57 protein-coding genes (1 of these 57 cut by a window edge) are annotated in these 56,662 nt (G+C 67.0%); 29 read left to right on the top strand and 28 right to left on the bottom strand.

The features are described 5' to 3' along the window. A protein-coding gene (locus tag NU1_RS07935) for a glutamine synthetase family protein (RefSeq protein ID WP_067518905.1) crosses the window boundary here: on the bottom strand, window positions 1-759 show its 5' portion. Its footprint begins 606 nt before the window's first position; 759 of the gene's 1,365 nt are visible here — the first part of the coding sequence; it begins with the start codon at window positions 757-759; its stop codon lies off the left edge, out of view. A 96-nt stretch (window positions 760-855) separates the two neighbouring features. Then, a complete protein-coding gene (locus NU1_RS07930; protein WP_067518904.1) occupies window positions 856-1,590 on the bottom strand; it encodes a helix-turn-helix domain-containing protein in 735 nt (244 codons plus the stop codon). Window positions 1,591-2,079: 489 nt separating this feature from the next. Between NU1_RS07930 and NU1_RS07925 the strand changes: the two genes are divergently transcribed. Then, complete coding sequence (locus NU1_RS07925; RefSeq protein ID WP_212761728.1) at window positions 2,080-2,580, top strand: NUDIX hydrolase; 501 nt, start codon at window positions 2,080-2,082, stop codon at window positions 2,578-2,580. Here the strand turns inward: NU1_RS07925 and NU1_RS07920 are convergent. Beyond that, a complete protein-coding gene (locus NU1_RS07920) occupies window positions 2,571-3,359 on the bottom strand; it encodes a glutamine amidotransferase (protein ID WP_067518923.1) in 789 nt (262 codons plus the stop codon). The two genes, NU1_RS07925 and NU1_RS07920, sit on opposite strands and share 10 nt — an antisense overlap. Before the next feature lie 129 nt (window positions 3,360-3,488). On the opposite strand from NU1_RS07920, the gene NU1_RS07915 reads away from it, so the two are divergent. Together NU1_RS07915 and NU1_RS07910 are read left to right on the top strand one after the other, a co-directional pair. Beyond that, complete coding sequence (locus NU1_RS07915) at window positions 3,489-3,902, top strand: nitroreductase family deazaflavin-dependent oxidoreductase (RefSeq protein WP_067518903.1); 414 nt, start codon at window positions 3,489-3,491, stop codon at window positions 3,900-3,902. Window positions 3,903-4,076: 174 nt separating this feature from the next. After that, window positions 4,077-4,901, top strand: coding sequence for a hypothetical protein (locus tag NU1_RS07910; RefSeq protein ID WP_157552036.1), 825 nt, complete (start codon window positions 4,077-4,079; stop codon window positions 4,899-4,901). A 45-nt stretch (window positions 4,902-4,946) separates the two neighbouring features. On the opposite strand, the gene NU1_RS07905 is transcribed toward NU1_RS07910, so the two are convergent. Continuing rightward, complete coding sequence (locus tag NU1_RS07905) at window positions 4,947-5,153, bottom strand: CsbD family protein (protein ID WP_067518901.1); 207 nt, start codon at window positions 5,151-5,153, stop codon at window positions 4,947-4,949. A gap of 164 nt (window positions 5,154-5,317) precedes the next feature. Here NU1_RS07905 and NU1_RS07900 point away from each other — a divergent pair, with 164 nt between their 5' ends. The 16 genes from NU1_RS07900 to NU1_RS07825 all read left to right on the top strand — a co-directional run bounded on the left by NU1_RS07900 (window position 5,318) and on the right by NU1_RS07825 (window position 14,600). Further along, a complete protein-coding gene (locus NU1_RS07900) occupies window positions 5,318-5,884 on the top strand; it encodes an RNA polymerase sigma factor (protein ID WP_067518900.1) in 567 nt (188 codons plus the stop codon). Further along, window positions 5,881-6,468, top strand: coding sequence for an Asp23/Gls24 family envelope stress response protein (locus NU1_RS07895; RefSeq protein WP_245719991.1), 588 nt, complete (start codon window positions 5,881-5,883; stop codon window positions 6,466-6,468). Before NU1_RS07900 ends, NU1_RS07895 begins: the two co-directional genes overlap by 4 nt. After that, complete coding sequence (locus tag NU1_RS07890; protein WP_067518898.1) at window positions 6,465-6,860, top strand: Asp23/Gls24 family envelope stress response protein; 396 nt, start codon at window positions 6,465-6,467, stop codon at window positions 6,858-6,860. The genes NU1_RS07895 and NU1_RS07890 overlap by 4 nt, the downstream gene beginning before the upstream one ends. Then, a complete protein-coding gene (locus tag NU1_RS07885) occupies window positions 6,857-7,174 on the top strand; it encodes a hypothetical protein (protein WP_084521080.1) in 318 nt (105 codons plus the stop codon). The genes NU1_RS07890 and NU1_RS07885 overlap by 4 nt, the downstream gene beginning before the upstream one ends. Window positions 7,175-7,269: 95 nt before the next feature. Further along, window positions 7,270-7,764 carry an Asp23/Gls24 family envelope stress response protein gene (locus NU1_RS07880; RefSeq protein ID WP_067518896.1) on the top strand — a complete coding sequence of 165 codons (495 nt, stop codon included), beginning with the start codon at window positions 7,270-7,272 and terminating at the stop codon, window positions 7,762-7,764. Window positions 7,765-7,794: 30 nt separating this feature from the next. Then, the gene (locus tag NU1_RS07875) at window positions 7,795-7,983 is read left to right on the top strand and encodes a hypothetical protein (RefSeq protein ID WP_067518894.1); all 189 of its coding nucleotides are present in this window, start codon (window positions 7,795-7,797) and stop codon (window positions 7,981-7,983) included. Next, window positions 7,980-8,321, top strand: coding sequence for an Asp23/Gls24 family envelope stress response protein (locus NU1_RS07870; RefSeq protein ID WP_067518892.1), 342 nt, complete (start codon window positions 7,980-7,982; stop codon window positions 8,319-8,321). The genes NU1_RS07875 and NU1_RS07870 overlap by 4 nt, the downstream gene beginning before the upstream one ends. Then, window positions 8,318-8,857 (top strand): DUF6286 domain-containing protein, encoded by a 540-nt coding sequence (locus NU1_RS07865; protein ID WP_067518890.1) that lies wholly within the window; start codon window positions 8,318-8,320, stop codon window positions 8,855-8,857. Before NU1_RS07870 ends, NU1_RS07865 begins: the two co-directional genes overlap by 4 nt. After that, window positions 8,854-9,429 (top strand): Asp23/Gls24 family envelope stress response protein, encoded by a 576-nt coding sequence (locus NU1_RS07860; RefSeq protein WP_067518888.1) that lies wholly within the window; start codon window positions 8,854-8,856, stop codon window positions 9,427-9,429. The genes NU1_RS07865 and NU1_RS07860 overlap by 4 nt, the downstream gene beginning before the upstream one ends. Before the next feature lie 86 nt (window positions 9,430-9,515). Beyond that, entirely contained in the window at window positions 9,516-10,262 is a 747-nt protein-coding gene (locus NU1_RS07855) for a TetR/AcrR family transcriptional regulator C-terminal domain-containing protein (RefSeq protein ID WP_084521079.1), read from the top strand. A 103-nt stretch (window positions 10,263-10,365) separates the two neighbouring features. After that, complete coding sequence (locus tag NU1_RS07850) at window positions 10,366-11,568, top strand: fatty acid desaturase family protein (RefSeq protein WP_067518916.1); 1,203 nt, start codon at window positions 10,366-10,368, stop codon at window positions 11,566-11,568. A 10-nt stretch (window positions 11,569-11,578) separates the two neighbouring features. Then, window positions 11,579-12,046: a hypothetical protein gene (locus NU1_RS07845; protein ID WP_067518887.1), complete on the top strand. Its 468-nt coding sequence runs from the start codon at window positions 11,579-11,581 to the stop codon at window positions 12,044-12,046. Between the two features lie 51 nt (window positions 12,047-12,097). Next, the gene (locus NU1_RS07840) at window positions 12,098-12,802 is read left to right on the top strand and encodes a phosphatase PAP2 family protein (RefSeq protein ID WP_067518885.1); all 705 of its coding nucleotides are present in this window, start codon (window positions 12,098-12,100) and stop codon (window positions 12,800-12,802) included. Between the two features lie 78 nt (window positions 12,803-12,880). Then, entirely contained in the window at window positions 12,881-13,195 is a 315-nt protein-coding gene (locus tag NU1_RS07835) for a hypothetical protein (RefSeq protein ID WP_067518884.1), read from the top strand. Then, a complete protein-coding gene (locus NU1_RS07830) occupies window positions 13,158-13,505 on the top strand; it encodes a TAXI family TRAP transporter solute-binding subunit (RefSeq protein ID WP_067518882.1) in 348 nt (115 codons plus the stop codon). Before NU1_RS07835 ends, NU1_RS07830 begins: the two co-directional genes overlap by 38 nt. 60 nt (window positions 13,506-13,565) lie before the next feature. Continuing rightward, entirely contained in the window at window positions 13,566-14,600 is a 1,035-nt protein-coding gene (locus NU1_RS07825; protein WP_084521078.1) for an AraC family transcriptional regulator, read from the top strand. On the opposite strand, the gene NU1_RS07820 is transcribed toward NU1_RS07825, so the two are convergent. Further along, the gene (locus NU1_RS07820; protein ID WP_084521077.1) at window positions 14,515-15,492 is read right to left on the bottom strand and encodes a DMT family transporter; all 978 of its coding nucleotides are present in this window, start codon (window positions 15,490-15,492) and stop codon (window positions 14,515-14,517) included. The two genes, NU1_RS07825 and NU1_RS07820, sit on opposite strands and share 86 nt — an antisense overlap. A gap of 472 nt (window positions 15,493-15,964) precedes the next feature. Continuing rightward, window positions 15,965-17,500: a carboxylesterase/lipase family protein gene (locus NU1_RS07815; RefSeq protein WP_084521076.1), complete on the bottom strand. Its 1,536-nt coding sequence runs from the start codon at window positions 17,498-17,500 to the stop codon at window positions 15,965-15,967. A 60-nt stretch (window positions 17,501-17,560) separates the two neighbouring features. On the opposite strand from NU1_RS07815, the gene NU1_RS07810 reads away from it, so the two are divergent. Then, a complete protein-coding gene (locus NU1_RS07810; protein ID WP_067518880.1) occupies window positions 17,561-19,096 on the top strand; it encodes an ROK family transcriptional regulator in 1,536 nt (511 codons plus the stop codon). Window positions 19,097-19,103: 7 nt separating this feature from the next. Here the strand turns inward: NU1_RS07810 and NU1_RS07805 are convergent, their stop codons facing one another. The 5 genes from NU1_RS07805 to NU1_RS07785 form a co-directional block, all read right to left on the bottom strand. Then, on the bottom strand, window positions 19,104-20,264 hold the full coding sequence (locus NU1_RS07805) for a polyprenyl synthetase family protein (protein ID WP_084521075.1): 1,161 nt from the start codon (window positions 20,262-20,264) through the stop codon (window positions 19,104-19,106). A gap of 168 nt (window positions 20,265-20,432) precedes the next feature. After that, on the bottom strand, window positions 20,433-21,410 hold the full coding sequence (locus NU1_RS07800) for a terpene synthase family protein (RefSeq protein ID WP_067518878.1): 978 nt from the start codon (window positions 21,408-21,410) through the stop codon (window positions 20,433-20,435). 98 nt (window positions 21,411-21,508) lie between these two features. Next, window positions 21,509-23,230 carry an N-acyl-D-amino-acid deacylase family protein gene (locus tag NU1_RS07795; RefSeq protein ID WP_067518877.1) on the bottom strand — a complete coding sequence of 574 codons (1,722 nt, stop codon included), beginning with the start codon at window positions 23,228-23,230 and terminating at the stop codon, window positions 21,509-21,511. A 96-nt stretch (window positions 23,231-23,326) separates the two neighbouring features. Continuing rightward, entirely contained in the window at window positions 23,327-25,528 is a 2,202-nt protein-coding gene (locus tag NU1_RS07790) for an acyl-CoA dehydrogenase family protein (protein WP_067518875.1), read from the bottom strand. 13 nt (window positions 25,529-25,541) lie between these two features. After that, window positions 25,542-25,973 (bottom strand): type II toxin-antitoxin system Rv0910 family toxin, encoded by a 432-nt coding sequence (locus NU1_RS07785; RefSeq protein ID WP_067518873.1) that lies wholly within the window; start codon window positions 25,971-25,973, stop codon window positions 25,542-25,544. A 136-nt stretch (window positions 25,974-26,109) separates the two neighbouring features. On the opposite strand from NU1_RS07785, the gene NU1_RS07780 reads away from it, so the two are divergent. After that, the gene (locus NU1_RS07780) at window positions 26,110-27,156 is read left to right on the top strand and encodes an AraC family transcriptional regulator (protein WP_067518871.1); all 1,047 of its coding nucleotides are present in this window, start codon (window positions 26,110-26,112) and stop codon (window positions 27,154-27,156) included. On the opposite strand, the gene NU1_RS07775 is transcribed toward NU1_RS07780, so the two are convergent. From NU1_RS07775 to NU1_RS07765, 3 genes are all read right to left on the bottom strand, one after another. Next, on the bottom strand, window positions 27,128-28,150 hold the full coding sequence (locus NU1_RS07775) for a PrsW family intramembrane metalloprotease (RefSeq protein ID WP_067518869.1): 1,023 nt from the start codon (window positions 28,148-28,150) through the stop codon (window positions 27,128-27,130). The two genes, NU1_RS07780 and NU1_RS07775, sit on opposite strands and share 29 nt — an antisense overlap. Then, window positions 28,147-28,689 carry a hypothetical protein gene (locus NU1_RS07770; RefSeq protein ID WP_067518867.1) on the bottom strand — a complete coding sequence of 181 codons (543 nt, stop codon included), beginning with the start codon at window positions 28,687-28,689 and terminating at the stop codon, window positions 28,147-28,149. Before NU1_RS07770 ends, NU1_RS07775 begins: the two co-directional genes overlap by 4 nt. A gap of 245 nt (window positions 28,690-28,934) precedes the next feature. After that, window positions 28,935-30,062, bottom strand: a complete 1,128-nt coding sequence (locus tag NU1_RS07765) for a glycosyltransferase (RefSeq protein WP_067518865.1) — start codon at window positions 30,060-30,062, stop codon at window positions 28,935-28,937. Window positions 30,063-30,214: 152 nt separating this feature from the next. Here NU1_RS07765 and NU1_RS07760 point away from each other — a divergent pair, with 152 nt between their 5' ends. Further along, window positions 30,215-31,018 carry a transglutaminase-like domain-containing protein gene (locus NU1_RS07760; RefSeq protein ID WP_067518863.1) on the top strand — a complete coding sequence of 268 codons (804 nt, stop codon included), beginning with the start codon at window positions 30,215-30,217 and terminating at the stop codon, window positions 31,016-31,018. A 25-nt stretch (window positions 31,019-31,043) separates the two neighbouring features. Here the strand turns inward: NU1_RS07760 and NU1_RS07755 are convergent, their stop codons facing one another. The 4 genes from NU1_RS07755 to NU1_RS07740 form a co-directional block, all read right to left on the bottom strand. After that, the gene (locus NU1_RS07755; RefSeq protein ID WP_067518862.1) at window positions 31,044-31,784 is read right to left on the bottom strand and encodes a GAF and ANTAR domain-containing protein; all 741 of its coding nucleotides are present in this window, start codon (window positions 31,782-31,784) and stop codon (window positions 31,044-31,046) included. A gap of 88 nt (window positions 31,785-31,872) precedes the next feature. Next, on the bottom strand, window positions 31,873-32,751 hold the full coding sequence (locus NU1_RS07750) for an ANTAR domain-containing protein (RefSeq protein WP_067518860.1): 879 nt from the start codon (window positions 32,749-32,751) through the stop codon (window positions 31,873-31,875). 86 nt (window positions 32,752-32,837) lie between these two features. Further along, on the bottom strand, window positions 32,838-33,278 hold the full coding sequence (locus NU1_RS07745) for a hypothetical protein (protein ID WP_067518859.1): 441 nt from the start codon (window positions 33,276-33,278) through the stop codon (window positions 32,838-32,840). Between the two features lie 123 nt (window positions 33,279-33,401). After that, window positions 33,402-33,725, bottom strand: coding sequence for a DUF5994 family protein (locus tag NU1_RS07740; RefSeq protein WP_067518857.1), 324 nt, complete (start codon window positions 33,723-33,725; stop codon window positions 33,402-33,404). 331 nt (window positions 33,726-34,056) lie between these two features. On the opposite strand from NU1_RS07740, the gene NU1_RS07735 reads away from it, so the two are divergent. The 3 genes from NU1_RS07735 to NU1_RS07725 all read left to right on the top strand — a co-directional run bounded on the left by NU1_RS07735 (window position 34,057) and on the right by NU1_RS07725 (window position 36,524). After that, window positions 34,057-34,692, top strand: a complete 636-nt coding sequence (locus NU1_RS07735) for an LppU/SCO3897 family protein (RefSeq protein ID WP_067518854.1) — start codon at window positions 34,057-34,059, stop codon at window positions 34,690-34,692. 106 nt (window positions 34,693-34,798) lie between these two features. After that, window positions 34,799-35,572: a bestrophin-like domain gene (locus NU1_RS07730; RefSeq protein ID WP_212761727.1), complete on the top strand. Its 774-nt coding sequence runs from the start codon at window positions 34,799-34,801 to the stop codon at window positions 35,570-35,572. 25 nt (window positions 35,573-35,597) lie between these two features. Beyond that, window positions 35,598-36,524: a hypothetical protein gene (locus tag NU1_RS07725; protein ID WP_157552035.1), complete on the top strand. Its 927-nt coding sequence runs from the start codon at window positions 35,598-35,600 to the stop codon at window positions 36,522-36,524. 41 nt (window positions 36,525-36,565) lie between these two features. On the opposite strand, the gene NU1_RS07720 is transcribed toward NU1_RS07725, so the two are convergent. The 7 genes from NU1_RS07720 to asnB form a co-directional block, all read right to left on the bottom strand. Beyond that, on the bottom strand, window positions 36,566-39,124 hold the full coding sequence (locus tag NU1_RS07720; RefSeq protein WP_067518850.1) for an Hsp70 family protein: 2,559 nt from the start codon (window positions 39,122-39,124) through the stop codon (window positions 36,566-36,568). 70 nt (window positions 39,125-39,194) lie between these two features. After that, window positions 39,195-39,644 (bottom strand): hypothetical protein, encoded by a 450-nt coding sequence (locus tag NU1_RS07715; RefSeq protein ID WP_067518848.1) that lies wholly within the window; start codon window positions 39,642-39,644, stop codon window positions 39,195-39,197. A gap of 19 nt (window positions 39,645-39,663) precedes the next feature. After that, complete coding sequence (locus NU1_RS07710; RefSeq protein WP_157552034.1) at window positions 39,664-42,255, bottom strand: hypothetical protein; 2,592 nt, start codon at window positions 42,253-42,255, stop codon at window positions 39,664-39,666. A gap of 269 nt (window positions 42,256-42,524) precedes the next feature. Further along, window positions 42,525-43,832 (bottom strand): HAMP domain-containing sensor histidine kinase, encoded by a 1,308-nt coding sequence (locus NU1_RS07705; protein ID WP_067518844.1) that lies wholly within the window; start codon window positions 43,830-43,832, stop codon window positions 42,525-42,527. Further along, a complete protein-coding gene (locus tag NU1_RS07700; RefSeq protein ID WP_067518842.1) occupies window positions 43,832-44,554 on the bottom strand; it encodes a response regulator transcription factor in 723 nt (240 codons plus the stop codon). The genes NU1_RS07705 and NU1_RS07700 overlap by 1 nt, the downstream gene beginning before the upstream one ends. A gap of 13 nt (window positions 44,555-44,567) precedes the next feature. Further along, on the bottom strand, window positions 44,568-46,058 hold the full coding sequence (locus NU1_RS07695; RefSeq protein ID WP_067518840.1) for an alpha/beta fold hydrolase: 1,491 nt from the start codon (window positions 46,056-46,058) through the stop codon (window positions 44,568-44,570). Between the two features lie 171 nt (window positions 46,059-46,229). Beyond that, window positions 46,230-48,257 (bottom strand): asparagine synthase (glutamine-hydrolyzing), encoded by a 2,028-nt coding sequence (asnB, locus tag NU1_RS07690; protein ID WP_067518838.1) that lies wholly within the window; start codon window positions 48,255-48,257, stop codon window positions 46,230-46,232. A 452-nt stretch (window positions 48,258-48,709) separates the two neighbouring features. Between asnB and ctaC the strand changes: the two genes are divergently transcribed. From ctaC to NU1_RS07675, 3 genes are all read left to right on the top strand, one after another. Then, the gene (ctaC, locus tag NU1_RS07685; RefSeq protein WP_067518836.1) at window positions 48,710-49,711 is read left to right on the top strand and encodes an aa3-type cytochrome oxidase subunit II; all 1,002 of its coding nucleotides are present in this window, start codon (window positions 48,710-48,712) and stop codon (window positions 49,709-49,711) included. A gap of 13 nt (window positions 49,712-49,724) precedes the next feature. Continuing rightward, window positions 49,725-50,141, top strand: a complete 417-nt coding sequence (locus NU1_RS07680; protein ID WP_067518834.1) for a cytochrome c oxidase subunit 4 — start codon at window positions 49,725-49,727, stop codon at window positions 50,139-50,141. Between the two features lie 119 nt (window positions 50,142-50,260). After that, on the top strand, window positions 50,261-50,788 hold the full coding sequence (locus NU1_RS07675; RefSeq protein ID WP_067518832.1) for a hypothetical protein: 528 nt from the start codon (window positions 50,261-50,263) through the stop codon (window positions 50,786-50,788). 84 nt (window positions 50,789-50,872) lie between these two features. Here NU1_RS07675 and NU1_RS07670 read toward each other — a convergent pair whose 3' ends face one another. The 3 genes from NU1_RS07670 to NU1_RS07660 form a co-directional block, all read right to left on the bottom strand. After that, window positions 50,873-51,685: an SDR family NAD(P)-dependent oxidoreductase gene (locus NU1_RS07670; RefSeq protein WP_067518830.1), complete on the bottom strand. Its 813-nt coding sequence runs from the start codon at window positions 51,683-51,685 to the stop codon at window positions 50,873-50,875. A gap of 124 nt (window positions 51,686-51,809) precedes the next feature. Continuing rightward, entirely contained in the window at window positions 51,810-53,069 is a 1,260-nt protein-coding gene (locus NU1_RS07665; protein ID WP_067518827.1) for an FAD-binding oxidoreductase, read from the bottom strand. 56 nt (window positions 53,070-53,125) lie between these two features. Next, window positions 53,126-54,688: an alkaline phosphatase D family protein gene (locus NU1_RS07660; RefSeq protein WP_067518825.1), complete on the bottom strand. Its 1,563-nt coding sequence runs from the start codon at window positions 54,686-54,688 to the stop codon at window positions 53,126-53,128. Between the two features lie 209 nt (window positions 54,689-54,897). On the opposite strand from NU1_RS07660, the gene NU1_RS07655 reads away from it, so the two are divergent. Then, entirely contained in the window at window positions 54,898-56,364 is a 1,467-nt protein-coding gene (locus tag NU1_RS07655; RefSeq protein ID WP_067518823.1) for an HNH endonuclease signature motif containing protein, read from the top strand. Window positions 56,365-56,662: the final 298 nt, after the last annotated feature.

Below are 56,662 nucleotides of genomic sequence, written 5' to 3'. Positions count from 1 at the left end.
CGCCATAAAGGTAATGCTGCGCCCCTCCTGGGCGGCGATCTCCTTGGCGCCGGTCTTGTAGATGCTGTGGTTATCGCAGGTCACGAGGGCTTCGTCGTAGCGGAAGGCGATTTCGTGCTGTCCCGGATTGCATTCGCCCTTGGCCGACTCGACATACATTCCCGCGCCGGACATCTCATTGCGAATGCGGCGCAGCAGCGGCTCGATGCGGGCCGTGCCGAGCATGGAGTAGTCGACGTTGTACTGGTTGGCGGGTGTGAGGTCGCGGTAGCCGCCGCGCAGCGCCGCCTCGTAGCTGTCGTCGAAGACCAGGAATTCGAGTTCGGTGCCGACGTAGGCGCGGAATCCGTGCTCCGCCAACCGATCCAGCTGGGTGCGCAATACCTGTCGTGGTGAGGGCGCGACCGGTTGTCCGCTCGGCTCTACCTGTTCCACATCGCAGAGCACCATCGCGGTACCCGGCAACCACGGCACCAGCCGCAGGGTGGTGAGGTCGGGGCGCAGCACGAAATCGCCGTATCCGGTATCCCAGGACGACATGGTGTAGCCGTCGACCGTGGTCATATCGACATCCACGGCGAGCAGGTAGTTGCAGGCCTCGGTGGCGTGCTCGAGTACCTCTTCCACGAAGTACCGTGCCGAACAGCGTTTTCCCTGCAACCGCCCCTGCATATCGGTCATGGCGACCAATACCGTATCGAGCATTCCGGTCTCGACCCGCTGGATCAGATCCGCGGCGCTCAACATCCCGGTTCGCATAAGACCCCTCTCGGCGGCAACGTGCCCACGCTAAGCGAACGAGGGGGCCGTCCGGGTGGAATCGGCGACGCCACACCGGAAGTAGCCGGGGGACGGTCAGTCGGCGCTGTCGCCGATCGGCACCATGGAGTACACCCACCAATCGCGCCGGGGCAGTTCGCAGCGCAGGAGTTGCACGTACATGGTTGTCCAGTCGCCGCCCTCGGCCGGGCGGATGCGTACCGGTCTGCGAGGGATATCGGCGGGTGGGATATCGGTCGACCACAGGCGTTGCCAGTCGGGTGACCGGGCGCAGAGCCGGGTGATCTCCTCGATGCGGTGGGGCGCGGTGACACCCGGGGCCATATGCCGGAAGGCATGTACCTGTAGATGCGCCTCCCGTTCCCAATCATCGATCACCACGCGGGCGACCGGGTTCAGCAGCATCCAGGCGATGACATTGGTGCCGGGTTCCAGGCCGGGGAACGCGCGGCGGTAGGCGGCATTGGCGGCGATGACATCCAGTCCGGGCAGGGTCTGATAGCAGGCCGGATGCGGCAGGCTGTTCAGGAAATCCAGTTCGGCCTGGTTCGGTGCGTCATCGCAGTCGATGGTGGGGGTCAACTCCGGTTGCAGCACGGTGGCCGCGTATTCGCGGTAGACCGCGGGCACTTCCAGGGCGTCGAAGAGCGCGCCGAGGGTGGTGGAGGTCGGCGGGCGGGTGCCCTGCTCGAGTTTCTGGATCAGCCCTTCGGAGACGCCCGCCTTGCGGGCCAGCTCGGCCCGGCTCAGACCCGATGCCTCGCGTCGCCCCCGCAGATAGCCAGTTATGGCCTCGTGCGCCTCGACCACCCGCCGTACCTCCCGAACCGAATGCGCGTGCCAGCGCCGTGTACGCGATAAACATACCGTTTGGCATGCAACCGTTTCCGCCAACCTGGTGGCGGCAGCAGGGGAAACGTGCAACTGGGACAAATTGGGACAGGTCCACGGCTTGACCCCCGGTATACCCACTCGCAATGCTTCCAGGGCCGTTCGACGCCGAACGGTCACTCCGGATGCCAGGGAGGGGACGGCACGGACGCGGGTCATATCGGTCGATAGTGAGATCCGCGCCACGTGCCGCTGGGGCGTCCGCCGCGGTGAGTCGGCTCGTCACCGATCCGCCGGGGAAACATGATCGCCGTGGTCGGTGCGCAGAAAAGATGCGCGCACCGACTGCGGCGTGGGTGCGAAAAGTTTCCAGGTGGAATGTCGGTTCGGCGAAGATGCTTCGGATCCTGCCCATACCTATGCCACTGATGGCCGCCCGCCCGGTAACGTTGAGGAAACAAGCTGGTCTTGGATGTCCGGCGGTATGAGATGTGGTGCGCAGTGTGGGGTTTCGAGGTGCTGCCGAAGCAGTCGATCGGTGAGTCGGTACTGGCTGAATTGCTGGAACGCGCAAGTACGGACGGCGTGGCGCCGAGAGTGGGCGTCGTCGTCGAACGCGAGGGCGCGGTGCTGCTCCTGGAGCGAGCCGAACATGTCGCGGGCCGCCGCCGTCCGCTGAGCCTGCCCGGCACCATAGTTCGTACCGGTGAGTCGCTGGCCAGCGCCGTGGCGCGGGCGGTGGCCGAGGAAACCGGGCTGACGGTTGTCGATATTCGCCGCCACCTCGGTAGCTTCGACTACCTGTCCAGCGCTGGAAAGCCGGTTCGCCGCGAACATTTCGCGGTCGAGGTTGCCGGCGTCGAGCCGATTCGGCTCACCAATTACGCCCGCTACCGGTGGGTTCCCCTCGATGGTGACCTGCCCGTCACCTCATCGGTCCGCGGGATTCTCGAGGCGTATCAGGGTTGAGTCCCCGACTGTCGCTCGCCACCGGGCGCCGCCCCGGTCACCTCATCGGTGCAGTAGCGGGCGATGAACCGGCGCAGGATCTCGCCCGGAACGGGCACCGACTCCCGATGGCCGAGCTCGATCAGGTAATCGGCTTCGGCCGGGTCGAAATAACCCGCGTGTCGGTAGATTTCGATGCGCAATGCCAAGCCGTCGCCATCCAGTTCGGGGTGGAACTGGGTGGCGTACACGTGGTCGCCGACCCGGATCATCTGCACCGGACAGCCGGATGAGCTGCCCAGCAGTACCGCGCCCGGCGGGACCTGTTGACAGGCTTCCTTATGGCCGACGAAGGCCCGAAACGATTGGGGGAGGCCGCGCAGCAGCGGATCCTCCCGTGCCGCATCGGTCAATTCGATGGTCCGCGCACCGGCGGTCTCGCCGTAGCGCTCCTCACTGACCGTCGCGCCGAGGGCATCGGCCAGCATGCTCAACCCATAGCAGGCGCCCAGGTACGGGAAGTCGCGCCGTGCGATCTCGGCGACCAGCTTCTTCAGCTTGGGCTCGAATTTCCGCTGGTAGTCGTACTTCTGATCCTCCGGCTTGCTGACATTGCTCGGCCCGCCACCCACAATGACCGCCGAATAGCCGTCGAGTTCGATATCGGGAAACTCTTGATCCATCTGAATTCGCACCATCCGGTCCGCGTCGAGCTCGGCGGCGCGCAGGATGGCGTGGTATTCGTCGTCCGCGGCCGATCGCTCGGGTCGCAGCTGCAGGAGCAGACAAGGTTTGGGCATTCTCAGATTGTGGAAGATCACCGGCCTCCCGTTCGTGAACTCGGCCGAACCGGCCCGGTTTGTCGCTACTCGGAATTTCCGGTCGGCGGACCCGGTTAACTCGGAAAACACTGCGACAGAAGGGGCGAGATGAGCGCATTCAACGACAGCGTGATCGAGGAATTCCGCGCCAATGGTGGCAGGGTGGGCGGTCCCTTCGAGGGGCGGACGAATATGGTGCTGATCACCACGACCGGGGCCAAGTCCGGGCGCAAGATCACAAACCCCCTGGTATTCGTCCCCGACGGCGACCGTATCGGGATCATCGCGTCCAATGGCGGCGACGACAAGCATCCGGCCTGGTATCACAACCTCCGGGCGAACCCGGAGCTCACCGTCGAGGTCGGCACCGAAACCTACACGGCCAAAGCGGAATTCCTCACCGCCCCGGAGAGCGACGAGCTCTACGCCCGCATGGTCGAGATCTTGCCGCACTTCGCCGACTACCAGGCCAAGACAACCCGTCGGATCCCCGTCATCGCGGTGTATCGCCAACCGGCCTGACCGCATCGCCGCCCGTGGCGCGCGGACCGCGGGGCTTCACCGCGCACCGCCACTGGATGCCGACCAGCCGTCGCGCGTCGGCGCTGTCACGATGCCGAGAGTTCGCGCGACTGATCTCCGATACCGCCGCGCTCGCGGTCAAGCCTGCGGGTGATTCCAGGTAACTTGAACTCGGTGCAGGCAAGAGAGCTCGCGATCGAACGTGTGGAAGCTGTTCAGGCGCAACCCGATCGGCGGCTGCGGGTGGCGGCGGAGTGTTATCCGGCGCGGCTCGCGGCTTACGGGCGTGCCGAGTTGACCTTTCTGCGTTGGGAACTCAATCGTGGCGTGCTGGATCCGCGCAGCGGCAGTCGCTGGTGGCGCGCGATCAATGATCGGCTGCTCACCGATAAGATCGAGGCGCGGCTGGTGCGTGCCGACGGTGGTCGGGCCTCGACGCCATCGGCGCGGTCCTGGGGTGAATTCCTGGACGCGCCAACGCCACTGAGCTGGTATCGGGCGCACAACCACAGTGTGGTGTCGGGTTACCTGGACAGCGAGGGCCTCGTCGACGCCGAACTCGCTGTCGAAAGATTCATGATCAATGTGACGCTGGCGCGGGTGCTGTTCACCCATGCGCTGATCGAACGGCCCGGCCTCGCGCTGGGCCGGTTCGCGCGGCTCGGGCCGCGCATCGCCGACCCGCGCAGTCACTCGGTCTCGCTATTTCTCGACCTGCGCGACGTCTTCCCGCCGCGATATCCCTTGCACGGCCTATCGATACAGCAGGTGCTCGAGAATGAAGGCCGGTTGGCGCGGGCCATTGACGACGGGCTGCTACTGCCGAAGGTCGACCGGCTCTACGCCTTCGCCGCGGCGAGCTTCGCCGAACCGCGCCTCACCTCGCTCGTCAGCAATGGCAGATTCTGTTACGGGCGGCCGGATGTCGATCGCGCGGTCCGAGAGGTCACCGCATTGGCCCGCCTGTTTCGAGTCGCCACTCGAACTCGGCGCGGGTAACCGGGCCGGTTGGGAGGCGCACACATGCCTCCCAACCCGATCGCCCTAGTTGCGGAACTTGTCCTTTACCTTGTCCACGACATCACCGACGGCGTCCTTGACGTCTTCGACGGCATCCTCGAGACCCGCCGTGGCCTGATCGGCCTTGCCCTCGGCGCGCAGGTCCTCGTCACCGGTAGCCCCGCCGACGGCCTCCTTGGCCTTGCCGCCCAGGTCCTCGGCCTTATTTCCGATCTTGTCACTCAGAGACATCGCAACCTCCGTATCGAGTGTTCGTGCCCGATACCGGACACATGGACTACGACACTCGTTTGCCAGGAAGTTCACGGGGCAAACTATGAGACAACGGTCACAGATAATCCGACGTGACATATTCCGTCCGCCCGTGTCGATGGAGAGAACGGTGAGGAGTCCCGGTGAACACGACGGATGAGGTACTCACGGCAGAACTCGACGACGCCACCCTGGTCAGTCGGGCACGTGATGGGGATGTGCGCTCCTATGAACAGCTAGTTCTTCGCTATCAAGGGGCGATGTTCCGCTTGGCGGCACGGATGCTGGCCGATCGCGCGGAAGCCGAGGACGTGGTGCAGGACGTATTCCTGACCGCGTGGCGGCGAATGGGCCAATTGCACGATGATGCGGCCTTCGCCGGGTGGCTGTATCGAACAACCACGAATCGTTGTCTGAACGTGCTGCGCCGCCGCCGACCCATGGCGGAGATCGATCCCGAGACCACCGAATCCCCGCACGTGGAAACCCGACCGGATCACGCGGTACAGGTCAACAGTCAACTGGAGGCACTGACCGCGGCCCTGCAGCAGTTGACCCCCGAGCAGCGCGCCTGCTGGCTGCTGCGCGAGGTACACGGCCGCTCCTATGAAGAGATCGGCGAGATCGTCGGCGCGAACGTCACCGCGGTACGCGGGCGGATAGCGCGGGCACGAGCCCAATTGGCAGAGGTGATGAAGCCGTGGCGATGATGAATGTGACTGATGTGGACGAGGACTACCTGCTGCCCTGCGGACGTGGCATGGATCAGGTGTGGCGACGGCTGGACGCGGTACAGGCGGGCAACCCCGATGCGCACGAGGCGCGCTGCGGGGATTGCCGGGCGGCCCGCGAAAGCCTGCTCGCCCTGCGCGAAGCCACCCGTGAACTGGTCGACGAACCCGATCCACCACCGCCGGATCTGTTCGGGCGCATTATGTCCGCCGTCCGCGCCGAGGTGCGGCGCGGCCAGACCCTGATGCTGCCGACCGAGCATCCGGGCACGGTCGAGGTGAGTGAGCAGGCGATCGCGGTGGTACTGCGCTATGCCGCCGATACCGTCCCCGGCGTGCGCGCCCGCCATTGCCGGATGCGCGTTGTCGGTACCGGACCGGACGGTCAGAACATCGTCCAGATCAGCATGTCCATCGCGGTGCGTATGCGCGCGGGCAGTGTCGAAGGACTGGTACCGCTGGTGCGGCAGCGAGTGGCGACCGCGATATCGGCGCGGACCGGACTGCTGCTCGGCCGCCTCGACGTGACGGTCGTGGATGTCTATCAGGAGAAGGACCGATGACGGCCGCCGACACCGAGCCCGCCGACGCCGGGGGCGAATTCGTTGTCTCGGACGCGGTCGTCGCCAGCGTGGCCGCTCGAGCCGCCGCGGCCGTACCCGGTGTGGTGCGGCTGGAGCCGGGCCTGCGCGGGTTGGTCGTCGGTTTGGCTCGCTCGGGCAAACAGTTGTTCGGCGGACAGGAATCCGCGTCGGCGGATGGTGTGCGTGTCGCACGGGCCGCCGCGGGCGGGCTCACCGTGCAGGTGGATCTGACGCTCGGATCCGGATGCCGTGCCGCGACCGTCGGGGCGCAGGTGCAGCAGGCCGTGCTGCGGAGTGTCCGCGAACAAACCGGAGTCACCGTGGACGAGGTCTCGGTGACCATTCTCGATATCGAACCGGGAGCACTGTGATCGAGGTGGGGGAATTGCTCGAGAAGATCGTCGGCGAGATCGAGGCCGTGGACGGGTTGCGGGCCGCCGCGCCGTTCGGCCTCGACTCCGTCACCTGGCTGCCGCGGGGCGGAAAGTCCTACGCGGTCGACATAGGTAAGGAGGTTATCGAAATCCGAGTGGTGGCAAGCAGATTGCCATTGCGGCCATTGCTGCAGCGGCTCACCGCCGCGGTCTCACCGCTGCTGGCCGGTACCGAATGGGCCGGGGCGCGGGTACGCGTGGTGGTCGCGGAACTGGATGCCGCCGCCTTTGGCGACACAACAGTTACCTAGATCACGGTGCCGGTGCGTGCGGTTTGCCCGCGCGCTGTGTCGAATCGGTACGGAAGTGTTGATCCACTGCACGACAACGACATCAGGAGGAAATCATGACCGGAACCACTGCCGAGAAGTCGACCGGTAAGACCCCCGTCAGCGAGCAGGATTCCAATATCCGCAAAGGTTCGGCTAATGAGAGCGCGCTGGTGACCGACCAGGGCAGCACCGCCATCGCCGACCTGGTGGTGCAGAAGGTCGCCGGACTCGCCGCCCGTGAGGTACGCGGAGTGCACGCCCTCGGTGGCGGCGCCGCGCGGGCCTTCGGCGCCATCCGCGATCGCATTCCGGGCGCGTCCGCCAGCGTGGGGCAGGGTGTTTCGGTCGAGGTGGGGGAGAAGCAGGCCGCGGTCGATCTGGAGCTCGTCGTCGAATACGGCGTGGCCATCCCGGATCTGGCGCGCGCGGTGCGCCGCAATGTCATCACCGCCATCGAGCAGATGACCGGGCTGCAGGTCGTCGAGGTGAATATCAATGTCAATGACGTCTATATCGCCGAGGACGACGACGAAGAGAACGAAGCCGCCGCCACCAATCGCGTTCAGTAACCCATCCGTCCCCCATTCGAGGAGTCGAAGATGAACGCCACAACGATCTGTCTGGCCGTCGGCCTCTCGCTCGGATTCGCCGCGGCCTTCGGTGGATTCGGAGCTTTCGCCATCGTGCTGGTGTTCGCCGGACTCGGCCTGCTGGTCGGCCGCTGGCTCGACGGCGCGATCGATCTGTCCGGTGTGGTCCGGTCGGTACAGGATCGGAGCCGACGGTGACGGCGGCGGTCGCGCTCGAACTGCCCGGTACGACCACCATCAGCGAGCGTGCCGTCGCGCGGATCGCCGAACGCGCCGCCGTCGAGGTGGACGGTGTCGGGTCCCGGGTGAGCGTGGACGCCGATGTGACCTCCGACGCCGCGGCCCTGCGGATGCGGCTGCCGATTCGGTACCCGCTGCCGGTGGGCCGGGTCGCGGCGGACTGCCGGACACATGTGGTCGCACGTGTCGGGGAACTCGCGGGTCTGATGGTTACCGGCGTCGATATCGTGGTTTCCGCGATGGTGGTCGAAACCGCTCCGGCCGCAGCCGAATCCAGCGGTCGGAGGGTGCTGTGATCCGCCGGCCGCGTCGGGTGGCGACCGCCGCGCTGCTCGCGCTGGCGCTATTGGCGCTCTGCGTCGCGGTGGTGGTCGCACTCGTACAGCGGCTCTCGGGCACAACCGAATTCGTGTCCTACGACAGCATCGCGACGCGTCTGCACGACACCGAATGGGGTGATCCGGTGGTCTTCGTCGTGGGGTTGATCGTGGCGCTCGTCGGCCTGTCGCTACTCGTGCTGGCCGCGGTCCCCGGGCGGGCGGTGGTGCTGCCGTTGCGACCCGTGGACGGCGATGTCGCCGGAATCGAGCGGCGCAGTCTGCGGGCGGCACTGCGCCGCTCGGCGGCCACCGTGCACGGCATCGACGCGGCGCGAGTCCGGCTGCGCGGCAAGGCGGTTCGGGTCGCGGCGGCCTCCGACCGGGTCGACGTGCGTGACCTGCCCGACACCGTGCACGCGGCGATAACCGACACGCTCGAACGCATCGGCCCCCGGACCGTGCCGCGGGTGCGTACCCGGCTGCGGTCCGCGAAGGTGGGAGGTTCCCGATGACCGCCGTCAACCGTCCGGCGCGACTCAACCGCACCCTTATCGCGCTGATCGGATTGCTATTGCTCGTCGCGGGTGGCTATGCGATAGCCGCGCAACGAGGTTGGCTCGGCTGGGTCGACCGATCCGCCGCACTCACCCCGGGTACGGCCGCACCCGCGACCTGGGTGTTCTACGCGATCGTCGTCGGCGCGATCACTGTGGGTCTGCTGTGCCTGCGCTGGCTCGCCGCTCAGCTGTTCCGGATGCCGAGCACGGAGAAATGGCAACTGGCGGATGAGAAGTCGGTCGGCGCGACGGTGCTGTCGTCGGCCACCGCCGCCGCCGCGGTCGTGGCCGATATCGAATCATTCGATAGTGTGGATTCCGCATCGGGGTGGCTGTCCGGCCCCGGCCGGGCACCGGAGCTGCACCTGATCGTCACCGCGCGACCGGAGGCCGACCTGACCGAGTTGCGTCGCCGCATACTCGGCGAGGCCGTACCTCGGCTGCGCCAGGCGCTGGAGGTCGGCGTGATCCCGGTGACCATGGAACTGCGGCTGACCGACGATCGTAAATCCGCCCGGGTGCGTTGACCCCACCCGGCCGCAGCGGGCTGTCAACGTTGTAGGTCTACAGCGAGGAGTAGGGTGGACCTCTCCGATGGAAGAGGTTTGCCGCTATGGGTGAATCGCCGAACAGGCGCACCAGATCCGAGGCCGACAAGGCCGGTTCCGCAGGCGAGGGCCGGGGTGAGGGGCCGGTGACGCGCGCGGCGGTCTTGGCGGCCGCGCTGGAGATCGTCGATCGAGACGGGGTCGAGGGGCTGTCCATGCGACGCCTGGCCGAGGCGGTGCGCCGGGATCCGATGGTGATCTACCGGCATGTACCGAATAAGGCCGCGGTCCTCGACGGGGTGGCCGAGGTGGTGTTCGCCGAGCTCTCCGTCGATGCCACCGACCCGGACTGGATGGCCCAATTGCGCCTGGTGGCAAATGATTTCCGGCGGCTGGCGCTGGCGCATCCACGGGTGGTGCCACTGCTGGTGACCCGGCCGCTGGGGACGCCGCTGGGACTGCGTCCGCTGGCGGTATTGCGACCGCTCGAGGACATGCTGACGCTGCTGACCCGCGCCGGATTCTCCGGTCCGGACGCGCTGCACATCTATCGGGCGCTGTTCGGATTCCTGTACGGGCATGTGTTCAACGAATTGCAGGAGATGGTGGAGAATCCGGACGAGACCGATGATCTGCTGCGGCTCGGGCTGTATCGACTACCGATCGGGGAGTTCCCGCTCCTGCGCGGGCTCGCACCGGCGCTGGCGGAGTACGACGGCGGGGCCGAGTTGGAACGCGGTCTCGAGATTCTGCTCAACGGTCTCGACGCGACGTTGCCGCGCGGTGACTCGAATCCGGTGTCTACAGCGTAACTCTACGTCGTAGACGAACGACGCTTCCGCGCCTACGCTGGAAGGTGACCCGTTCGCGTCGGTCGAAGGACGGCAGGCCCCGGGATTTCAGGGGATGAGAAGTATGGCAATCACCCAGGTCGCTGCTTACGCACATCTGAGCCCGGCGGATATCGAAGCGCTCGGGCGTGAACTCGACGAGATCCGCCGCGATATCGAACAGCGCCGCGGTGCGAGCGACGCGCGGTACATCCGTCGCACCATCGCATTCCAGCGCGTCCTCGACGCCGCCTCCCGCCTGACGATCGCGTGCAGCCGCGGCAAGCTCGGCTGGGTGCTCGGCACCCTCGGTTTGGCGACCGCGAAGAGTATCGAGAACATGGAGATCGGCCACAATGTCGGCCATGGCCAGTGGGATTGGATGAACGATCCCGAAATCCATTCCGGCACTTGGGAATGGGATATGGCTGGGGTGTCGTCGCAGTGGCGCTTCTCGCACAACTACCGCCATCACGTGTATACGAACGTGCTCGGTATGGACGACGATATCGGTTTCGGGGTGATGCGGGTGACCCGCGATCAGGAGTGGCGACCGCGCTTCTTCTATCAGCCCCTGCAAAACCTGCTGCTGGCAACAACTTTCGAGTGGGGGATCGCGCTGCACGGTCTGTACGCCGCCCAGGAGCGGGTGGCGACCGACGCCGAGAAGGGCGCGCAGACCAGGGCCCTGGTCCGCAAAATCGCCCGCCAGGCCGGTAAGGACTACCTGCTGGTCCCCGCGCTGAGCGGTCGCCGCTGGTACCGCACCCTCGCGGCGAATCTCACCGCCAATACGCTCCGCAATATCTGGGCCTACCTGGTGATCTTCTGCGGTCACTTCCCCGACGGCGCGGAGAAGTTCACGCCGGCGGTGGTGGGCGAGGAGACCCGGGCGGAGTGGTACCTGCGGCAGATGCTCGGCTCGGCGAACTTCGACGCGGGACGCCTACTGGCCTTCATGAGCGGCAATCTGTGTCACCAGATCGAACACCATCTGTTCCCCGATCTGCCCAGCAACCGCTACGCTGAGATCGCCATACGCGTACGAGCCCTGTGCGATAAATACGATCTCCCGTACACCACCGGACCGCTGCCCCGGCAGTACCTGCTCACCCTTCGCACCATCCACAAATTGGCGCTCCCGGACAGCTTCCTGACCGCCACCTCCGACGACGCGCCCGAGACCGCATCCGAACGAAAATTCAACGGCCGCACTATATTCGCTACCACCAGCTCCGGCCGCCGTGGTTTGCGCACCGCACTGCGGACAATGGCGGCGATGTCATAAGCGAGGTGCCATGACCTTCGTCCTCGGACTCGTCACCCTGCTGGCCGCGGTTCTCCTCGCCGCCGCCGGTGTCCTCCTCGACGCGCACTTCCTGCTCGGTATCCCGGTCGGCGCACTGGCCACGGTCGGCCTCGGCCTGCTCGCGCATTTCATTCTGGCCCTCGCCCGCCCCACCCCGAGCACATCACCGGCGGAACCTCCCGGTCGCAGCTACCAGAGCTGGCGCGACCGATTCGAGAGCCGAACCCCCCGCCGTAAGTCACCACCGACCCCCAATACGCTGCCGCCCCCGGATATGCCCGCACGTCCGCGCAGAGCTGTGCCTCCGATGGCTGTGCCTCCGGACGGAGCTGTGCTCCCGGACATGGCTGCGCCTCCGGCCGGAGCTGCGCCCGCGGACAGAGCTGCGCCCCCGGACGCGCCTGCGCCCCCGGGTATGCCCGCGCCCTCGGACGCGCCCGCGCCCCGAGAAGACTGATCAGGCTGGTCTCTCACCACGCTCTCAGCTATTCGGTGGCATTGTCGATAGGTGCCCATCACACCGCTGCTGCATGCTCAGGATCGGACCGAAGTATCCGGCGAACACACCAGCCGTCGCACGATCGTCAACGGTGTGACCACCATGGTGCTGCTGGCCGTGCTGTTCTGTGCGCTCACCGCCCTGGTGGCGCGGTCCAGCGCGCCGCCCGCGGTGGACGCCGATGCGAGCCGGTGGATTATCGACCACCGCAATGGCGGACTCACCGTGGTGGCCAAGACGCTCGCCGTACTCGGGGGTACCGCGTCGATGACGGTGCTCACCGCGATCGCCTGTGTGTGGTCGGCGTGGCGGCGGCAGTGGGATGCGGCGGTGCTGGTGGCCATGACCGGGCTGGGGGCCCTGGTGCTGGTGCTGGTCGGCAAACATCTCGTCGCGCGGGATCGGCCGCCGATGGCGGGGCGGTTGTCGGACGAGACCTCCTATGCCTACCCCTCCGGGCATACGGCCGGTTCGTTCGTCGTCATCGGCATTGTAATGATCGTGGCGCTGCCGTATCTGCGCGGTATCGTGCGCCGGGTGCTGCCGATCGCGGCGGCCGTGCTGGTGGCGGCCGTCGGGCTGTCGCGGATCTATCTCGGAGCGCACTGGCCCACCGATATTCTCGCCGGGTGGCTACTCGGCGCGCTCTGGCTCATGGTGTGCCTCACCACTTTCGAGTATGTGAGTGCGGTCGTCGCGCGACGCGGTAGTTGATCCTCGGCCGAATACGAAGTCTCGGTCGAATACCGGGAATGCGGGGCAGACCGACCGGTGCGGTGTAAGCGTCGCGCCATGTCGGCCAGACACGATCTTGCTACACCGGCCGAGCTGGGGGTGGACGACGAGCAACGCCCCGCGCGGATACTGTCCGGGTGGGGCGAACGATTCGTCGCGGTAGGCGCCTTCGCGGTCGCGATCCTGGTGCCGTGGCAGGTATTTCGGCCATTGCCGCAGGGCAGCCAGTACTACCTGGTGGTCTTCCTGGCAGCTACGCTGCCGCTCATCTACCTGAGCTACCGGTCCGGATGGCGTCGCCTCGACGGAGGTACGGGACTGCTCGATCGCGATAATGGTCCCGCGCCGTCTCTTCACCACCTCCCGCGATGAGGTCCGCTTCCTCGATCTCGTCGATCTGCTCGACGAGATGCGTGCGGTGAGCCCGGTATACGAGGAAGGCGTCATTCCCGCCGCCACCTACGGCCTGACCGCCGATGTCAAAACCATCGTTGTTCCAAATGTCCTGTTGGTCCGTGATGATCTCGACGCCAACCTGGCCTACGTGCTGACCAAGGCGCCCTTCGAGCGCAAACCGCAACTGGTACAGCCCAATCCGGCTGCCGAGGGTATCGAGGAGGCGAACGGGGCGAAGTCCTCGCCGGTGGAGTCGAACCGTGGCGCGGAGTACGCGCTGAAATAACCGGTCCGGCTGATCGTCATTCCGCCCAGGTGGACGCTCGCAGTTTGCGACGATTCAAGGGTGTCGGATGAGCTGATGCGGCTGCGGTCGATCTCCAGTACCGCCCTGCTGATCGATTTCGCGGCGGGGCGGGGGCTCACTGTGTCGTCCGTGCTGGACGGTACGGGGATCGAGGCGGCGGATCTACGCAATCAGGGCGCGGAGGCTACGCTCGGACAGGAACTCGCCGTCATGCGCAATATCGTCGCGCGGATCGGTGACGAACCCGGACTCGGTCTGCTCGCGGGACTGCTCTGCCATCCGCCCCGGATGGGGGTGCTCGGCTTCGCCATGATGAGTTCGCCGAATCTGCGCAGTGTGCTGGAAATCGGTCTGCGCTATATCGATCTCTCCTTCACCATGGCCGATCTGGCACTGCGCCAGCGCGGTCAGGAGGTCCTGATTATCCGCGAGGATCGGGTGCTGCCGCCCGACCTGAGGCAGTTCGCCGCCGAACGCGACCTCGCCGCCATCGGCACCATCCAGCAGGACTTGGTGCCCGCCCGCCTGCCCGCCGTACATGTGGAATTGCCGTTCGATTCCCATCCCATCTATGAAACGGTCGCCACCCTGCTCGGTGCGGAGACAATTGAATTCGGGGCCCCGCGCGCCGTCATCCACCTGCCCGCCGCCGCGCTGGAATTGCCACTGCCCCAGGCGGATCCGGCGACCACCCGCTATTACGAACAGCAGTGCGCCGATCTGATCCAGCGCCGTAGGAACCGCGCCGGTCTCAGCGGACGAGTGCGGCAGCTCCTGATTCACCGTGGCGGTTTGGCCGACCAGACCAGGATCGCGGCCGATCTCGATATCAGCGTGCGTACCCTGCGGCGGCGGCTCGCGGACGAGGGCACCACCTTTCGCGAACTCAGTAGCGAGACGGTCGGACTGCTCGCCGAGGAGCTGCTCGTCGCCGGACTGACCGTCGAGAATGTCGCCGACCGCCTCGGCTACTCCAGCGTCTCCGCCTTTACGACCGCTTTTCGATCATGGAAGGGCGAATCACCCGGACGCTTCGGGCGGGTGCACCGCGGCCACCCGACAGTGTCGGCGTAGTCAGTACCGCCAGACCCGTGGCGAGTACCGCCAGCCCGCACCAGGACGCGGCCGACAGCCGCTCGTCGAGGATCAGTACGCCCAGCAGCGCGGCGACCGCCGGTTCGGTCAGGGTGAGGGTGGTGGCGACCTGAACGGCGGTGTGCCGCAAGCCGTAACCGAACAGGCGGTAGGCGGTGAAGGTGGTGCACAGCGCCAGGTACAACGCCACTGTAGCGCCGCGCGGGGTGAGCAACCAGGATGGACTCGCGGCGAGCACGACCGGCAGCACCAGCAGGGCCGCACCACCGAACATCGCCCCCATGACCGCCCCGGAGGGCCGCCCGCGGGTGATGAGCCGCCCGCCGATGAGCGAGTACACCGCATAGGACAGTCCGCCGCAGGCGGCGAGCGCGACACCGAGCGGGTCGACCCCGGTCGATTCCGAACCCAGTACCAGGACAGCGCAACCCGTCACCGCGGCGATTGTCGCGACCGTCCACCGCGTGTTCGGCCGTGCGACCCCGATGGCCCAGGCCGCGAGACCGGCGAATACCGGCGCGCTGCCCAGAGTGATCACCGTCGCCACGGCGACGCCGGTCCGCGCGATCGCCGGATAGAAGGTGATCGGATACCCGGCCACGGCCACCGCACCCGCGGCGAGTAACCACCATTCGCTTCGGGTGCGGGCGGGAATGCCACGCGAGGTGACCAATAGCAGCAGACCACCGAGGGCCAGACCCGCCGAGCCGGTGGCGGCGGCGTGGACACCCGAGGGTGCTTGGGAAGCAACGGTTCCCGTGGTTCCCCATAGCACCGAGGCGATGAGGATGGCGGCCTTGCCGCCCAGCTGTCGTTGTTTCGGTTCGAGCACAGCACGGCGCGAGGCCGCGCGAAGAACAGGATTCGGCACAGTCGTGAACTTCCGTCGGATTCCGATGGGGGAGTGGATTCACAACGGGCGCACGACAATATCGCCGAGAGTCGGCGAGAAGGGGAAAGCCGTCAGGTGCGCCCGGTCAGGCGACGGGCGGCGGTGTGACAGCGTGCCAGTAGATGTTCACGCGTCGATGCTACTCATGCCTTCGATCGCACGACTGGCCCGTCCACTCCCGCGGCACCGATATCCGCGACCGCATGTGGGCGCTGTTCAACGTCAACTCACTCCCGTAGCGCGAATCAATTACTCGCTGACTGGGCCCGCCGGGCGACGGCGGCTCAGTCAGCGATTCCGGGTGCCGCCGCGGCCACCGCATCGGCGATTACCGGTATCTCCGAATGACGTCGCCTGACGACGCCCGTCATCCCAGCCAAAGCATGCCGGAATGACGAGAGGGTGGACCGATCACTCGTGAGGGCTCAGTACCCGCGCCGAGTGTGCGAGGTCAGTGCAGCCAGATCGCGCGCTGGGCCGCGAACGGATCCGCTTGTACGTGTGGGGAATCGGACCACATCATGGTGTCGCGCCGGTCGAGGGTGTAGCGCGGCCAGGTGGGGCCCGGGTCCAGGTCGGTGATGAAGGCGACCCAGGTCCGGTGGAGGGCGTCGGCGAGGGATTGGGGTGGGTTCTCGCCCGCGACGGTGGTGACGCCCTGGGCCTGCAGCAGGTCGAAGGCGAAGGGGATATCGAGGCAGTGGGAGGAGAGGCCGGTGAATTCGGGAGCCGTCGATGCCCAGGAGAATTCGTAGAACCAGGTGGGGATGCCACGGGATGCGCGGGCTTCGGCGACCCGGTAGGAGGGGCCGCGCAGCAGTAGATCCGACTGGGCCTGGCCGATGAGCTGGGCCGGGGTGTCGCCGGGGTAGGCGGTGCGGAAGGCGTCCACATCGGCGGGGGCGAGGCCCATGGCGGCGAAGGCGGGTGTCAGGGTGGCATCGGTGGCGGGCTGATCGCGGGTCATGGCATTGAATTCATCGCGGGTGAAGCCGAGCATGAGTGGAATATCCATGGCCGCACCGGATTTCAGCAGCTCCGTGCTGGACTGCGGAATGAGGGTGCCGTCGGCGAAGGGGGCCAGCGCCAGCACGGGGGTGGATTCGGTGCTGGTGCCCGGAGCTCCCAGCTGGTCTTGCAGGGCGAGGATTCGGTCGTCGCTGAGGTCGCGCAGCGCGGCTACGGTCGCGGGCGTTCCGGTGCGTTCGGTGAACAACTGGGATACGGCGATCCCTTCCGCGCGCTCATTGGGCTGCGATACCGCGCCGGAAGCCGAAATGCCCGCGCGGAACAAACCTTTCGCCGACGGAGCGGCCATGAGTGCCCATACCGCGCCGCCGCCCGCCGACTGGCCCGCGACGGTGACCCGGTCCGGATCGCCGCCGAATCGGTCGATATTGTCGCGTACCCACCGCAGTGCGGCGATCCAATCCAGTACCGCGCGATTATCGGGCGCACCTTCCACGTGCAGGAAGCCCTGGACGCCGAGCCGGTAGCCGACCGACACCACGACCACCCCGTCGCGATTGAAGGACGCGCCGTCGTACCAGGGGCTGGCCGCACTGCCCGCGACGAAGCCGCCACCGTGAATCCACACCAGCACCGGCAGTTTCGCGGTCGGGTCGGGGGTGAAGACATTCAGATTCAGGATGCCGTCGCCCGGAATGCTGGGTTCGGGGATCGCCGTCACCTCGCCGAGCTGTTTGCGCTGTGCGGTGGGGCCGTAGGCGGTGCAGTCGCGCGTTTCCCGCCATGGTGTGGGCGGTGCGGGTGCGGCGAAGCGCAGTTCACCGACGGGCGGCTGGGCGTAGGGGATATCGAGGAAGGCGGTGCCGGTGGTGCGTCGCACACCTCGAACCGGACCGTAGGTGGTGGTGACCGTATCGGCCGCCTGGGAGGCGGTTCGTGCGGGCGCGCACGCGGTGGCGAGGGCCAGCGCACCCGCTCCGATCAGGAGGGTCCGGCGGCTGAGCGGTGCTGCGGGCATGGGCGACCTCTAAATACGTCAATGGTTGAAATAAATCGTTGCCAGCCTAGTCTCTGATATGTGGACCACGCATCCCAGGGCAGCCCCAGCGACTCCGCAGCCGTGCGCCGACGCAACCTCGGCCTTGTCTTGGGCCATATCGCCGACCACGGACCGTGCGCACGCTCGGAGGTCGCCACGGCCACCGGGCTGGCACACGGATCGGTGACCACACTGGTCGGCGATCTCCAGGAGCGCGGACTGGTGCGCGAGGACGACGCACTGCGCGGTGGCGGTCGCGGGCGGCCGGGACGACCCCTTCGATTGGTACCGGAACGCGCGCTGGCGGTCGCCGTGCAGATCAGTGCGGAGGAGCTGCGGGTGGTGGTCGCCGACCTCTCCGGTGTCATTGTGTGGCGGAACGCGACCTCGCATCGCTGCGCCCCTGGGACGCCGGAGCGGATGGCCGACGCGGTCGCCGCGGCTGTGCGCCGCGCGGCCGGTGCGATTACCGCGTCGCCGCTACCTTCCGACGGCGCTGTGGGCGCTGCCGAGTCTCGCGTAGACGGCCCGGCTACCGAGATCGACAGCGTGGTGTCGGCGCTGCCCCCGACATCCCCGCATGCTGTCGACCGGGAGTCACGGTCGCGGGCTGTGGATTCCGGCCACAAACACGCCGGAATGACGAGGGTGGTCAGACACGGCCGCGAACCGAATATCGGCAACAGTCCCGAGGGGGCTGGGTTGCGCATGGACCGCGCGTCGGGCGCGTCGTTGCCACCCGCGGACTGCTCGATCGGAGCGATCGCCGATCCGGTGCTGGTGCGCGTGGTTATCGCCATGGCCGGTCCGGTGCGCGACGATCCCGCCCAAACTGTCGTTGTAGCACCGGATTTCGGCTGGCTGCACCCGGTGCGGCTCGGGGAGCTGGTCGCTGATCGGCTCTCCGGCATCCCATGCCCCGTCGATGTGATCAATGACGGCAACGCCGCCGCGCTGGCGGAATTTCACGCCCGACCCCGGCGGCGGCGCGGGCTGGTGTTGATCGAGGCGGGGACCGGGATCGGTGGCGGGGTGGTCCTGGATGGGCGAATTCATGTCGGCAGCCAGGGGATTGCCGGGGAGCCGGGTCATATGCCGGTCGCGGTCGACGGGCCACTCTGCGTATGTGGCGCACATGGTTGCCTGGTCTGCTACGCCGGACCCGAGGCGGTGCTCACCGCCGCCGGACTCGGCGAGGTGCTGCGCGGTGCCGGGCTCGCCGCCGCGTCGGATCGGCTCGTTGCCGCCTTGGGCGAGGACGATGAACGTGCCCGTGCGGCTGTCGATCTCGCCGCACGGGCGCTCGGCGTCGCCGTACTGTCCATTACCGCCCTGCTCGATGTCGATGAGATCGTGCTGGGCGGCACACTGGCGCAATGGTTTCCCTGGCTCGCGCCGACCATCGAAGGGCAACTGGCCGGTCGGCGGTCATTGGCCCCGGCGATGGAACTGAATATTGTCGCGGCGCGACTGGGGGAGGACGCCATACTGCTCGGCGCGATCGAATCCGCCCGTCGCACCGTACTGTCCGATCCGGCGTCGGTTCCGGTACTGCCGGATCGGTCGATGATCTGATGTGTCGCTATCGATTCCGGTGCGCCACCAGCTGAGCCAGCGCCAGCAGGTCACCTGATGCCGCGTCGGGCGGTAGCGCGTCGACCGCAGAACGCAGGGCCGTGGCCGCTCGCGCGATGGTGCGTTGCCGTCCACCCGCCGCCTCGACCAACTCCGCCGCCCGTGCCGCGCGCGACGCCGTCATCGGGTGGCGCGCTTGATACATCCGCGCCAGTTCCCGTCCGGCGGAGGTATCCGAGGCCAGCGCGCAGACCACCGGATAGGACTGCTTGCGGTGCAACAGATCGCTGTGTGCGGGCTTACCGGTAATAGCGGGGTCGCCCCAGATATCCATGGCGTCGTCGACGAGCTGGAAGACCACGCCCAGTTCGCGGCCGAAGGTGTGCATGCCCGAGACCACACGATGGTCGGCTCCGGCGCACAGAGCCCCCAGGGCACAGGAACATCCGAGTAGCGCACCGGTCTTACCCGCAGCCATCGCCAAGTATTCGTCCACACTCACCGATCGGCGGGTTTCGAACGCACAGTCCTCGTACTGACCCTGACACAGGGCCACCGTGGTGCGCGCCAGCCGAATCACCGCCTCGGCCGTGACCGGTTCGGGTACACCGTCCGACAGCACACCGAGCGCCAGAGCCTGCAGCGCGTCTCCGAGGAGGGTGGCATTGGTTTCACCCCAGACCCGCCAGACGGTCGGGCGGCCGTGCCGGGTGTCGTCGGAATCCATCACATCGTCGTGTACGAGGGAGAAATTGTGTAGCAGCTCCACGGCCGCGGCGGCGTGCACGGCGTCCGCGACCTCGCCGCCACAGGCCGCCGCGGCGGCCAGGGTCAGCGCCGGTCTCAGTGCCTTCCCCTGTACGCCCGGAGCATCCGCTCCGGTGGTATCGCACCAACCGAAGTGGTAGCCCGCCATCCGATCCAAGGGTTCCGCCAGCGACGCGATGGCCGCGCGCAAGACCGGTTCGATGGCGTACCGGGCGTCGGCGAGCTGTCTGCGCGCCGTGCGCTCACCGGTGGCCGGATCGAAGCCGGTCTGTCCCCGGTGCCCGGCATCGCCGGTGTGTGGGCGCTCCAGCTCGGTGACCAGAGCCCGGGCCGGCAGCGGTCGACGCGTGTTCTGGAGGTGTTGTCCCACAAAATGTTTGATCGGATTCGAGGCGCGCATGATTGGTCCCACTCGCTCGGACACGGCCTCCCCTGGCGCAACCGGCGGCAGCTGGGAGGCCATGCGTAGAAGATGCTAATCGTCCCATCACTAGCCCGAATCGCGGGTACGAGGCGGGATTTCAGTTCGGCAACGGCCGTGATGGTCGGTAATCGGTTCGATATCTGGTCAAGTGAGCGGTAACCCGTGTTCGAGCGCTTCGCGAGGCGCGCTGGTGTACCGCGCCGCCTGATAGTGATAGTCGAGATTGGCGCGCACGTACACGGTGTAACTGCGCGCGGTGGCCAGTGTGTCGGCCCGGTCACGTCCGGTGATCTGGGCGACGTCGAGTTCCGCCGGTAACCGGTCGATGGCGGTGTTCATGCGGTGAATCAACCCGGTGAGCATGGAATTCACCAGATCGCGGGCCTCGGAACGCGAATGCCCGTAGTGGTGTTCGGCGAGCAGTACCGAGTTGTAGAGGTAGCTCGAGGCCTCATCGGAGTCGACGGACAGAATGTCATTGAGCAGACCCATATGTTCGACGGCGGCCTCGCGCAGCAGGCGCATGGCGGGCAGCTGCCGGGCGGCGGGGGAGAGGTCCACACCCTCGGCGCGCTCGCTGATATCGAGAAAGACGAACAGTGCCACCGAATCTCGGCGGTGGGCCCGATAGGTATCCATATCGGGTAGGTGATCGGTCAGTCGCCCGATGGTTTCGGTGTAGTAGGTCCACAGCCAGCCGCGGATCTCGGCGCGCACCGCTTCGCGCCAATCCGCCGACCGGCCCTCGCACAGCCGCCGCCACAGATCCGCGAAGGCGACCGCCAGCACGCCCGACGGCCGCCCGCCGTCGTAGACCGCGTTCAGGGCCGCGATGGTGTGCAAACATCGTTGCGGATCCGGGATTTCGATATCGAACTGGTCGTCCACAATGAAGGCCCAGGCGGTGTATTCGCTGAGCAGGGCCAGCTCCTCCGCATCGGCCCACGGGCACCACAGCGCATACATTCGCGCTGGTCGGGTCCGTTCCATTCGCCGTCGAGTCAACTCCGACGGGACCAGATCGTAGTGTTCGAGCCAGGTCCACATGGCCTGTTCGGCCTCGGCCTCGGCAGGGTTGCTGCCCATTGGCTCGTAGGGCATGAAGAACTCGGGTGCATCCATCGAAACCGCCTACTCCCCAACAGTTTACCCGCCGATAGCGACAATACCGACTTTTCTGGCGGGTCCGAAAGGGGTGCGACAGAACGCGGCACAAAAGGTCAGGCCGTCAGGAAGGTCCCCGCATGCAGGGTGGTGCCGAATCCCGCGGCGAATTCGCCGTATTCGTACACCACGTGACCGCCGACGAGAGTGGCGGCGACGGCGGCGTCATTGCGGTTGACCATGCGCGATACACCGGTGCCGGGCAGCTCCGCCTCCGCGTACGCCGCACTGCCGCCGTCGAATCCGTCGGGATCGATGACGGCGATATCGGCCCGGGAGCCGACCGTGAGGCGCCCGGCATCGAGTCCGTACCAGTCGGCGAGTTCGGCGGTGACCCGGTGCACCGCCCGTTCGAGCGGCATGAAACCACGCTGGTGGACGCGCTCCAGCATGCGCAGGTTGGCATTGTAGAAGGCCATATTGCGCAGGTGCGCACCGGAATCGGCGAAACCGATCTGCACCATCGGCGAGGTCTGGAGCCAATCGAGGACATCATCGCGGTCATTGGCGATGGTGGTGCGCCAGCGCAGCTTGTCGCCGTGTTCGACGGTCAGGTCCAGGAGCGCGTCACCGGGGGTGATACCGCGTGCGGTGGCCACCTCGGCGAAGGACTTGCCGATGACCCCCGGATCCGGACAGGCCATGATCTCCGCATCGCCGAGATCGCGATGCCATACCCGCGGGCCGTAGCGTTTGGTGAGGTCCTTGCGGAATTGGCGGCGGTACTCCTCGTCGCGCAGCAGTTCATTGCGGGCGAGTACCTCGCGAATATTCAATGCGGCCGAGCCCGAACCGAGTTCCTCGAAGATCACCAGATCGACGCCATCGGCATAGAGCTCGAACGGCACCGGCAGATGCTGCCACCGCAGATTCGCGCCACCCAGACGGTTGGCGACCCACGCCGCGCCCACCGCCGCCCGCGCCACGGTGCGATCGGCCTTGATATCGGCCGCCGAGAGCAGCGAGGTCTTCAAGGGTCGTCGGCCGAACATACGCCCGACGCTCTGCCCGAAGTACCGCATCATCTCCACCCGCGAGGTGAGGTTGGGTGTGCTCTGATGCACCCGGCCCCGTTGGCGCAGTACCGAATTCAGTCGCCGGTACTCCTTCCATGAGGCGTAGGTGGAGGGCAGCTGCCGGGTCGGGTACCGCTTGCCCTCCAGCTTGGAGAAGGAACTGCGAATGGTGGACAGACCCACGAATCCGGCATCGAGGGCGGTCTCCAGCATGGCCGCCATCCGTTCGAGCTCGGGCGCGGTCGGGTAGTCCTTCGCGTCCACCGCGCGCCCCAGCCCCATGACCGCGACGCGAATATCGGAATGACCGATGAACGCCGCGACATTCACGCCGAGCGGGCGCGACCGGATGGCCTCGACATAGGATTTGGGGTCCGACCAGGTCCCGTGCTCCTTGACGGCCTCATTGACCACGGCCCACGGCAGCGCTTCGACCCGCGCGAACATATCGGCGCAATCCTCGGCCTCGGCGAAGACCGTCGACAGCGAGCAGTTACCGAATACCACGGAAGTCACGCCGTGCCGCGCGGATTCACCCAGCCCCGGACTGGTCAATACCTCGGCGTCGTAGTGCGTATGCACATCGATCATGCCGGGGATAACCCACTTCCCGGTGGCGTCGATGGTGCGCCGCCCGTCCGGCAGCCCGGCTTCGACCGCGACCACCGTGCCGTCGCGTACGCCCACATCGGCGACCATCCGCGGTCCGCCGGTGCCGTCGAATACCGAACCGCCCCGAATCACCATGTCGAAGTCGGTCATGGCAGCACTCCCATTCGCACAGATATTTCGATCCCCGTGAGTATCGAGGCCGGTGGGCCGTGAAGTCCAGGGCGCCAGCACGGTTCGTTCGATCGACTACGGATCGCGGGGCAGGCCGAGGATCCGTTCGGCGATGACATTGAGCTGGATTTCGGTGGTGCCGCCATAGACGGTGCTGGGGCGGGCCGAGATGGTTTTCTCGATCCAGGTGTGCGACTGCGGGGTGGCTTCCTCGTAGCCGCCCGCGGGACCCAGTTCGGCGTGGCAGAGGTCGGCGATCTGTTGGCCGATACGCATATTCAGGTACTTGGCGATATTGCCGATCGCGCCCACCTCCGCGCCGTGCAGCTGTTTCAGGACGGTACGGCCGTTGAGGAGTAGCAGCGTCTGATTGTCGGCGACGATCTCGCCTACCCGGTCGAGGGGAACATCGTCGATATCGCGGGTGGCGATGAAGCCGAGCAGATCGTCGACATTCGCGTTGAGGGGCGTACCTTTTCCCAGGGCGACGCGTTCGTGGGAGAGGGTGCCGCGGGCTACCTGCCACCCGCTGTCGACCGCGCCGATCACGCCGGAGTCGGGAATGAAGACATCGTCGAGGAAGATCTCCGCGAACATCGCGCCGCCGCTGGCCTCGCGCAGAGCCCTGGCGTCGATGCCCGGGCTGCTCATATCCACCACGAAGTAGGTAATGCCCTGGTGTTTGGGCACATTCGGGTTGGTGCGGGCCAGGAGAACACCCCAGTCGGCGATGAAACCCAGTGAGGTCCAGATTTTTTGGCCGTTGACGCGCCAGCCGCCCGCCACCTTGACGGCTTCGGTGCGCAGGGCCGCGAGATCGGAGCCCGCGCCGGGTTCGCTGAACATCTGGCACCAGATGATCTCGCCGCGCAGCGTGGGGGCCACCAGGTCGATGCGCTGCTGTTCGGTGCCGTGTTCGGCAATGGAGGGCAGTAGCCAGGTGGCCAGGCCGAGCTGCGGCACGGTGATGCGCGCGCGGGCGATCTCCTCGGCGATGACCACCTGTTCGACCGGATCGGCCCGGCGGCCCGACGGTGGCGCGAGGAAGGGCATGACCCAGCCGTCGTCGCCGAGGCGGCGCAGTTGTTCGCGCTCGTCGAGGGCGGCGATCTCGGTGAGTGCGGAACGCACCTGCCGACGGTAGGTTTCGGCGTCGGCGGGGAGTTCGTAGCCGACGGCGCGGCGCTGGCCCGCGAGAGCGAGTCGGGCCACCTCGGCGGCGCAGTCGCGGCTGCGGCCGAGTAGTCCGCGCAGCGTCACGGCACGGCGATAGTAGAGGTGGGCGTCGTGCTCCCAGGTGTAGCCGATACCACCTAGTACTTGCATGGCGTCGCGAGCGGCCGCTACCGCGGCGTCGGGCGCGATCGAACGGGCCACGGCGGCGGCGTAATTCGCGGTGTCGTCGTCGGCGTCGAGGGCGCGGGCGGCATCCCAGACCGCGGCGCGGGCCTGTTCGAGCGCGATAACGGCCTGGGCGCAGCGGTGCTTCACACCCTGGAACTGCCCGATGGGACGGCCGAATTGCACTCGGACCCCGGCGTATTCGGTGGCCGTCGCGACACACCAGGAGGCGACGCCGACGGCCTCCGCGCCCAGTACGACCGCCGCGAGAGCCGCCACGCGGTCATCGGCGATATGTTCGAGGACGTGCGCGGGCGGTACGACCAGGGTGTCGGCGGTGCACAGGGCGGTGGAGCGGGTGACATCGATACTCGTCGCGATGCGCACGTGCAGCCGATCGGTCGGGACGGCGGCCCACAGGTGTCCCGCGTCGGTGTCGACCCGGGCCAGGAGCACCCGGGCCGCCTGTCCGCCGACCGCCGCGACCCGTCCCGAGATCGTCAGTGCGCCATCGGAATCGATGGTGCCCGTGAAGGCCTCGGTCAGTGCCACCGTGCCCGGCTCCGAGCCATCCACCAATCCGGGCAGGTATTCGGCGGCGGCCTTACCGCCGTCGGCGGCCAGTACGGCGGCCGCCAGCACGGTGGGAGTGAAGACGCCCGCACCGAGGTGGCGGCCCATGACCTCCAGGACCACAGCGCATTCCAGCAGTCCGGCACCGGAACCGCCGTGGATCTCGCCGACGTGCAGTCCGAGCAGCCCCTGCGCCGCCAGATCGGACCAGCAATCCGGAAGGCCCTCGCCCGCGCCGGATTCGGTGCGCGCCACCGCGGTACGGGCGCTCTCCGGCGGCAGGTGGCGTCGGGCGAACCGGGCCACCGAATCCGCGAGATCGAGATGGTCCTGGGAAATGCCCAGTCCGAGTTGATAGTCCATGTGGTGGCTCCGCTCACTCGACGATCGCGGCGAGCTTGTCCAGCGATGCGGCCAGCTCCTGGCGGGCGGCCTTCTCGACGGCCGCGCCGATCGCGCCGACCATCATCTGGCTGACGAAATCGACATCCGATGACATGCGGGTGGTGCCGCCCAGATCGGCGACGGACATGGTGAGCGTGACCTTGGCCCCCGCCATACCGATGCCCGACAGGGCGATTCGACGCAGCGGTTCGAACTCCTCGATGGTGAGCGTCACGCTGTTGGCCATACCCATGACCGTCAATACGGCGATCAGTTTCGCACCCGGTTCGGGAACGGCCGGTGGTTCGCCCTTCCACCCGGTGAACATGGTGTTCCACTCGCTCCATCGCCGCAGGTCACCGGCCACCTCCCAGACCTTGTCGATGGGGGCTTCGATGTCTTTCTCGACGTGCGTGGAAGCCATGGCGGGCAACTCCTTCGGGGCCGGGTGCGCCGTGCCTACGACGCTAGGAAGCGGATTCGGCCTTGCCAGTGACGGAACTACTCGACTTACTTGACCGAAACGCGCACAGCGGCCGCGCCGGCACAAACAATGAGGAATGCCCGATTCCGACTACACCATCCCGATTCAGCGGGTGCAGTCGTTCGTCGCCCTGGCGCTGCGGCGGGGCTGGGATATCGAACCCATGATGCGCGCGGCCGGGATCTCCCCGATGCTGTTCGCGCAGGGCCGCTCCAGGGTCACCATGCGGCAGGCGAGTGCGCTGGTCCGGCAGCTATGGGCGATTACCGATGACGAGCTCATGGGCCTGGGGCGAACGGCGGTGCCGCGCGGGACCTCTCGGCTGGTGGGTTCGGCGGTTCTGGCCACGGCCCATGATGTGGGCAGCGCGTTGGAACGCTACGTCGAATTCAACCGGGCCATCCCCGGGACCCCCGAGGTGTACATGACACACTCGGCCGAGGAAACCGTCCTCGCCGTCGATCTGAGTCGCGTCGACCGCCCGATCTCCCTGCTGGTCGACGCCATGCTGGCCACCGGCCATCGACTGCTGGAATGGGCGACGGGTCGTCGCATCGCACTGCGTCGCGTCGAGGTGCCCTACCCGAAACCCGACGATGTCGACGACTACAACCTGATCTTCGCGGCCCCGGTGTTCTTCGACGCGCCCCGAGCCGCCATGGTCCTCGACAACGCCATCCTGACCACACCGCTGATTCGCGATGAAACCGAACTGGGGCAGTTCATCGCCCGCGCCCCCGCCGACCTCCTCATTCGCCACGAGGGCGGCGTCACCGTCACCGACCAGGTGCGCCGCATGCTCATTCGCGATATCGGCCGCGAATGGTCGACCACCGAACAACTCGCCACCCGGCTGGCCATGAGCCCGCAAACGCTGCGCCGCAAACTCCGCGCGGAGGGCACCAGCATCCGCGAGATCCGGGACCGCATTCTTCGTGACGCCGCCATAGACAGCCTCAGCCGGGGCGCGGAAACCATTGCCGCACTATCGCAGCGGCTCGGTTTCTCCGAACCCAGTGCCTTCACCAGAGCGTTCCGGCGCTGGACCGGCAGCGCCCCGCGCTCGTATCAGCCACGCGGGCAGCGGGGCCGGGTCAGCCGAGGGTCTGCACCATATCGATGAGTTTGTGCTGTCGCCGCAGCAGGATTCGGCGTGGCGGGCCGTTCAGGCGGCGGATGGCGGTGCGGGCGCGACGGCGGGTGCGGTGGGTGAGCAGGGTGGCGAGTTCCTCGGGCGGGGCTATACCCTGGGCCGCAATGGATTCGGCGGCCCGGCGGAACCAGCGGTGTTCGGTGCGGACCACCCAGCCGTAGACGGTGGCGAAGATCGCGATGTAGAGGACCATCTTGCCGAGCAGGAGGACGGTGCCGTTGATGTCGTCCGGACTCGGTGCGTCCCAGACGAAATGCAGCGTCGCGCCCAGGAGGTAGAAGGCGGCGAAGAAGAGGAAGCGGCGCGGCGGGGACCAGTCTCGCCGGGCCAGGGCGACGACAATGCCGATGCCCGCCAGCGCGGTGAACATCCAGTGCGAGGTGATGCCGACGACGAAGCGGAGCAGGCCGACGGTCAGGATGTCGCGGGCGCTGTCCTGGGCAGAGCTCAGGCCGGCGTTGGCCGAGTAGGTGATGTCCTCGACGACCTGAAAGCCGAGACCGGTGCAGCCGCCCAGCAGCAAGCCGTGGATGGGGCGATTCAGCAGGGGACGGGCGAGCCAGGCGACGGTGAAGACGCCCAGGCCCTTGATGCCCTCTTCGACAATGGCGGCGGAGATCGGGGCCTGCCACCCGATCGCGAAGGCATCACCGGCCAGGTTCTGAATGGCTTCCATATTGTGGTCATTGGCCCAGAGCGCGACGGCGGGGCCGACCATGCCGCCCCACAGCAAACCCATGATCAGCGGGACCCGAATGCGGCGATGGGCGCGCAGCGGGTCCAGGCGCACGATGAGCCAGCCGAAGACGAGCAGGGTGGCCAGGGTGAACGGCATACCCAGCAGCACATCGCGCAGCGTCAGCGAGAGAGTGGGCGCGAGCTGTAGCAGCAGCGCGAACGCGCCGATCGGCAGCATGGCGAGGTAGACCCAGAACAGCGCCGAGGCCGGTCGGAGCGCGATCACGACCGCACCTCCAGGGCCGCCAGGATCGGGGCGAGATCATCCAGACGCGCGTTCGCACCGCCGAGCGCGAGGGTGACCACGAGATTGTCCTTACCGACAATGGCGCACACGCCGGCGCGTTCGACGGCGCGGCAGGTCGGTCCCTGGAAACCATGCCGGGTATTGACCACCCCGCCATCGAATTCCGCCTCGAAGGCTTGCACCCCGAGGACTTTCAGCCGCCAGTCGGCCGCCTCCGGGAAGTCGGTGACACCATTGACCACGCTGACGATGAGGATCGTATTCTCCGGACTCCGCAATACCGCGGTCGAGGAATCACCCGTCGCCCGCTGTTCCCACCCGCCGACCGCGCCGAAGGTGATCGCATCCGGTTCCTCACCGGGAGCTGCCAATTCGATTCGCGTCCCCGGTTCGACAAGCGTCTCGCGGACCCCGGCCTTACCCGCGAGCAGCGCCGGAACACCGACCAGCGCCGCCACCGCGGCCAGTACCAGCCCCGCCTGCTGCCAATCGTGACCGGTACGCGGCGGGGCGGTCATAGGGGGAGGCTCCTCTGGTCGGCGGCTACCGCCGATTGTCTGCCGCACCACCACGGTCAGGTGCCATCGACACGCCAGCAACACCCGGTGCCGGGTTCGCTGGGGCGCGGTCACCTACTAGGCCCCTGGTCAGCGGTCCTGGGCGTAATGGCCCCGGAATGACGGGGAGGTCGACGCGCCGGAATGCCGGGGGGGGAGGAGGCACCAAGGCGACCTATCTGGGCGTGGCATCAGCTGTAGGCGGGTCAGGCGCTGAGCAGTTCCAGCATGCCCGCGACGGCGGCGGGCCAGGTGAATTGCTCGGCGCGGGTGCGGGCCGCGCGGCGGCGTTGGACCGGTGGGCGGGCCAGGACGTCGGTGACCGCGGTCGCGAAGGCGAAGGGTGAATCGGCGGCGACGGCGCCGCAGTCCCCGGTGACGATATCGGCGAGCGCCGATGACCGGCTGGCCACCACGGGTGTGCCCGCGGCGAGCGCCTCCAAGGCCGCGAGCCCGAATGTTTCGTGCGGCCCAGGGGCGAGCGAGACGTCGGCGGTGGCCAGCAGAGTCGCCAATTGGGTTCTGTCGGTGATGAATCCGGTGAAATGCACCGCGGAGCGACCATCCGACAGAGCCGGAATGCCGCGGGCGCGCCGCTCCAGGGTGTCGCGGCGCGGTCCGTCCCCGGCGACGATCAGCCGGGCGTCGACCCCCGCGCGTCGCAGGGCGTCGACCGCCTCGATACTGCGATCCACCCGCTTCTCCATCGACAGCCGCCCGCAGTGCACCAGCAGGGGCAGATGGTCGGCGGCCAGGTCGGTGCGCAATCGATGGTCGTGGCGACGCGGACTGAACAGGTCGAGATCCACCCCGAGCGGCACCAACGCCACATTGGGGGCGTCGATGCGCTGGAACTCCGCTCGCGCGAAGGCCGTTGTGCAGACCACGATGTCGTAGTCGCGCGCGGTCCGGCGATTGGCCATATCGGCGGCCCGCCGCGCCGCCGGACCCGGCAGCACCTGACCCAGCAGCCGATCCAAACGCTCGTGCGAGATCATCACACTCGCGACATCGCGCTGCCGCGCCCAGCGCCCGAAGCCCCGCAGCGTCAACCGATCCGATACCTCCAGCACCTCCGGTCGAAGCCCCGCCAGCACATCCGCCACCCGCCGCGGATCGGCGGCGCGATATCCACCGGTCCACGGAATCGCTGGAGCGGGCACGGTAATGCGCACCACCCCCGACGGCAGTACCTCCTCGGCCCGGCGCGCCCCCGGCACGATCAACACCACCTCGTGCCCCGCCGCCACATAGCCATCCCCCAAATGGTGCAGTGCGGTGCGCAGCCCACCGGAGCGCGGACCGTAGAAGTTCGCCAGCTGAACGATGCGCACGTCGCCGATCGTCGCGTGCCCCGGATTACCGTCGGCACCCCCGCCGCCAATTCCACGTGAACACCAGCGAAATTACCGGGACGCGATATCGGTGGCGGCCAAGGTCGGCATTGGTGAGCGGTGGCAACAGCGGATAGGGCACGATAAGTGGTGTGAGGCGCGAGGTTTCCGCCCGTATCGATATCGCGGTGCACGCGGATACCGCGCTGGTATTTCAGATCGCCGCCGCCCGGCAGCCCGGAATCGACCTCGATGAATCGTTGCGGTTCGAACTCGACGGGCGCGGCATATTGGCGCGGGAGCTCAGCGCCCGGCACGGTGGGCGCATACACGTATTGAACTGTCCCGCAGGCAAACTCCGGGCCGGATATCGCGCGACAGTGACGGGGGCCGCGGAGCCGGAACCGATATCGGACTACGATCTCGCGCTGTACCTGCGGCCGAGTCGGTACGCCGAATCCGACCGGCTGCTCGCGTACGCGGCGGCCGAATTCGGTCTGGGGATCGGGGATTCGACTACAGCGAACCGGGTTTCGGCCTGGGTCGGGCGGCGGATTCGCTATGTGACCGGCAGTAGCGGACCCAGCGACGGCGCGGTGGAGACGCTGCTGTCGGGTGCCGGAGTATGCCGGGACTTCTCACATCTGGTGGTGGCGCTGCTGCGAGCGGTCGGGGTGCCCGCGCGGGTGGCGGCGGTGTACGCGCCGGGCTGTGTGCCGATGGATTTCCATTCCGTGGCAGAGGCTTATATCGACGGTGCGTGGCGGGTCTTCGACCCCACCGGCCTCGCCCCGCGTCCCAGCCTGGTCCGCATAGCTACCGGCCGCGACGCCACCGATATCGCCTTCCTGGACAATCACGGCGGCGATATCACCCTGCGCGGCCTCCGGGTGACCGCCCTGGTCGACGGTGCGCTGCCGCGCGACGACCGCACCGGGCTGGTGAGCATCGGCTGAATCGCGGCTCAGCGTGAAGCGCGGTTCATGCCTCAGGTTTTCGGCCGCTCAGCACCAGGTTGATCTCGGTCCGGCGGTCGACCACCGCCTGGGCGATATCGGCGAGGCGCTGATTGTTGTCCCGAGCGTAGCTGCGTAGCCGACCGAAGGCGGCGCCCATATCGAGACCGGCGTACTCGGCGAGCATGCCTTTGGCCTGCTCGATAATCACCCGGCTGTTGAGCGCCATGCTCAGTTGTTCGTTCACGGTGAGCGAATCAGCCAGCACCCGGGCGTGCAGAATCCCACTGGTGGCGATATCGGCCAGGGCCTGCGCGATCTGCAGATCCGCGGCGCTGAGGCTACGCGGACCGGTGCTGAACAGATTGAGCGCGCCGATGCGTTCGGACCGCAAACGCATCGGAAGCGCGCTGACACCCCGGAAGCCCTTGCGATGGGCACGGTCGGCGAAGGCCGGCCAGCGTCCGGTGTCGACCTCGAGATCGGCGATCAGGACCTGCTCACCGGTGCGATACGCCTGTAGGCAGGGGCCGGACTCCGATTGGAGCTGCAGCAACTCCAGCAGCCGGGTCTCTTCGGAGGTGGACGCGAGCAGCTGTAGGGTCCCGTAGCCGTCGGCCAGCAGTAGGCCCGCCTCGTCGGCCCCCAGCAGTTCCACACTGGTATCGACCAGTTCCTGGGTCAGTTCGACCGGGTCGTAGTCGGCGACCAGGGTGTCGACCAGACGCACCAGCGCGGTGCTCAAGGCGCCCTCTCGACTTGTCATTTCAACACGCACCCTTCTCCTGGTAATCCTATGACCTCCGCGACCGGTGATGGCTTGGATCGAAACACTCGAAACACTCGATCCACCGTCAGGTCCCCCCGACGGGATCGGGCTCCGCCCCGGGCTTCGATTCGCGGTCGCCGTTCGGCTCGGGTGGGAACCGCAGTCGTCGTGCCACCACCTCGGCGGCGATATCGGCAAGTGCGTGACCGGAGGCGAACGCATGCCCCACCAGCCGCGAATACGCGACTGCCGCGGTGCAATCCAATTGCACCGCAATCATTCCGGTCGCCTGATGAATCTCTCGCGACGACACCGGCTGCTCCCACCACGGTCCCAGCGCGACGCCGTCCACCGCCACTCCATCGACGGCTGTCACGCCATCGATAGGCGGCACACCGCCGACCAGCACGTCGTCGTCCAACCCTGCCGTTCGGCCCGGTGGCATGAGCGCGGTCGACAGCAGCGTGGTGATCACATCGGCGATATTCATGGCGTCGACATAGCCGGTGACGTCCAGCGGGGTTTCGCTCGAACCGAACAGGTCCAGGAATCCGACGCGAATCGCGCCCAGCCGCAAGGGAAATGAACTGATCGAATCCACTCGGTCGACGCGACTCCACTGTGCCAATAGCGGCCACCGCCCCGCGGTCAGAGCCTCCGTGAAGCGCCGCACCCGCACCGGCATACCGCTGCCGTGCGCGTCGGGTCCCGGTCCCTCGCCGGAGGCGGCCTGTGCGTCGGCGAACCACGCGGCTGTCGCACCCGCGGCCCCCAGCACCTCCCACCGCCCATCCGGCATGGCCACGGTGAGGGCCGCGTCGGTGACCGGCAGCGTTCGGACACAGGCCGCGCACAGCCGGTCGCCGCGCACCGGACGGGCCGGATCGACCGCGAACCGGGGGTCGTCGCCGGATTCACCCAGGGCGGCCAGGAATCGGGTGGTCGAGGAATTCGGGGTGCTCACTCGAGTGCCCCGGGCGGTCGCGCAAGGTCGGCCATCGTGCGCTCCTGTCCGTGTGCTCGGTCAGCCGCACACCGTCGACCCTACGCTCACACCACTTCCATGCATGACGCCGACGCGGCCTGCGTGGCGGGTGCGCGGCTGCCCGCGTCGTCGGACCGGCACCGCGCGGGATCGAATCCGCGCAGTCCGCTGGGAGCGGGCACCCATTCGCCCAGTACCCACCCACCCCTGTCCTGCCATACCCGATTCACCCACGTCAATCGTGGAACGGTGATCAGATGGCCGGAACTCGGATCCTGTTCGAGCGTGCTCGGTGTGGCGACCAGATAGCACAAGCCCACGGCCTGACTATGCGCCGGAAGGTGGTTGCACACTTGCTCGGCGGCCATATCCAGGTCTGCCGCGACCGCGAGTCCCGCGGGTAGTAGTCCGACCATATTGGAATCGACGACGACCGCGATCACGGTCCAGTGCAGGAATGTGTCTTCAGCTTCGAACTCATCGAAGGCGTGGGCTTCGGTGCGCATCAAATGCCCCCTATCGGGTTCGTAGATTCGACGAACCGCCGGGGTCTCGAGCGGGTTTCGGAAATTATATACCGGCGACTAGCTGTTTCGTGGGAAAGCGCTGTAGCGGAACAATACTCATGATCACCTCGGTATCAGTTCCGGAACCTGGTCCACCGGTAGCGGCTGCCCGGTCGCCCAGCGCATCCGCTGGGTCGCGAGCTCGGGCGCGGTATCCGCGGGGATGACGAGCAGGGCCAGCCGGACGCCGTGCACGCCGTATAGGTGCATGATTCCGCAGTCGATACATTCGCCGGATTTCCAGTCGAACACCACGCGTGCGAGTCGGCCGAGTCGAGGCTTGAGGACGGTGATCAGATCGTGCAGTTCGCCGCTCGGGTAGGCCGTGCGCGGCCACCACGCGCCGTCGATGGCACCGCTGGAGGCGTCGAGCGTGCGTAATAGCAAGCGGGGCAATCGGATTGTTGTCATTGTTCGGTCGCCGGGTGCTCGACCGGTGCGGTGAATCCGGGGGGAGAGCGACGCGTCATCGAGGACGCTCCTGTCTGTGGCCGAATCGGCCGTATTGCCGCGAAGACGACGTTGCCATGGGCGGTCGACGTGCGATGAGCCTCCGCTGTCGGGCCAGCGTACACGGCCAATCGGCAACTATTCAGAGGGAAATTCGGCCAGGGGCGGACTTTTGGCCTCGCGGAACGCCGTGCGATAACTTTATCCGGAAAAGGGTCTGGTGTCGTCTATGTCCGGGTGCCGCCGCGGCTGGATGGGGGATGGGCGGATGGAAGCGAAAGACGTACGGCGACTATTGATCGCGCTGGCGGTCGTATTGCTGGTGGTGATCGCGGCGGTGACCGTGCTGGTCGGTCGTGTCGTGGGGAGCGGTGCGGCAGTGGCGGGTACCGCGTTACCCGCATCGCCCGGATTGGTGCCCGCCGTGGCGCCGAGCACCAGCGCCGCGGCGACAACCGTCGAGACCGAACCGGATCCGCTCACACTGCTGGTGCCGGGGGACTGTGTCGCGCTGTCGCCGGATCCGACGGAATCGCCCGAGCCCGCCGAGTGTACCTCCTTCGAGGCGAACTACAGGGTGCTGCAAACGGGTCCGGAGGCGTGCACGGGACCGCTCTTCAAGGTGGAGACCAGTCGTAGGGACCGGTCCGGAAAATACCTCTACCATCTGTGCCTGGCCTTCGATTGGCGGGCCGAAATGTGCTACGACACCGCCGATATGGATGAGCCGACCAAGGTCGACTGTTCGACGCCCGGACAACACGTCGTCATGGTGACCGCGGTATTGCTCGATACCCTCGACGGATCGCAATGCCCCACCGATCACAATGGCGCGGTGGCCGTTACCTGGGAAAAACGACAGATGACGGTTTGTTTCCGCGGTACCGACGATCCAGGACCGTAATCCGTCGAACCGGCCGCCCGCCGATGTGGGGATGCTCGGGATCCGCTGTCGGATAACGGATTGAAATTCCTACGATCCGCACGGACCGCTGCCGCGAATACCGCACATGTCGAAGGAATTGATCGTGCCCATCGTGGTGCCGATCCTGTTCGCGATTATCGCGGTGGTGGTATTCCTCGCCGGCGACCGTTTGCGTCCTGACGCGTGGCGGCAAGACGACGACGAGGCCGCGCACGGTCTGGTCCTCGATCTGGTCAATATGTTCTTCGCGGCCGTGGTCGCCTTCGTGGTTGTCATTGCCTGGCAGCAGTACGACAATGCGCACGCGCACACCGTCGACGAATCGAAGGCACTCATCGAAGTGTATTCGGCGGCGGGCGATCTGTCGGATGCCGAGCGACTGACAGTGCAGAACCTGGTCCGCGATTACACCGATGAGGTGGTCTCGAAGGAATGGTCGTTCATGGACGACCACGAGCGACTCAGCGAGGAAGCGCAGGAAAAGCTCGACGACCTCGGTGCCGCGCTGGTGGCGGTGCAGTCGGCCGATCCGAAGGTCATCGACGCGCGTGCCAGTGCGCTCACCGCACTCGGCACCGTGGAGGAGGCCAGATTCGACCGCGCCTTGGACGCGGCGTATCACCTGCCCCCATTTCTCTATATAGCTCTGTGGTTGGCCACCGCCATGCTGATGTGCGGCACGGTGCTGTCCGGGGTGGTGGTCACCCGGCGCAGCCTGATCATGACCGCGCTCTTCGGGCTGGTGATCGGTGGCGTGATTATCGCGGTCTACCAGTTGGATCGGCCGTTCTCGGGTGGAAATGTGGTGTCCAGGGATGCTTTCGAGCTGGCGCTGGCGCGCTTCGAATCCAACAGCTAGCGAATACGGACGAGGGCATCGGCAGATGGCATACGGCAGTGGGGCGTCCGGAAGGCACCGGACCGCACGGAGACTCGGCGCGCTGACGGTGGTGCCGTTCGCGGTGGCGCTACTCGCCGGGCGACCGGCCGTGGCGCTCGCCGATCCGGCGCTGCCGGAGTGGCCGCCCTTCGATGTGCTCAGTGGCAGCGCGGGCAGTGTCCCCGACGCTGGAAGTGCTTCCACCGGAAGCGCATTGGAGCTCGGCCCTGCCGCAGCATCGGGATTGGGCCTGGGCTCCAGCGGTGGCGTGACCGGTTCGGCGTCTCGTGGCATCGCCGACCTCGGCCTGGTCGATACCGGCAGTGCCGAGCTCGGTCTCGGACCCGCCGCGCCCGAGCCGGTGGCCGGGACCGCTGGTGAGCTGCTGGGCTTCCAACCCGGCAGTGTGCTCACCGCCTGCACCGGCAGCGCCGTCATCGGCAGTGCCGCATTGATGTTGGGGTCGGCGACCGGCAGTGCCCTGGTGGGATTGGGTTCCAGCGGTTCGGGATTGATCGGGGCCGGTTCCGGATTGCTGGTGCCCGGACTGCTCATCGGACCGGGTTCGGTCGGCAGTGGTGCGGGCAGTGCGGTGGTGGGCAGTGCCGCTCTCGGCAGTGCCGCTCTCGGCAGTGCGCTGCTCACCTGCCTGCTCCTGCTGCCGGTTCCCGAACAGCCCTACGGCATCCCCCTGGAACTCGGTCCATCGCCCCTGGTGCCCGCCGCGGCGCCGATCGCCCCGCGGCAACCGCCCGCCCCGCCCGAACCACCGCCCCCGCCGCCCGTGGTCGCCGCGCCGGAACTCGGACTGCCCGAACGACTTCCGCCGACACCGACGGAGAAATGGTCCGTCCTGCACATGATGACGGTCATGATCATCACCATTATCGCGGCGGCGCGGGTGAAGACCGCGCGATTCCTGCGCGGCTGAGAACCACGGAGATACGGCGCAAGGTCGGCACCTCGAGCGTGCTACTGCGACCTTCGCATTCCGGCTTCCCGGCCCCAGCTGGCTACCCGGCGGACCAGGGGTTCGAGGCGTTCGTGGTAGATATTGCGGAATTGCTCAGGGGCCGAAGCGCGTTCGCCGTCCACCTGGTCCACGGACAGGGCGATGACCGCGAGCTCGGCAAGGAAATCCTCACGCTGGCGAGGGAGTTTCGATACATCCTCCGGCTCCAGACGGGGGTCCATCCGCAGCTCGTCGTGCTTGCGCCGGATCTCGGTATCGGTGGCATCGATGCGTTCGCGCAGCCAGTGGCGCAGTACCGTCGGCGTCTGCTGCATGATGACGATTTCCCGAATAGACGGAATCTGGAGTACCTCCTGGCGCAGGTCCGCCAGTTTCTCGTTGACGCGCGGCCAGGCCACGAAGTCGCCCGCGTCGTAGGCGGTGCGGCCCTGGATCTCCAGTTCGTCGAGGCGCAACCGGTAGGGCGGCGCGCCGGCCGGATCGGTGCGCTGAATCAACAGGATGACATCGCCGATTTCGTTCACATGCCGCTCGAATTCGGTGAGCGGTGGTTCCAGGTAGTCGTCGGGGCCACGGCTGCTGAGTAGGCCCTGCAGGATGGTTTCGGCCTCCAGTAGCAGGTGGTGGGCCTTGGCCTGATCCTGGGTGCGTGCGACGAGGGCATCGAGTTGGGTGAGGCGGTGCTCGATTTCGGGTGCGGCCTTACTGGCTTCGGTGTGGTGGACCTCGCGGCGAATCTGCGACCATCCGGCGCGCACCGCGGTTGCCCGCGCGCGGATCTGCTCCCACGCGGCCACCTCGCGCACCGGAATCTCGATCACGGCCGTCGCGGAGCGATCCAGGTGCGGGATGCGGACCGAGGCGTGAATGGTCCAGCCCGCGGCGAATTCCAGGGTGAGTTCGACGGTCGCACCCGGATCCATCCGGTCGGGGAGATCGCGAATCCGGACGGTGCCGATGGGAATCCAACCCTCGTACAGCCGTACCGCGAGAGTACTACCGCGAGTGGCGGTTTCCAGGCGCTGATACACGCGGTGCGGAATCTTGGTGCCCGCCTTGGCGACTCGGCACAGCTGCCGGTCCAGCAGTTCCACCGAGAAGTCGTGGGCGAGGATATCCCCGGCCAGATCGGGCACGGCGGGGCCGGATCGGGCACGGATACCCAGGCGTTCGGCGGCGATCTCCGCCGCGTCGGCGAAAACGCGAATGGTGAATTCGCCGGTGCCGAGCGGCACTTCGATGAAGAGGAAGGTGCCGTCGTCGGTAATCGGTTCGCGCAGCCGGGTGCCATCGCTCGACTCGACCTCCACGACAATGTCGCCCTCGGTGCGATCGGGCAGTACCCGCCCGGCGATATCGACGAATTCGCCGTCCGGGAGCAGGTTCTCCAGTTCCAGCACCTTGCCACGGGTGGCGAGATTCGCGGCCTTCAATGCCGCGCCGACCGCCACCACCAGTTCCGGATGGAACAGGCGCGGAGTCAGACCGAACCTCTCGCGCAGCAGGTCGGTGACGAGGGGGATGCGGGAGGAGCCGCCGACCAGGACGATTTCGTCGAGTTCCGCGGCCGTGACCCGGGCCTTGTCCAGCGCCTCGGCGCAATGGTCGATGGTGCCCCGGATATGTTCGGCGATCATGGCGTCGAATTCCGGGCGCGACAGCGGCAGATTGATACTCATGGGCATCCCGGTCCGGTCCTCGAGATCGTCGCTGATGATCTCGGTCTCGGTATCGCGGGAGAGTTCGTGTTTGGCGGACTCGGCCAGCGCCAGCAGTCGGGCGACGCGTTCGGCGTCGGCGGGATCACCGGGTTGGAAGCGCAGGTCGTAGACGGGCAGCTGCGTGACGACCCAGTCCACGATGGCCTGGTCGAAGTCGTAGCCGCCGAGGTAGCGGTCGCCGTCGAAGGAGCGGCTGTGGAAACCCTCCCGCGGATCCCACGACACCACGGAGGTATCGAAGGTGCCGCCGCCGAGGTCGTAGATGAGGAAGCGGCGGCCGGGGGCGTCCGGATCGGTGGTCTGACCGTTCTCGTACATATGCGCCAGCGCGGCCGCCACCGGCTCCATAAGGGTTTCGGCGACCTCCAAACCGGCTTCCGCGCCCGCCTGGGTGGTTTGGGTCTTGGCGCTGGTCTCGAAGTAGGCGGGGACCGTGATGACGGCGCGGTCGATGGGCGCGCCGAGGGTCTGCTCGGCATTGGCCTTGAGGTGGCGCAGCAGCAGCACCGAGGCCTGTAGCGGAGTGAGGGTGGCATGTCCCGCCGTCACGGGCTGATCGGTGCCCATATTGCGTTTGAAGAACATGGCGGGCGGTGAACCGGGCTGGCGCGCTTTGCGTTTGGCGCGCGCGCCGACCAGCGGGGTGCCGTCCGGGGTGATCCATACCGCCGAAGGTGTGGTGAGGGACAGGTCCGGATTGGCGACAATGAGCGCGCTGCCGAACTCGCGCAGCCGCCGCTGCTTTATCAGCTCGTCACGGTGCGGGATATCGGCATCGGCGGGTACGGCCACACAGCAGTTCGTGGTGCCGAGATCGATACCGGCGACGATGCTCATACTGTCTCCTTCAGGCATGATCGGGGGCTCCGCGTGGTTCCGCGAGCTGCCCGCTTCGAGCCATGACCGCTCATGCCGTGGGCTCCTCGGCGCTCGGCGCGGGAGCGATGGGATCGGGCACCAGCGCCGGGAGCGCACCGAGCTCGAGCCAGTCGGTATTCGGCTGCGGCGCGGCGTCGCTCGGGGATGCGGTGGCGCTCGCGGCGGCCAGCGCGCGGCTCAGTTCCAGCAGTTCGGTCAGGGCGGCGAGGTCGACACCCTCCGGTTCCGGCCGGTGGGTGAGTAGTTCGGCGGCCAGCCGGGTGCTCGCGGTGGTCAGCTGCTCCTCAGCGGCATTGATCTGCGCGACGCTCAATGGCGTACCGAACAGGGGGAATCGGCTGGCGTCGTAGGAGATTCGCTTGCGGCGCGCCGAAATGCGGGTGCGCGCCGCCGCGCGATCGGCGGTGGGGTCGAGGTCGAGCACCTGAAAGGCCGTCTCGTAGTACGGGTTTCGCCCGGTCCATGCCCAGGGGTTCACGCTGCCGCTCCGATTCTCATTACAGGAAGCCCACGAATTGGCCCGATGCGGCACGCTGTAGCCGTCCGGCGTCCACCAGCAGCTGGCGGGCCTGATCGTACGGCGCGAGGTCGGGCAGGCCCAGGGTGATGGCGCTGTGGAAATGGGTTGCCGCCGTGCGGAATCCCGACCGATCGGCGAAGGGGTTCTGCCGGTACTCGGTATGGGTCGACATCAATTGGCAGGCGCCCAGCCAGAATTCGTACCGCCCCAGTTTGGCGGCGAAGGCGGCATGGTCGGGATGGTCGTAGGTGGGTCGGCCCCGGGCGGCGAGTAGGCGGTCGGTCACCCGCAGTGTCGCCCGGATCGGTTCCACCACCTCCGCGATACGTTCCAGTACGGGGCGGGCGCTCGACCAGCTGTCCCCGCTCTGACGCGTGCCCTCGATATGCTCGATACCCACATCCAGCATCAGCTCGGCCAGCGGGATATTGTCACCGTCGATGGCCGTCCAGGCCCGCGCCTCGTCCATGGCGCGGTCGAGTTCGCTTTCGCGAATGAGACGGCGGATCTGCGCACCCGCCTCCCGGGATATCCTGGTCCGCGCGTGGTCGACATATTCGGCGGCGAACGGGGCCGCGCGAATGAGATCGAGATGTGCTCGCGCCCTGGCTGATTGGTCCCGGTGCAGCTCCAGCACCCGGGTGATGTGCGGTTCGAGGAGTCGCGTCGGCAGTTCGGCGCGGGCCTCGTCCACCGCGCCGGAGATGTCATCGGCGGTGGCGTCGGGCATGACCGCGGTCAGGTGCGTACGCAGCTGCTCCCAGAAGATCGGCTCACCGTGCAGCCGCGCCCAGTAGCCGAGCGCGGCCCGCCAGTGTTCGAAAGCGCCGTCGTCGCCGTTGATTTCGAGCCGATAGGCCAGGGCGTGTGTACTGATCGCGAGATGGTGCAGGCCGCGAGCGGTGCCACCGGTCTCCGCGTCGAGCTCCCGCCACAGCCGCAGCGCCCGGGGTGTGGTCGGATGAGTCTGCCCGTCAACGCTCAGCGCGGCGAAGGCGAGGCGGTCGAAGGGGCGATCGAGCCCAGCCGGGGCATCGGGCCCGGCCGCGCCGCCCGAGCTCTGCGGGGGAGTGGCCTCCGCACCGCGCTCGGGGATGCGGCCGGGAGCGGCGGTGTCGTCGCGCGTGGCGTCGGATTCGGCGTCCGCCCCCTCGAGCCCGGCGGTGAGCTCCGAGATCCGGGCGGCACTCTCGCGCAGGCGGGCAGCCTCATCGTCTGTGGCCGAATTCAGCAGATTATTGGCCTCGTCGAGCAGGGTGCGCGTCTGGTCCGGTCGCGAGAGCAGCGCTGCCCGAGCGGCTTTCGCCAGCACCAGGCCGGCCGCCGCATTACGCAGTGCGTCGAGTTCGCCACCGGATTCCCCCGGCGCGGCCGCGATCAGCTCGGGCAACAGCGCTGGAGCACCGCGCGATGCCGCGGTCAGCACCGTCGCGGGAGCGACGAGTGAGCGTGTCGGCCAGTCCCGGCCGTGCCGGGCCAGCAGGGCCCGCGCCGCGTCCGCGATCGCCTGATCGTCGCCATCGAGCGCACCGAGGACGAGGCGGGCATTGATCGCCGAATCGTCCCCGCCCACCGCGGCATCCTCGAGTGTGCGACGGGCCGATTCCTGGTCGCCCTGACGCAGCAGATCGAGCGCGCTCAACAAGGTCACCGTCGACTGGAAGTGCTGGTCGGCACCGCGATCGGCATCGCGCAGGTGGTTGCCCACCGAAGCGCCCCGCAGCACCGCCGCCGCGGCCAGCACCAGGTGCCGATACCCGCTCGGCGTCCCCGGCCCCTTCAGCCTGTCCTCGCTGGTCGCACCACCCAGCAGCCGGTGGTAGGCCCCGATGTCGTGCAGCCGCGCCAACCGGTCCTCGATTCCCGTGCCGCCGAAGCGATCCGCGACCTCGTACCGGTGCGCCGCGACCGACTCCTCCCCGCGCTCCGCCGCCAGATCACCCAGCAGACAGAACCAATCCGCGCGATTGGCCGGGCCGAGCGCGTACAGCAGCTGCCATACCGGCGAACTCGCGGTACCGAACTCGTACTTCTCGAATTGCTCATCCACCATCCGAATGAGCTGTGCGCGCAGCAGCGTACGGAATTCCGGCGACACCTCGGCATCCTCGGCGCGCACCGCCGTGCTCATCCACCCGGCGAGTCCGCCTGCCTGCGTGAGCAATCCGATCGCTGGGCCCCAGGTCGCGGCAAAGGTATCGGCATCCGGTCGGCGCATCCAGCGCCCGAAAACACTGCGCGACACACTTTCGTCGATATCGCCTCGCCACGACACATCCGCCAGTACACGCAACGCGTCGTCCGGAAACTCGACGGCCGCGGCCGCGAGTCTCGCCTGCAACCCACTCGAGTTGCGGCTCAGCTCGAAATCCTCGATCTTGCCGAGGAATTCACGAATGGTGTCCAGTACCGCCCGAGCCCGCTCCCGGGCGTCGGCCACTGCGTCGGTGCGCTCCAGCGCGCCCCGGAATCCCTGCTCCACCTGCTGCGCCTCCCACACTCGCGGCGCCGATCGAATCTCCGGTACCGCATTCTCCCGGTCGTCGCCCCCCGACCGTCGCCAAATCACCCTGCGACTCCTGCTCAGCGGCCTGGAACAGCGCGTACCCGCCAATCGGGGGATCGCCGCTTCGAATCCCCCGGCGCAACCGTACCGCGCGGGGCACCGATAGGAAGCCCGAAAATTCCGGGTCCAATCCCGTCGCGTCGAGAATGGTGGGAGCGAAACCCGTCATTCCGGCATGCGTTCGGCCGGGATCCACCTTTGTTCAGTAGTGGATCCCGGCCAAAAGCATGCCGGGATGACGGGGGGTGGCAGGCGACATCGGGTGGAGAATCTCAGTCGGCGGCCGATCCGGGCAGCCTGAATCCGACCACCGCACCGCCATCGGGATGGTTATCTGCGTGGACCTGCCCACCGTGCGCCGCGACAATGTCGTGCACGATGGCGAGGCCGAGCCCGGATCCGGGGGTGGCGCGGGTGCGGTCGGCGCGATAGAAGCGGTCGAAGACGGCGGCGCGGTCGGTGTCGGCAATGCCTGGACCGTGGTCACGCACGGTCAATTCCGTGTGCTGGACCGTGATTTCGATCGGACCGTCCGCACTGAACTTGATGGCATTGTCGACGAGATTGTCGAGACAGCGGGCCAGCGCGCGTGGGCGGGCGGGCACGATCGCCGCATTGTCGATGGTGACCCCGATGGTGCGCCCGGAGCGGCGGCGGAAGCGCTGAGCGGTATCGCGCGCCAGATCGGCGAGATCGAGGGGGACCGGTGCTTCGGTGGCGTACTGGTCGGTGGCGAGATCGACCAGCTCCCCGACCAATTCGTCGAGGGCCTTGGCCTCCTGGACCAGCGTCGCCAGCACCTTGGTCTCGTCCCCGGGAGCCAACCGCCCCTGGGCGCGTTGCAGCAATTCCGCGCTCCCGAGCACCGAGGTGAGCGGGGTGCGCAGTTCGTGACCGGCGTCCTCGGCCAGCCGCTGCTGCTGGGCGCGCGAAAAACGCAGGGCCGCAAGCATGGTGTTGAAACTGCGGGTGAGCTCGCCCACCTCGCCGCGGTGCGAGTCCGGCAGTGCGGTCGACAGGTCCTCGGTGGTGGCTATCCGGTCGGTGGCGTGGACCAGGCGGCGAATGGGGCGCAGCACGCGGCCGATGGCGAGCCAGCAGATCAGCGCCGCCGCAACGAGCGCGGCGGCGGTAATCCACACGGTGCGCAGGAGGAATTCGCGGTCGATGCGTTCGGCCTCCGCGTAATTCTGGCTCACCATGACCGCACCGCCGCCCGGGCGGCCCTTGGTGAGAATGCCGTAGCCGACGCCGTCGATCTCTAGTTCGGTCACCCGCACGCCGGATCCGGCGCGGGCGACGGCGCGGTCGGCCTCGGTGACCGGCAGGGGTTCGCGGCCCGGCTCCAGGGCGCGGACGGTGCCGTCGGCCAGCAGCAGCTGTTCGGTCATATCGGAGCGCGGAGGTAGCGGGGCATCGGCCGCCAGCACGGCGAGCACCGTATCCGCGCGATCGGCCAGGCCCCGGTCGAGCTGGTCGGCGACCACCGGCACCACGGTGCGATACGACGTCACGACGGTGACCAGGATGGCGACGGCCGCCGCGGTGACGGCGACGAGAGTGACTCTGATGCGCAGCATTACGCGGACTTGATGGTGTAGCCGACATTGCGGACGGTGTGAATGAGCCGCGGCTCGCCGCCCTCCTCGGATTTGCGGCGCAGATAGCCGATATAGACATCCAGCGAGCGAGATTCGGTATCGAAGTCGAAGCCCCAGATGTGCTCGTAGATCCGGCTTCTGGTGAGCACAATGCGTTCATTGCGCATGAGCAGTTCCAGGACGTCGAATTCGGTTCTGGTCAGATCGAGTTCGCGGGCGCCGCGTCGCACCTCGCGGGTCGCCGGATCCAGGGTCAGATCCCCGACGGCCAGGAGCGTGTGCTCCTCGGTATCGGGCGCGCTGCGCCGCAGTAGCGCGCGCAGCCGGGCGAGGAGTTCCTCGGTCGCGAACGGCTTGGACAGGAAGTCGTCGGCCCCCGCATCGAGTCCGGCGACCCGATCGCCGACCTGGTGCCGCGCGGTGAGCACCAGGATCGGCAATCGGTCGCCACGTCGCCGCAGCAGTCGACACAGCGACAATCCGTCCAGTTCCGGCATCACCACATCCACCACCGCCATATCCGGGCGATCCCGTTCGAGCAGCTCCAGGGCATCGAGCCCATTCGCGGCCAGCAGCACTCGATAGCCCTCGAAACGCAGCAGCTGATCGAGGGTGCTGCGCACATTCGGATCGTCCTCGACGACGAGTACGGCGGCGGTGGTGGTCACGGCATCATTGTTGCCCTGCGGTGATGCGGTCATCTCAGGGGTCGTCTCAGTTCGTGACCGGGGTCACCGCGATCGGCGGAACCGACGCGACGCAGTCGGTGGCACCCGGATCGCCGGTGCGCAGGAATCGGGTAATGATTCCGGCGACACAGCCGGTCGGCTCCATATCCGGGACATGACCGGTATTGGGGACCGAGACGAAGGTGGCGTGCGGGAATCGCGCGGCGGCGAGCAGACCATTGGCGTCCGGGGTAATGGCGTCGAGATCGCCGGAGAGCACCAGTACCGGCACATCGGGCAGGGCGGTGGTCACCTGGTGCGGACGGACCAGATCGTGGCCGGGCCAGCGGATACAGGCGTCACCGCCGTCGCGCTGCGCGCCCGAGAATCCGGCCGCGCTGAAAGCGCCGACGTCACCGGCCCGATCGAGAGCCGCGCGGTACTGCTGTTCGCGTTGCGGCACAGTGGCATCGGTCGACCACAGTGTCGGATAGTCATTGCAGGCCACCGTCAGGTACAGATCGATGTTCTCGTAGGGTTCGGGTGCGCCCGCCGCCGTGGCCCACTCCCGCAGCGGAATGTCATTGCCGCGCACCGCCGCACGCAGCACCGCGGGCAGAGTGCCCAGCAGTGTCTCGCTCGCCGGGTCGGCTCCGACACCGCTGGTCCCGGTCTCGAACAGCAGATTGCCGAACTTGTCCTCGGTGAGCGTCATCGGATGCGGGCCGTCGATGGCCAGCGGCGCGGTGCGCAGCCGGGCATTGACGGTTCGCAGATCCGAGACGGCGGCCTCACCGTCACAAGCCCCACTGCGTTCGCAGATCCGCCGCAGCGCATCCGACAGCGCCTCGGCATTGGGCCGCTGCATCGAATCCATATCCGGCGGATACGCCCCGGACAAGACGATCGACTGCACGGTTTCCGGATGGCGCTGCGCGTAGATGGGCATCAGGTAGGTGCCGTAGGAGATTCCGTACAGCACCAACTTCGGAATCTCGAGGCGCTCGCGCACCGCGTTGAAGTCGTCGGCGGTGGCCGCCGAGGTGTACCCCGTCACCTTCTCGCCGAGCTGCTCCCCGCACCGAGCCACCATGGCCCGCTGTGCTTCCCGCGTCCCCAACTGGTAGTCGCGTTCGGACGCGCCACAATCCAGCGCATCCGATACACCCGTCCCGCGCGGATCGATGAGCAGCAGATCGTGGTCGTCGAGAATTCCGGTACTCAACATGTGCACCGCCTCCGCGGCATGGGAGATGAGCGGCACACCCGGCCCACCCGGATTGGGTGCGATGACACCGGCCGCGGGCTCCGACACCCGCGCCCGTTTCACCCACGCGTACCCGACATCGACCACACCCAGCTCCGGCTTGCCCGCCACCAGCGGCCGGGCCACCGTCCCGCATTCCACCTGATGCCCGGCCACGGTCGGACACCAGGCGGGCGCGGCAGCGGTGCGCTCCTGCACACAGGCAGGCACACTCACCGCCACCGCGGCGGCCGTCAGCACACCCATCGCCGCCCGCACACTCCAACGCATTTCGACCCTCTTTCGCCACAGCGCCTCTCGTCCCGAGGCAACGAAATCGATCCTGGGTCGCGCACGTCAGAGCCCGGCGAAAGGAACGGCAAAGGTATGTAAGAAACGTGCGGGGCCCGAAACGCCGAAGAGCCCCCTGCCGGAGCAGGGGGCTCTGTCGACGGGGTGCTCCTACAGGGAGACGGGGTACACCGGCTCCTGGATCTCCGGCTTGATGCGGTGCTCCACGAAAATGCCGTGCCAGATCATGAACACCAGCAGGGTCCACAGGCGGCGGCTGTGGTCGGAGGTACCCGCGCGGTGGGCCTCGAGCATCGCCTTGATCGCCGCCTTGTCGAGCAGGTGATCGGTCTGCGAATCCGCGATCTGCTGGTGCGCCCAGTCGAAGAGTTCCGGGCCGCGCAGCCAATGGCGCAGCGGGACCGGGAAACCGAGCTTGGCGCGGTGCAGGACGTGCGGCGGCACAATGCCGTCCAGGGCCTGGCGCAGCGCGTACTTGGTGGTGTCCTTGGTGATCTTCTGCTCGACGGGGATCTTCTCCGCGACCTTGAACACCTCGGGGTCGAGGAACGGGACGCGCAGCTCCAGGGAATTGGCCATGGTCATCTTGTCGGCCTTGACCAGGATATCGCCGCGCAGCCAGGTGAACAGGTCCAGATGCTGCATGCGCGCCACCGGATCCCAATCCGCGCCCTGCATGGCCCAGATGGGGTCGGTGACATCGCGATGGGTCCACTGCGGACGGAAATCGCGCAGTACCGACCGCAATTGGGCGTCGTTGAAGCTGCGGGCATTGCCGTAGTAGCGGTCTTCCATGGTCAACGAGCCGCGATGCAGCAGGCTCTTGCCGCGGGTGCCGTCCGGAATCCGCTCGGAGAGCTTGCCCGCGAGTCGGCGAACCGGCTTCGGGAGGTATTCGAAGGGCTTGAGCGACAGCGGTTCCCGATAGATGGTGTAGCCACCGAAGAGCTCGTCGGCACCCTCGCCGGAAAGCACCACCTTGACGTGCTTGCGGGCCTCCTTGGCCACGAAGTACAGCGGCACCAGCGCCGGGTCGGCCACGGGCTCGTCGAGGTACCAGACGATTTCGGGGATGGCGTTGGCGAAATCCTCGGGCGTCACCGTGCGGATGTAATGCTTCGCGCCGATCGCCGCGGCGGTCTCGGCGGCCACATCGGCCTCGGAGTAACCCTTGCGCTCGAATGCCGAGGTGAAGGTGAGCAGATTCGGGTTGTGCCGAATGGCCAGGGCCGCGATGGCGGTGGAGTCGATACCGCCGGAGAGGAAGGAGCCGACGGTGACATCCGCGCGCATATGCTTGGCCACGGAATCTTCCAGGGCCTCGGCGATTTCGCGGTACCGGTATTCGGCGGTATTGGGCCGCTGCGCCGCCGGACGCGGGCGGGTGGTCGGCGTGTACGCCGTCACCTCATCCGACTTCGAGAACGGCACCACCTGGAACCGCGGATCGAAATACCGGGTGATGCGCGGGGCCTGACCCGGCTCCACCCAGGCGAAGCAGCCGGATTCCAGCCGACGGATGTCTTTGTGCAGCGTCTCCGGCTCGGGCACATACTGCAGCACCGTGTAGTGCTCCAACGCCCGCGGATCCAGTGCGTCGGTCAGACCCAGCTGGGGGAGCAGCTCGAGGATGCTCTTCTTCTCCGAGCTGAACGCCGTCCCGCCCGATCCGGTCGCCAGGTACAGCGGCTTGATACCGAACGGATCGCGGGCCACGAAGAGCTTGCGCGTTTCGGTGTCCCAGATGGCGAAGGCGAACATGCCGCGCAACCGGTTCGCGGCCGCCGCGCCCCAGTAGTGGAAGGCCGCCGCGATGGTCTCGGTATCGCCCTCGGTCGTGAACATGGGCTCGGAGCCGAACTCGGTGCCGTGCTCGGCCTGCAATTCCGCACGCAACTCGAGATAGTTGTAGATCTCGCCATTGAAGGTCATGGCGTAGCGCTGCCGGTTCTCCGGCGGCCCCCAGCGCAGCGGCTGATGCGAATGTTCGATATCGATGATCGACAGGCGGTTGAAGCCGAAGATCATGTGCTCGTCGTGCCAGGTGCCGCGCTCATCGGGCCCGCGGTGGCGCTGACAGATGAGCGCCTCGTGCAGTTGCGCCGCGAGCGCCTCCTGGGCCTTCCCCTCCGAGCCGTCGGAAGTGTCAACAGTCAGAAATCCGAGCAGTCCACACACTGCGACGAAAACCTCGCTTCGGGAGTCGGGGGGTACCGCACCCCGGGACCGAGGTGGGATAGCGAAACTCAGTGTCCGAGTATGCCGCACGCGCCGCGCCCACGCCGCGAGAGGCTGTAAACACTGGTCGCCGGGTCGCACGCCGATCGCAACGTTCCTGTCGGAGTGTCGAATGCGACCCCGTCACAATGCGACCACCGGTTTGGTCTACGCTGCGTAGTACTCGGGAACTCCCGGGGTTCGCCGTGCGTTGCGCGATTCCCGTGGGAGCTCCCAAACGTGCTGAATATGTGTCGTCCGGCGGAAGGGTGTCCGGGCGACGCCGTGTCGAATAGACGACCAGGAAGGCGTTGAGCGTGGCGCACAAGACGAGCGAAGCGATAGGGGCACGACCCGCCCAGGGTCGGCAGGGCCGCATCCTTCGACGGGCCGGGCTGGCGGTGTCCTTGGGGATGACCGCGATGCTCGTCTCCGGCTGCTCGATCGATAACCCGTGGCTCCGGTTCGGCTGGCCCTCGGGTGTCACGCCGCAGGCCACCAAGATGCGTGAGCTGTGGACTTGGTCCGTTGTCGCCGCATTGGCGATGGGCGTGCTGGTGTGGGGTCTGACCTTCTGGACCATCATCTTCCACCGGAAGAAGAAGGACTCCCCGGAGTTCCCGCGCCAGACCGGCTACAACGTGCCGCTGGAGCTGACCTACACGGCGATCCCGTTCGTGATCATCGCGGTGCTGTTCTACTTCACCGTGGTGGTGCAGAACTACGTGCACGAGAAGGTCGACAATCCCGATGTCGTCGTCGACGTGACCGCTTTCCAGTGGAACTGGAAGTTCGGTTACCAGAAGATCGACTTCAAGGACGGCGGTCTGCAGTGGGACGGCGTCGATCAAGAGCGCCAGGGGATGAACGCCTCCATTCAGAAGGAGTGCCTCGAGCGTAAGAACGAAGAGGGCCACGCGCAGCCGTGCCCGAACAACGGCCTGCCGTCCAATGACATCTCCTACCTGAACTACGACAAGGTGGAGACCGTCGGCACCTCGGAAGAGATTCCGGTGCTGGTGTTGCCGACCGGCAAGGTCATCGAGTTCCAGCTGGCCGCGGCCGACGTGATCCACGCCTTCTGGGTGCCGGAGTTCCTGTTCAAGCGGGACGTTATGCCGAACCCGAAGGCGAACAACTCCGATAACGTCTTCCAGATCTCCGAGATCGAGAAGGAAGGCGCGTTCGTCGGCCGCTGCGCGGAAATGTGCGGCACCTTCCACTCGATGATGAACTTCGAGGTCCGGGCGGTGACGCCGGAGAACTTCGAGAAGTATCTGAAGGCACGCGAGGCGGGTAAGACCAACGCCGAGGCGCTGGCCGATATCGGCGAGTCGCCGGTCGCAGTGACCACCAAGCCCTTCAACACCGATCGGTCGGCCCGTGGTGAGGGCCTCACCGAAGCCGCCAAGTGAGGACTGAACTGACATGAAGGTCGAAGCTCGCATCTTCGAACTGATCACGATCTTCTTCGTGCTCGTGGGCATCACGTACGGGTACTTCACGGCCCAGTCGCGCACCGGCATCGAGTGGGCGGGCACCACCGCCATCGTGCTGTCGGCGGGTCTGTCGCTGATCGTGGGCACCTACTTCCGGTTCGTGGCCCGCCGCCTGGATCTGCGTCCCGAGGACTTCGAGGACGCCGAGATCGCCGATGGTGCGGGCGACCTGGGCTTCTTCTCGCCCGGTTCGTTCTGGCCCATTACCCTCGCCGCGGCGGGTTCGGTCACCGCCCTCGGGTTCGCGTTCTTCCAGCTGTGGCTGATCGCGGTCGGTGTGGTGGCGATCCTCATCGCCTCCGCTGGTCTGGTCTTCGAGTACCACCTCGGCCCCGAGAAGCACTGAGTCGGGCAAAGGGCTCATAACGCTCTGAACTGCACCGTAAGCGCCCCATCCGGTCTCCGGATGGGGCGCTTTGCGTTACCGTCAGCTGTCATTCGAACGATCAACGAGGAAAGGGCGGGATGAAGCTTCGTAATTCCACGCTGGCGCTGCCAGCCCTTGGTGCGCTGTTCATCGGTATCGCGACGACCGGTATGAGTCTCGGTACGGCGCAAGCGGGTTCGATTACCGGCTCCTGCGAGGGTGGGCATGTGCAGTTCATGTCGTCCACCCCCATCTCATTGGAGCCCACGGAGGTGGAGGCGCGCCTCGACGGTGATCTGCACACCTGCCAGGGCACCCCGACCAAGGAGGTCGGCTGGTCGACCGATTTCGTCGGCGAGGCGAGCTGCCTGGGCGTCAAGGGTGATATGGACGCGCAGTTCCACTGGGGCGGAGGCGAGACGAGCCGGGTCACCGGTCCGTTCACGCTGAACGGGTACGCGGCTCCGGCGACGAATACGCTGAACATCGTGGAGGGGCCGGGTAAGGGGGGCACGGTGGTCATCACCACCGGACCGATCGAGAAGGCCGGTGGCACCGTGACGACCTGCGTCGACGGGCCGCTGAAGAATGTCGGAATGCCGGTCACGGGTGCGCAATTCACGTGAGCCGGTAGGGCGCTGATCTCGATATGAAAGGCGGGGTGCTCCGGGAGCACCCCGCCTTCCCCTCATCCGGTGCTATCGAAGGCGCTACATGCCGAAGGCGTGCATCAACCGGCTGGTGGAACGGGGCGCGACACCCGCGAGCCCGCGCAGGGTGCGGGAGAAACGGGGTTCCACCCGGTTGGGGCGGGTGCGAATGGCGTTGTCGATCCAGCGGGCGGCTTCGGCCGGGACGGAGATCGGATGCTCGGCGTCGAAGGTGTCGGCGTCGGAGCCCACGCGGAAGGCCGGATACTGCACCGAGGTGACACTGATACCGCGTTCGGACAGTTCGGCGTCGGCGCATTCGCCGAAGGTGGTCCACGCGGCCTGTGAGCTGGCATAGGACGCGAAATTCGGGGCGGCACCGGTGGCGAGGCTCCACGGGCCCACATTGACCACATGGCCGGAGCCGCCCGCGAGCATGGCGGGAATCAGGCCGAGGGTGAGGCGCAGCGGGCCGAAATAGTTGGTGGCCATCATGCGCTGATAGTCGCGAAACTTGTCCAGCGACTGGAGAACCGGGCGCCGCAGTGGTCGGCCCGCATTATTGACCAGGACATCGACCCGGTCGAATTCGGTGGTCACCCATTCGACGAGTTGATCCACGTCGCCGAGGGCGGCGATATCGCAGCGGTGCCAGCGGGCGAGGCCCCCGGCCTGGACGATGGAGTTGCAGTCGGAGACCAGCAGGTCCCCGCGGCGCGCCACCAGCAGGACTTCGGCCCCCTGCAGGGCTAGTAGTCGGGCGGTGGCACGGCCGATATCGGAGCAGGCGTCGGTGATGACGATCCGTTTACCTGCAATGGTCTCGGTGGTGGAGGTGACGGCGCGGCGGCGCTCATGGCGGAATTCGTTCATGGGTCAGGCAACCTTCATCTGGTCAACGAGCTGAACCATGCACCGACACCCCGCCGACAGTGTCGATACCGGTCGCACCCCTCAGGTCTGCTACCTGATAGCTGGGGGTGCGGCGGAACACATTCTAATCGGTGGGGTCATAACGCCGGGCGCGTTCGGCGACGCAGATCTCGTCGATTCCGGAAACAATGTCCCGCAACATTTCCGAGGGCAGTGCGGCCGGGCGCAGGCGGCAGGTGAAGGTGATGAACCCGTGGTCCTCGCCGTCGAGTTCGCGCAGGTAGGGGGAGCGCACGCCATAGGTCATAGCGGAGATGACGGTGAATGCGCCGGTGCGTTCGCGGTGGCCGTTGAAGAGGTCGTGCAGGCCGTGGAAGACCCGCGTATAGGTCGACATCGGGGCGAAAACCGATATGCGATAGGCCGGTCCGCGCTCCGAGGAGCTGATGACGGTATCGGCCAGGAACTCGGCATCGCGCAGCGTCAGCACCTTCGGAGCGAACATGAGCGCACCCGCGGCGGCGTAGCGCACGGGCATACCGGCGCGGCCGCCCGCCGAAGAGGCGATGGCGCCCAGGGATTTTCGGGCCCGCGCACCGACCTCACGGCGGGCTCGCAGCGAGCCGGTGGGGGTGGTGGGGTGCAGGCTCGACCACTGGCCGAATCGCATGGTGCCCAATTTGACCTGGCCGGTGCCGACCGGCCGCGACACCCGCAGCGGCGCGGTATCCACCCAGCGGCCGACCTGGAGCACGGCATCGCCCGGACGCTGAATCTCATGCACCGACTGCTCGACAAAGGTGTCGAAGTCGAGGAACCGATGGGCGTCGGTGGTGAGCCAGGTGCGATCCTTGTCGACCTCCCGCACCTGGAGGGTGAGCGCGGTGATAATGCCGGTACGCCCGCCACCACCGACTATGCGGCGGAACCGCTCGACATTGTGGGTGCGCCCGCAGGTGCCGAAACGTCCGTCCTGGTCGACGTATTCGAGTTCGACGACATTGTCGCTGAACATGCCGAACCGGTGCGAGGCCGAACTCAGCCCGCCCACCGCCGCGAATCCGCCCGCGGTGATTTCGCGGTGGTCGCCGACAATCGGCAGCCCGAGCCCGTGCGCGCCGAGGGTGCGGTCGATATCCGACAGCCGCGCCCCCGCCTGCACCCGCACGGTTCGGGCATCGGCGTCGACAACCTGGACGCGGTTCATTTGTCGCATGGACAGCACCGCGCCCTGCTCCGGCAGCGCCAAATCGTCTTCCGGCAGCTCGCCACCCCGGATGATCAGCGGTTTTGTCGTGGCGCGCGAATCCCGAACCGTGCGAACCACATCCGCGGTATCGCGAGGCAGGAATTCTTCTCCGAGGGTGGTGAGGGTCGTGCTCATGGCGCTACAGCTAACCACAGATCCGCCGGATTGTGTCCCCCTGTCGCGGTGGCCGATCAGCGGGCGGGAGAAAGCCGTTGCGTGAACAGGATTTTCCCGCTCGCATCGCAGAGGTTGACGGTGAGCTCACGGGAGCGCCCGTCGATGGTGACCTCGCCGAAATGCTGGAACTCGCCGTCGAGCGGGGAGGTGTTCTGCGTGGGCGGCGCGTGCACGAATACCGCCTCCGGTCCGAAGGTTCCATCCAGCTCGTTCGGGCCGAACGCCCCGGCGTTGAGGGGGCCCGAGACGAACTCCCAGAACTCGTCGAAATCGGTGAAGGCGGCGCGGGCGGGTGAATAGTGGTGGGCGGCCGTGTAATGCACATCGGCTGTCAACCACACGACGCCGGACACCTTGTCGGCCTTGATGGATGAGAGCACCGTGGCAATCTCGATCTCCCGGCCCGACGGCGCGCCCGGATCCGAGTTGGCCACACCCTCGTAGGCGGTGCGATCCTTCTGCTCGCCGTCCTTGACGATCAGACCCAGCGGCAGATCGTTCGCGACGATCTTCCAGGTGGCCTTGGAGTCACGCAGACCTTCGGTGAGCCACCGGGTTTGGGCCGCGCCGAGGATGCGGCCGTCGGCCCGGGTGTTCTCGTCGTTGGTGTCCTTGTAGGTGCGCATATCGAGAACGAAGACATCGAGCAGTGGTCCGTAGGAGATCTTGCGGTAGAGGCGGCCGTCCACGGCTTCGGCGGGATCCACCGGCATCCACTCGTGGAACGCCTGCCAGGACCGGGTGGCGAGGATATCCATATTGCGCTCGGTGTACCCCTTGGATTCCGGCACCAGACTGCCCGGGGACCAATTGTTGACCGTCTCGTGGTCATCCCACTGCACCAGCTGCGCTACCGAGGAATTGAAGCGGAGATAGTTCTCGTCGGTCAGGTTGTAGGCGTAGTTGCCCCGGAATTGGTCGAGGGTCTGCGCGACAGCGGATTTCGCCTCGGAGATGGTATTGCGCCAGACGCGGCCGTCGGGAAGCGTGACCGACTCCCGCAGCGGGTTGTCGGCGTAGATGGAGTCGCCCGAATGCAGGAACAGATGCGGATCGCGAGCGGCCATGGCGGAGAAGATCTTCATACCGCCGAGATCGGGGTTGCTGCCGTAGCCCTGGCCCACCACGTCGCCGGACCAGAGCAGCTTGATATCGGCCGCGGACGTGGGGGCGGTTCGGAAGATTCCGGTGAAGGGTTCCGAGGTCGCGCCGTTATCGCCTTCGAGGGTGACGCGATAGTGGACCTGCTGGCCGGGTGGCAGACCGACTACACGGAGGCGGCCGGTGCCGTCGGTATCCGGGGTGAGTAGGGGGCCTTCGAATCGCTTTGGGTCGTTGAAGGATTCGGTGGCCGCGGTTTCGACTATGAGTTTGGCCGGGATGTCCGAGCGAGCCCAGATCAGCGCGCCGTCCGTGCGGGGGTCGCCCACAGCCGCGCCGTGGGTAAGTTTCGGGCGGTCTGTCAGGAGAGCCGGGGTGTTGCTCGAGGAGCAGGCGGCGAGGGTGGGGGTGGCGACGAGTCCTAGGGCGGTGGTGCGTAGGAGCGTGCGTCGGGTGAAGCCGAGGTTCGGGGCCATGGGGGGACCTTCCCGGAGTTGTCCCAACGGATTGTGAACTGCGGCTGAAGAGAGTTGAAAGAATATTGCGTGGTTGCGTCGGGGCCGTCCGTATCAGGACAGAATTCGAGACGAATACATTCAGGAAACGGACAAATCGAATCTGAAGATATGCAGGTCAGATGCGTTATCGCCTTATGCTGCAATGGAATTCGCGATAAAATGGAGTTATGACTCGAGGTGAGGGAACGCGGGAGCGGGATGCGGTCGACGACTTTGTCGCGGCGGTTGATCGGCTACTGGAATACTCCTTTACCCGATCGTCGGATTCACGGTTTATCGAGCAATTGCGCGCGATCGAAACCGGGATGCGGAAACTTGCTGTCGTACAACATCGCGAGGTCGTGGAAACCGCCAACCGGTCGCTGTGGGAGGCGGTCGGAGTCAAGACCACCCACCGATTCCTGCGGGAGACATTGAACCTGTCCAAGGCCGACGCCTCGGCCCGACTGCGCGCGGCACGGCAGCTCGGGCGGTTGCTGTCCGCGACCGGCGTCGAGTTGCCGCCGAGGCTGCCGCGCACCGCTGATGCGCAGACGACCGGCGAGATCTCCGCCGACCATGCCCGCGTCATCATGAACGTGATGGATCGCGTCCCCGCCGACACCCCTGACGACCGGCGTGAAGCCGCCGAGGACCAGCTCGTCGAAGCCGCGCGCACGTGCACGCCCGATGGGGTCCGGCAGGTCGGACATATGGTTCTGGGCTATCTCGACCCCGATGGCACCCTGACCAATGACGCCGACCGGCACCGCCGCCGCACCCTGACCGTGAGCAAGCAGGGCGTGGACGGCATGTCCGAGGCCACGCTGACCCTCGACCCGGCCGGGCGCGCCCTCCTCGATGTCGTTCTCGCCAAGTGGGGTCGGCCCGGCATGTGCAATCCCGACGACCCGCAGAGCCCTGCCATCGCGGCCGAGTCCTTCGACAAGAAGCTCATGGAGGCCGCCGCGTCACGCGATCGCCGTGATGCCGGGCAGCGGAACTACGACGCGTTGATGGCTTTTCTGCGTGCGGGTGGTCCGGAGAAGCTCGGTGAGCACCGCGGCCTGCCGGTGACGGTCATTCTGACCATGACCTTGGCGGAGGTGGAGCAGGCGGCCGGAGTCGCGACCACCGCATCCGGTGGCACGATGTCGGTCACCGAGGCATTGCGGTTGGCCGAGGGCGCGCATCCGCTGCTGATGATCTTCGACCACCGGGGGAAACCCCTCCACCTGGGTGATGGGGAGCGCCTCGCGACCAAGTGGCAGCGGTTGGGGCGCATTGCGTTCGACCGCGGCTGTACCCGGCCCGGGTGTGACGCTCCGCCGACAATGTGCCAGATGCATCATGTGCTCGGGTGGGCGCAGAACGGCCCGACCGATATCGACAATCTCACCCTGGTGTGCGATCACTGTCACGGGCTGATCACCGGGACGGCCAGTGGGTGGGAGACCGAGATACTCGGCGATGATTCCCCTCTTCCCGGGCGCACGGGGTGGCGGGCTCCGGCTCACGTCGACCCGGCTGGATTGCTGCGCACGAATGCGTTGCATCACACGGGTGAACTTCTTGGTCAGGCGCAGGCGCGTATTCAGTTGCGTAATGCGCGTGCGGCGCGTCAGCTGCGCGGGCGGCGGAGTCAGACCGTCTGATCGGCGTGGTTGTGGTGGACATTGCGGGTGGGTGTGTCTGTTCTCGGGGCCTACGTAGCCAGGTTGGGAGCGGAGCCTGCGGTTCCAGCTGGGTGCCGGAGGAAGATGAACCGATAGTGTGGTCGACTCGTCTGCCGTCCCCGACCTGAGTCCCCCACTCAGGCGCGGATTCTCACGTTCCTGAGCATTGACCGATCGTTGTCCCGTCCCGAGAACAAGACATAAGAGATAAAGAAAGTCTCTTTCGCTTCTTCGTTCTTGGTCTCGAGAATCGGACAACGGTCCGCTGCCAGGCTGG

The sequence above is a fragment of the Nocardia uniformis NBRC 13702 genome (genome assembly GCF_001613345.1).
Lineage (GTDB): Bacteria > Actinomycetota > Actinomycetes > Mycobacteriales > Mycobacteriaceae > Nocardia > Nocardia uniformis.
This window is presented reverse-complemented; position numbering and strand designations above follow the sequence as displayed.

Coding starts and splice junctions, on each gene's coding strand:
- NU1_RS07920 (WP_067518923.1), bottom strand. CDS start 3,359: ATGCCCAAACCTTGTCTGCTCCTGCAGCTGCGACCCGAGCGATCGGCC.
- NU1_RS07915 (WP_067518903.1), top strand. CDS start 3,489: ATGAGCGCATTCAACGACAGCGTGATCGAGGAATTCCGCGCCAATGGT.
- NU1_RS07905 (WP_067518901.1), bottom strand. CDS start 5,153: ATGTCTCTGAGTGACAAGATCGGAAATAAGGCCGAGGACCTGGGCGGC.
- NU1_RS07895 (WP_245719991.1), top strand. CDS start 5,881: ATGATGAATGTGACTGATGTGGACGAGGACTACCTGCTGCCCTGCGGA.
- NU1_RS07890 (WP_067518898.1), top strand. CDS start 6,465: ATGACGGCCGCCGACACCGAGCCCGCCGACGCCGGGGGCGAATTCGTT.
- NU1_RS07880 (WP_067518896.1), top strand. CDS start 7,270: ATGACCGGAACCACTGCCGAGAAGTCGACCGGTAAGACCCCCGTCAGC.
- NU1_RS07875 (WP_067518894.1), top strand. CDS start 7,795: ATGAACGCCACAACGATCTGTCTGGCCGTCGGCCTCTCGCTCGGATTC.
- NU1_RS07860 (WP_067518888.1), top strand. CDS start 8,854: ATGACCGCCGTCAACCGTCCGGCGCGACTCAACCGCACCCTTATCGCG.
- NU1_RS07855 (WP_084521079.1), top strand. CDS start 9,516: ATGGGTGAATCGCCGAACAGGCGCACCAGATCCGAGGCCGACAAGGCC.
- NU1_RS07850 (WP_067518916.1), top strand. CDS start 10,366: ATGGCAATCACCCAGGTCGCTGCTTACGCACATCTGAGCCCGGCGGAT.
- NU1_RS07845 (WP_067518887.1), top strand. CDS start 11,579: ATGACCTTCGTCCTCGGACTCGTCACCCTGCTGGCCGCGGTTCTCCTC.
- NU1_RS07835 (WP_067518884.1), top strand. CDS start 12,881: ATGTCGGCCAGACACGATCTTGCTACACCGGCCGAGCTGGGGGTGGAC.
- NU1_RS07830 (WP_067518882.1), top strand. CDS start 13,158: ATGGTCCCGCGCCGTCTCTTCACCACCTCCCGCGATGAGGTCCGCTTC.
- NU1_RS07815 (WP_084521076.1), bottom strand. CDS start 17,500: ATGCCCGCAGCACCGCTCAGCCGCCGGACCCTCCTGATCGGAGCGGGT.
- NU1_RS07805 (WP_084521075.1), bottom strand. CDS start 20,264: ATGCGCGCCTCGAATCCGATCAAACATTTTGTGGGACAACACCTCCAG.
- NU1_RS07800 (WP_067518878.1), bottom strand. CDS start 21,410: ATGGATGCACCCGAGTTCTTCATGCCCTACGAGCCAATGGGCAGCAAC.
- NU1_RS07795 (WP_067518877.1), bottom strand. CDS start 23,230: ATGACCGACTTCGACATGGTGATTCGGGGCGGTTCGGTATTCGACGGC.
- NU1_RS07790 (WP_067518875.1), bottom strand. CDS start 25,528: ATGGACTATCAACTCGGACTGGGCATTTCCCAGGACCATCTCGATCTC.
- NU1_RS07785 (WP_067518873.1), bottom strand. CDS start 25,973: ATGGCTTCCACGCACGTCGAGAAAGACATCGAAGCCCCCATCGACAAG.
- NU1_RS07780 (WP_067518871.1), top strand. CDS start 26,110: ATGCCCGATTCCGACTACACCATCCCGATTCAGCGGGTGCAGTCGTTC.
- NU1_RS07770 (WP_067518867.1), bottom strand. CDS start 28,689: ATGACCGCCCCGCCGCGTACCGGTCACGATTGGCAGCAGGCGGGGCTG.
- NU1_RS07755 (WP_067518862.1), bottom strand. CDS start 31,784: ATGACAAGTCGAGAGGGCGCCTTGAGCACCGCGCTGGTGCGTCTGGTC.
- NU1_RS07745 (WP_067518859.1), bottom strand. CDS start 33,278: ATGCGCACCGAAGCCCACGCCTTCGATGAGTTCGAAGCTGAAGACACA.
- NU1_RS07735 (WP_067518854.1), top strand. CDS start 34,057: ATGGAAGCGAAAGACGTACGGCGACTATTGATCGCGCTGGCGGTCGTA.
- NU1_RS07730 (WP_212761727.1), top strand. CDS start 34,799: ATGTCGAAGGAATTGATCGTGCCCATCGTGGTGCCGATCCTGTTCGCG.
- NU1_RS07725 (WP_157552035.1), top strand. CDS start 35,598: ATGGCATACGGCAGTGGGGCGTCCGGAAGGCACCGGACCGCACGGAGA.
- NU1_RS07720 (WP_067518850.1), bottom strand. CDS start 39,124: ATGAGCATCGTCGCCGGTATCGATCTCGGCACCACGAACTGCTGTGTG.
- NU1_RS07705 (WP_067518844.1), bottom strand. CDS start 43,832: ATGCTGCGCATCAGAGTCACTCTCGTCGCCGTCACCGCGGCGGCCGTC.
- NU1_RS07700 (WP_067518842.1), bottom strand. CDS start 44,554: ATGACCGCATCACCGCAGGGCAACAATGATGCCGTGACCACCACCGCC.
- NU1_RS07695 (WP_067518840.1), bottom strand. CDS start 46,058: ATGCGTTGGAGTGTGCGGGCGGCGATGGGTGTGCTGACGGCCGCCGCG.
- ctaC (WP_067518836.1), top strand. CDS start 48,710: ATGACCGCGATGCTCGTCTCCGGCTGCTCGATCGATAACCCGTGGCTC.
- NU1_RS07680 (WP_067518834.1), top strand. CDS start 49,725: ATGAAGGTCGAAGCTCGCATCTTCGAACTGATCACGATCTTCTTCGTG.
- NU1_RS07675 (WP_067518832.1), top strand. CDS start 50,261: ATGAAGCTTCGTAATTCCACGCTGGCGCTGCCAGCCCTTGGTGCGCTG.
- NU1_RS07670 (WP_067518830.1), bottom strand. CDS start 51,685: ATGAACGAATTCCGCCATGAGCGCCGCCGCGCCGTCACCTCCACCACC.
- NU1_RS07665 (WP_067518827.1), bottom strand. CDS start 53,069: ATGAGCACGACCCTCACCACCCTCGGAGAAGAATTCCTGCCTCGCGAT.
- NU1_RS07660 (WP_067518825.1), bottom strand. CDS start 54,688: ATGGCCCCGAACCTCGGCTTCACCCGACGCACGCTCCTACGCACCACC.
- NU1_RS07655 (WP_067518823.1), top strand. CDS start 54,898: ATGACTCGAGGTGAGGGAACGCGGGAGCGGGATGCGGTCGACGACTTT.